This is a genomic window from Ferrimonas kyonanensis DSM 18153, assembly GCF_000425405.1.
Taxonomy (GTDB): Bacteria; Pseudomonadota; Gammaproteobacteria; order Enterobacterales; family Shewanellaceae; genus Ferrimonas; species Ferrimonas kyonanensis.
The window spans coordinates 1-51,407 of sequence record NZ_AUDJ01000037.1 but is presented as its reverse complement, the minus strand read 5'-3'; the positions used below and the strand labels follow the sequence as shown (position 1 = coordinate 51,407).

The 51,407-nt window shown below is 47.9% G+C and carries 44 protein-coding genes and 1 pseudogene; 9 read left to right on the top strand and 36 right to left on the bottom strand.

What is annotated here, in order from left to right; genetic code table 11:
* A pseudogene (locus H598_RS24195) lies at positions 1-231 on the bottom strand (hypothetical protein); the annotation flags it as partial.
* Positions 232-534: 303 nt separating this feature from the next.
* Here H598_RS24195 and H598_RS0112350 point away from each other — a divergent pair.
* Entirely contained in the window at positions 535-822 is a 288-nt protein-coding gene (locus tag H598_RS0112350) for a GIY-YIG nuclease family protein (RefSeq protein ID WP_028113296.1), read from the top strand.
* A 615-nt stretch (positions 823-1,437) separates the two neighbouring features.
* Here H598_RS0112350 and H598_RS0112345 read toward each other — a convergent pair.
* Positions 1,438-2,430, bottom strand: a complete 993-nt coding sequence (locus H598_RS0112345) for an NAD(P)H-dependent flavin oxidoreductase (RefSeq protein ID WP_028113295.1) — start codon at positions 2,428-2,430, stop codon at positions 1,438-1,440.
* Between the two features lie 154 nt (positions 2,431-2,584).
* Between H598_RS0112345 and H598_RS0112340 the strand changes: the two genes are divergently transcribed.
* Both H598_RS0112340 and H598_RS26530 read left to right on the top strand, forming a co-directional pair.
* The gene (locus H598_RS0112340; protein ID WP_051252698.1) at positions 2,585-2,956 is read left to right on the top strand and encodes a DUF2750 domain-containing protein; all 372 of its coding nucleotides are present in this window, start codon (positions 2,585-2,587) and stop codon (positions 2,954-2,956) included.
* Positions 2,957-2,995: 39 nt separating this feature from the next.
* A complete protein-coding gene (locus tag H598_RS26530; protein WP_156897023.1) occupies positions 2,996-3,154 on the top strand; it encodes a hypothetical protein in 159 nt (52 codons plus the stop codon).
* Positions 3,155-3,648: 494 nt separating this feature from the next.
* On the opposite strand, the gene H598_RS0112330 is transcribed toward H598_RS26530, so the two are convergent.
* Entirely contained in the window at positions 3,649-4,530 is an 882-nt protein-coding gene (locus H598_RS0112330; protein ID WP_028113293.1) for a LysR family transcriptional regulator, read from the bottom strand.
* A gap of 103 nt (positions 4,531-4,633) precedes the next feature.
* On the opposite strand from H598_RS0112330, the gene H598_RS0112325 reads away from it, so the two are divergent.
* Positions 4,634-5,821: an MFS transporter gene (locus tag H598_RS0112325; RefSeq protein ID WP_035415863.1), complete on the top strand. Its 1,188-nt coding sequence runs from the start codon at positions 4,634-4,636 to the stop codon at positions 5,819-5,821.
* Between the two features lie 809 nt (positions 5,822-6,630).
* On the opposite strand, the gene H598_RS0112320 is transcribed toward H598_RS0112325, so the two are convergent.
* The gene (locus H598_RS0112320; protein WP_028113291.1) at positions 6,631-8,421 is read right to left on the bottom strand and encodes an ABCB family ABC transporter ATP-binding protein/permease; all 1,791 of its coding nucleotides are present in this window, start codon (positions 8,419-8,421) and stop codon (positions 6,631-6,633) included.
* 179 nt (positions 8,422-8,600) lie between these two features.
* On the opposite strand from H598_RS0112320, the gene H598_RS24190 reads away from it, so the two are divergent.
* Together H598_RS24190 and H598_RS0112310 are read left to right on the top strand one after the other, a co-directional pair.
* Positions 8,601-10,004, top strand: coding sequence for an MBL fold metallo-hydrolase RNA specificity domain-containing protein (locus tag H598_RS24190; protein WP_051252697.1), 1,404 nt, complete (start codon positions 8,601-8,603; stop codon positions 10,002-10,004).
* Between the two features lie 972 nt (positions 10,005-10,976).
* Positions 10,977-12,092, top strand: a complete 1,116-nt coding sequence (locus H598_RS0112310; protein ID WP_028113290.1) for a hypothetical protein — start codon at positions 10,977-10,979, stop codon at positions 12,090-12,092.
* 820 nt (positions 12,093-12,912) lie between these two features.
* Here H598_RS0112310 and galU read toward each other — a convergent pair.
* The 29 genes from galU to H598_RS26015 form a co-directional block, all read right to left on the bottom strand.
* Positions 12,913-13,803, bottom strand: coding sequence for a UTP--glucose-1-phosphate uridylyltransferase GalU (gene galU / locus H598_RS0112305; RefSeq protein WP_035415862.1), 891 nt, complete (start codon positions 13,801-13,803; stop codon positions 12,913-12,915).
* Positions 13,804-13,898: 95 nt separating this feature from the next.
* Complete coding sequence (locus tag H598_RS0112300; protein WP_028113288.1) at positions 13,899-15,065, bottom strand: nucleotide sugar dehydrogenase; 1,167 nt, start codon at positions 15,063-15,065, stop codon at positions 13,899-13,901.
* Positions 15,066-15,201: 136 nt separating this feature from the next.
* On the bottom strand, positions 15,202-16,221 hold the full coding sequence (galE, locus tag H598_RS0112295) for a UDP-glucose 4-epimerase GalE (RefSeq protein ID WP_028113287.1): 1,020 nt from the start codon (positions 16,219-16,221) through the stop codon (positions 15,202-15,204).
* A 104-nt stretch (positions 16,222-16,325) separates the two neighbouring features.
* Positions 16,326-16,742 carry an FAD synthase family protein gene (locus H598_RS0112290; protein ID WP_028113286.1) on the bottom strand — a complete coding sequence of 139 codons (417 nt, stop codon included), beginning with the start codon at positions 16,740-16,742 and terminating at the stop codon, positions 16,326-16,328.
* A gap of 5 nt (positions 16,743-16,747) precedes the next feature.
* The gene (locus H598_RS0112285) at positions 16,748-17,809 is read right to left on the bottom strand and encodes a CDP-glycerol glycerophosphotransferase family protein (protein WP_028113285.1); all 1,062 of its coding nucleotides are present in this window, start codon (positions 17,807-17,809) and stop codon (positions 16,748-16,750) included.
* A gap of 62 nt (positions 17,810-17,871) precedes the next feature.
* Complete coding sequence (gene glmM / locus H598_RS0112280) at positions 17,872-19,215, bottom strand: phosphoglucosamine mutase (RefSeq protein ID WP_028113284.1); 1,344 nt, start codon at positions 19,213-19,215, stop codon at positions 17,872-17,874.
* A gap of 757 nt (positions 19,216-19,972) precedes the next feature.
* Complete coding sequence (locus tag H598_RS0112275) at positions 19,973-20,431, bottom strand: YhcH/YjgK/YiaL family protein (RefSeq protein ID WP_028113283.1); 459 nt, start codon at positions 20,429-20,431, stop codon at positions 19,973-19,975.
* Between the two features lie 11 nt (positions 20,432-20,442).
* Positions 20,443-20,961 (bottom strand): hypothetical protein, encoded by a 519-nt coding sequence (locus H598_RS0112270; protein ID WP_035415860.1) that lies wholly within the window; start codon positions 20,959-20,961, stop codon positions 20,443-20,445.
* A gap of 2 nt (positions 20,962-20,963) precedes the next feature.
* Complete coding sequence (locus H598_RS25590; RefSeq protein ID WP_084144449.1) at positions 20,964-22,430, bottom strand: capsule assembly Wzi family protein; 1,467 nt, start codon at positions 22,428-22,430, stop codon at positions 20,964-20,966.
* A gap of 298 nt (positions 22,431-22,728) precedes the next feature.
* On the bottom strand, positions 22,729-22,905 hold the full coding sequence (locus H598_RS27185; RefSeq protein WP_028113281.1) for an integrase core domain-containing protein: 177 nt from the start codon (positions 22,903-22,905) through the stop codon (positions 22,729-22,731).
* Positions 22,906-22,946: 41 nt separating this feature from the next.
* The gene (locus H598_RS0112255; RefSeq protein ID WP_028113280.1) at positions 22,947-23,528 is read right to left on the bottom strand and encodes a DDE-type integrase/transposase/recombinase; all 582 of its coding nucleotides are present in this window, start codon (positions 23,526-23,528) and stop codon (positions 22,947-22,949) included.
* Between the two features lie 20 nt (positions 23,529-23,548).
* The gene (locus tag H598_RS0112250) at positions 23,549-23,857 is read right to left on the bottom strand and encodes a transposase (RefSeq protein ID WP_028113279.1); all 309 of its coding nucleotides are present in this window, start codon (positions 23,855-23,857) and stop codon (positions 23,549-23,551) included.
* 495 nt (positions 23,858-24,352) lie between these two features.
* Positions 24,353-25,318: an NAD-dependent epimerase/dehydratase family protein gene (locus H598_RS0112245; RefSeq protein ID WP_028113278.1), complete on the bottom strand. Its 966-nt coding sequence runs from the start codon at positions 25,316-25,318 to the stop codon at positions 24,353-24,355.
* Complete coding sequence (locus H598_RS0112240) at positions 25,315-26,094, bottom strand: glycosyltransferase family 2 protein (protein ID WP_035415859.1); 780 nt, start codon at positions 26,092-26,094, stop codon at positions 25,315-25,317. Before H598_RS0112240 ends, H598_RS0112245 begins: the two co-directional genes overlap by 4 nt.
* Positions 26,095-26,154: 60 nt before the next feature.
* The gene (locus H598_RS0112235; RefSeq protein ID WP_028113276.1) at positions 26,155-26,934 is read right to left on the bottom strand and encodes a glycosyltransferase family 2 protein; all 780 of its coding nucleotides are present in this window, start codon (positions 26,932-26,934) and stop codon (positions 26,155-26,157) included.
* 15 nt (positions 26,935-26,949) lie between these two features.
* Positions 26,950-28,179 (bottom strand): O-antigen ligase family protein, encoded by a 1,230-nt coding sequence (locus H598_RS26030; RefSeq protein WP_084144448.1) that lies wholly within the window; start codon positions 28,177-28,179, stop codon positions 26,950-26,952.
* Positions 28,154-29,401 carry a hypothetical protein gene (locus H598_RS26520; protein ID WP_156897022.1) on the bottom strand — a complete coding sequence of 416 codons (1,248 nt, stop codon included), beginning with the start codon at positions 29,399-29,401 and terminating at the stop codon, positions 28,154-28,156. Before H598_RS26520 ends, H598_RS26030 begins: the two co-directional genes overlap by 26 nt.
* 1 nt (position 29,402) lies before the next feature.
* The gene (locus H598_RS0112230) at positions 29,403-30,494 is read right to left on the bottom strand and encodes a hypothetical protein (RefSeq protein ID WP_156897021.1); all 1,092 of its coding nucleotides are present in this window, start codon (positions 30,492-30,494) and stop codon (positions 29,403-29,405) included.
* Complete coding sequence (locus H598_RS26025) at positions 30,487-31,617, bottom strand: glycosyltransferase (protein ID WP_084144447.1); 1,131 nt, start codon at positions 31,615-31,617, stop codon at positions 30,487-30,489. Before H598_RS26025 ends, H598_RS0112230 begins: the two co-directional genes overlap by 8 nt.
* Complete coding sequence (locus H598_RS26020; protein WP_084144446.1) at positions 31,610-32,404, bottom strand: sugar nucleotide-binding protein; 795 nt, start codon at positions 32,402-32,404, stop codon at positions 31,610-31,612. The genes H598_RS26025 and H598_RS26020 overlap by 8 nt, the downstream gene beginning before the upstream one ends.
* A 6-nt stretch (positions 32,405-32,410) precedes the next feature.
* Positions 32,411-33,451 carry a polysaccharide biosynthesis protein gene (locus H598_RS0112220; RefSeq protein ID WP_028113273.1) on the bottom strand — a complete coding sequence of 347 codons (1,041 nt, stop codon included), beginning with the start codon at positions 33,449-33,451 and terminating at the stop codon, positions 32,411-32,413.
* Positions 33,452-33,591: 140 nt separating this feature from the next.
* Entirely contained in the window at positions 33,592-34,326 is a 735-nt protein-coding gene (locus tag H598_RS0112215; RefSeq protein ID WP_028113272.1) for a glycosyltransferase family 2 protein, read from the bottom strand.
* Between the two features lies 1 nt (position 34,327).
* Positions 34,328-35,905, bottom strand: coding sequence for a glycosyltransferase family protein (locus tag H598_RS0112210; protein WP_028113271.1), 1,578 nt, complete (start codon positions 35,903-35,905; stop codon positions 34,328-34,330).
* A complete protein-coding gene (locus H598_RS0112205; protein WP_028113270.1) occupies positions 35,902-36,276 on the bottom strand; it encodes an HAD hydrolase family protein in 375 nt (124 codons plus the stop codon). The genes H598_RS0112210 and H598_RS0112205 overlap by 4 nt, the downstream gene beginning before the upstream one ends.
* Before the next feature lie 148 nt (positions 36,277-36,424).
* Entirely contained in the window at positions 36,425-37,465 is a 1,041-nt protein-coding gene (wecA, locus tag H598_RS0112200) for a UDP-N-acetylglucosamine--undecaprenyl-phosphate N-acetylglucosaminephosphotransferase (protein WP_245595595.1), read from the bottom strand.
* 123 nt (positions 37,466-37,588) lie between these two features.
* Positions 37,589-38,551: a Wzz/FepE/Etk N-terminal domain-containing protein gene (locus H598_RS0112195; RefSeq protein ID WP_084144445.1), complete on the bottom strand. Its 963-nt coding sequence runs from the start codon at positions 38,549-38,551 to the stop codon at positions 37,589-37,591.
* A gap of 45 nt (positions 38,552-38,596) precedes the next feature.
* The gene (locus H598_RS0112190; RefSeq protein WP_028113267.1) at positions 38,597-41,314 is read right to left on the bottom strand and encodes an SLBB domain-containing protein; all 2,718 of its coding nucleotides are present in this window, start codon (positions 41,312-41,314) and stop codon (positions 38,597-38,599) included.
* A gap of 334 nt (positions 41,315-41,648) precedes the next feature.
* On the bottom strand, positions 41,649-42,161 hold the full coding sequence (locus H598_RS0112185; RefSeq protein WP_028113266.1) for a transcription termination/antitermination NusG family protein: 513 nt from the start codon (positions 42,159-42,161) through the stop codon (positions 41,649-41,651).
* A gap of 334 nt (positions 42,162-42,495) precedes the next feature.
* Positions 42,496-42,990, bottom strand: coding sequence for a transcription termination/antitermination NusG family protein (locus H598_RS26015; protein WP_169629259.1), 495 nt, complete (start codon positions 42,988-42,990; stop codon positions 42,496-42,498).
* A gap of 500 nt (positions 42,991-43,490) precedes the next feature.
* Between H598_RS26015 and H598_RS0112175 the strand changes: the two genes are divergently transcribed.
* Entirely contained in the window at positions 43,491-44,957 is a 1,467-nt protein-coding gene (locus H598_RS0112175) for a peptide MFS transporter (RefSeq protein WP_028113264.1), read from the top strand.
* 2,149 nt (positions 44,958-47,106) lie between these two features.
* Here the strand turns inward: H598_RS0112175 and H598_RS0112165 are convergent.
* Positions 47,107-48,183, bottom strand: coding sequence for a response regulator (locus H598_RS0112165; protein WP_169629258.1), 1,077 nt, complete (start codon positions 48,181-48,183; stop codon positions 47,107-47,109).
* Between the two features lie 133 nt (positions 48,184-48,316).
* The gene (locus H598_RS0112160; protein WP_245595594.1) at positions 48,317-49,039 is read right to left on the bottom strand and encodes an MlaA family lipoprotein; all 723 of its coding nucleotides are present in this window, start codon (positions 49,037-49,039) and stop codon (positions 48,317-48,319) included.
* Positions 49,040-49,511: 472 nt separating this feature from the next.
* Between H598_RS0112160 and H598_RS0112155 the strand changes: the two genes are divergently transcribed.
* Both H598_RS0112155 and H598_RS0112150 read left to right on the top strand, forming a co-directional pair.
* Positions 49,512-50,477: a hypothetical protein gene (locus H598_RS0112155; RefSeq protein WP_028113261.1), complete on the top strand. Its 966-nt coding sequence runs from the start codon at positions 49,512-49,514 to the stop codon at positions 50,475-50,477.
* A complete protein-coding gene (locus H598_RS0112150; RefSeq protein WP_028113260.1) occupies positions 50,474-50,776 on the top strand; it encodes an EscU/YscU/HrcU family type III secretion system export apparatus switch protein in 303 nt (100 codons plus the stop codon). Before H598_RS0112155 ends, H598_RS0112150 begins: the two co-directional genes overlap by 4 nt.
* A 360-nt stretch (positions 50,777-51,136) precedes the next feature.
* Here H598_RS0112150 and H598_RS26865 read toward each other — a convergent pair.
* On the bottom strand, positions 51,137-51,407 hold a 271-nt coding region (locus H598_RS26865), incomplete at its 5' end, for a hypothetical protein (protein ID WP_211227294.1).

The following is a 51,407-nucleotide window of genomic DNA, read 5'->3' as shown; positions in this document are numbered from 1 at the left end:
GTCATTGAACACCTCATTTACGGCGGTGACTTTACCACCTAATTTGGTGTCCGGGATCATTAGACCACTACACTCCATGGCCACCAACGTTTTAGCAGGAAAGTTGCGCAGGGTATGAAGCAACTTCTCCCTTTTGACCTTGCGGTTCCATAGGATTGAACCATCCTCCTGCAGAACACATACCTGAAAAACACTCTTGGCTAAATCGATTCCAATGGCTTTAATAGACATGATGGACGCTCCTCTGGGAATTATGTTTCGCAACTTAATTCTGGCGCATTTGACGCCGTATCGTAGGGGGGCGTCCATCACATCACTGGGTACCCGCGTGCGCGGGCACGACGGAGAGATGGTTGGACCTTGAGTGATAATCACCAATGCCGAGCTCTGGTCGTAGCCACGGTAGAGCGGATTTACCGCAAAAACCACCCCATTAGCACCGTCGCCCTTGCGAACGCGAGGGTCCAGCGGCTTTAAGCCCCCCCAAGATCCCTTTCCTATAATTACGAACTCCTAAGGAAGGGAGCAAACAGGATGAAACAGCCCTGCGTCTACATTATCACCAATGACCGAAACGGCACCCTGTATATTGGCGTGACCTCAAATCTTATGAAGCGAATTTGGGAGCACAAGAACCAGTTTATCGATGGGTTTTCTCACTCTCATCAGTTAACCCAACTGGTGTATTTCGAAACACATCAATCGATGTATCAGGCCATAACTCGAGAGAAACAGTTAAAGCACTGGAAGCGAGAATGGAAGATTCAACTGATTGAGCAGGAAAACCCTTATTGGCAAGACCTGTGGGAAACACTGATGTAAGTACTTACTTGCCAAAAAGCAAGAGACACTGGGTACCCGCGTGCGCGGGCACGACGGAAGGATGGTTGGACGTTGAGTGGTAACCACCAATGCCGAGCTCTGCCGTAGCCACGGTAGAGCGGATTTACCGCAATCCCATCCGATCAGCACCGTCGCCCTTGCGCACGCGAGGGCCCAGTGGCTTTGGGGTTTCTTACCAATAACAGACTCTGGATTCTCGCGTTCGCAAGAATGACCAAGAGCAAAAGACGCTGGGTGCCCGCGTGCGCGGGCACGACGGAGTAATGATTAACGTACTGAGGTAGCGAGAGAGGCGGAAGGATGGTTGGTTGGAGGTTCAGTGGTAATCACCAATGCCGAGCTCTGCCGTCGCCCCGGTAGAGCGGGTTTACCGCAAAAACCACCCCATTAGCACCGTCGCCCTTGCGAACGCGAGGGCCCAGTGGCTTTGGGTTTAATTGCGATTAAAGACGCTGGGTACCCGCGTGCGCGGGCACGACCATCAAAATCAAAAGCAGACACAACGGGCATAAAACGAAAGGCACAGGGTGCCCACGTTTGCGGGCACGAAGCAGCGAACACATAGCGTGTAAAACGCTAGGTGCCCGCGAATGGCTACATATAGCGCTGCACCATATCGTGGTGGGCGGCAATGGCTTGCTGATACTCCAGCTTCAACTGCTGCAGCAGATTAGCCACAGTCGGAATGTCTTTAATACTGCCCACCCCTTGGCCGGCAGACCAAATCTCCGCCCAGGCCCCCTTCTGCTTATCCCCCTGATTCTCTCCGGGAGTTAACTCCTGACCAAAGTCGATCTCGGTTTTCGGCGCCAGGTTTTCCGGATCGTAACCGGCATTGCGAATGCTGTCCTTGAGGAAGTTCGCCGCTACCCCAGACACGTTTGGGGTATAGAGAATGTCAGCCGACATCGATTGCTGAATCATCTTTTTGTGGCCCTCGGCCGACATCGCTTCCTGAGTGTTGATAAACCGGGTTCCCATGTAAGCCAGATCCGCCCCCATCTGCTGGGCTGCGGCAATATCCTGACCACAGGAGATACAGCCAGCGAGCAGCACCGTTCCCTGGAAGAACTGTCGTATTTCCGCCACTAACGCAAACGGACTGGTGGTTCCGGCGTGTCCGCCAGCTCCAGCGGCTACGGCAATGAGACCATCAACACCGGCAGCCACTGCCTTTTTGGCATGGCGTACATTGGTGACATCGTGGAAAACAACCCCGCCGTAGCTGTGAACCTGCTCCACTAACTCCGATACCGCTCCAAGAGAAGTGATGATGATCGGTACCTTATGCTTCACGCATAAAGCCAAGTCGTCCTTCAACCTAGGGTTAGAGCCATGCACAATCAAGTTGACTGCATAAGGCGCCACCAATGCTCCGGGTTGCTTTTTGGCCTCCACCAGCGCGAGATTAATCTCTTCCAGCCACTGCTCAAAGCCTTCGCTGGTGCGCTGATTCAACGCGGGGAAACTGCCGACGACCCCGCCCTTACAGGTTTCAATCACCAGTTCCGGACCCGACGCCAGAAACATTGGCGCTGCAACTGCAGGCAATTGTAAGGTGTCCTGCAGCAATGTTGGCAGTGACATAATGGTTCTCCTGATATGGTTCTAACCGTATTGTTACCACGGTCGTCCTGCTGAGCAAGTTTTGCGCAAAACTGCTTATAAATTCGTACGCTTTGGTTATGGCGTCAGGCTGCTGTTATACTCCGCCGGTAACTCACCACTTGAGAAGTAAACCATGTCCCTGACCCAAGAACAGATCGATAATTTCTACCGACAAACCAGTAAAGAGCGTTTTGCTCAGTTCCTGGAGCAGGTCGCAGAGCATAAAACCCTGTGGACCCTGGCCAATGAGCAGGGCTGCGTGTTAGTGGATACCGGCGAAGAACAGTGTTTGCTGCTGTGGCCCCATCAAGACCTGGCGGAAAGCTGGGCCACCGAAGAATACGCAGGCTGTCAGCCCATGGGCATTCCACTGGATGACTTCCTCGACAAGTGGGTTCCCGGCCTGTCAAACGATGGCTACGACGTTGCCTTGGTACCGACCCGTGCCGGTGAAGGCGAAGTGATGTCAGCCAAAGAGCTGGCCACTGAGCTGCAAGGCGAATAGGTTTCCAAAGAGCCCAGCAATGGGCTCTTTGCTTTTTCCATGACCCACCCAAACAAAGAACGACCTAGTTTTTTTGATCGCTACGGTGACTGGATCGCCCTGGCGATGTGGCTGTTGCTGGCGCTATTCCCCATCCTCGCCATTCCCATTGTGCTGATGATGATCGGCTTCATGATCTACATCTGGGTTAAGTTATAACCCGCATTGCGCCCTGAGGGCATTACTTACCGACTTCCCTCGCCGCCAGAGTGCCCCTTTTTCCCTTGAGCCAGAGAAACGAAAGACGCTGGGTACCCGCGTACGCGGGCACGACGGAGGTTTTATTGATTGTTCGGTGAGAGCTGCACTCCCCCTGCGGCAACCGGTGCCGCCACACTCACCAACCCCAACCGTGTCGCCCTTGCGAACGCGAGAGCCCAGTGGCTTTGTGGTTGAATGTAAAAAAGACGCTGGGTACCCGCGTACGCGGGCACGACGGAGGTTTTATTGATTGCTCGGTGAGAGCTGCACTCCCCTGCGGCAACCGGTGCCGCCACACTCACCAACCCCAACCGTGTCGCCCTTGCGAACGCGAGGGCCCAGTGACTTTGAAGTTTATTACCAATAACAGACTCTGGATTCTCGCTTTCGCAAGAATGACGAAGGGCACAAGGCACTGGGTACCCGCGTACACCGGTACAGCTAAAAGGGCTCTACAAAGTTAGCCGCGGTTCAATGAAGTCCAAAAAGGCACGAATTCGACTGGGAATGGCCGTAGTGCGATAGTAAACCGCATTGACCAACTCTCGATCAGTATGCGGCAGAGTCTGCAACTCCAGCAGCTTAACCAGACGCCCTTTGGCCAAATCATCTTGGATCATAAATGCCGACAAACAGGCTATTCCGTTGCCCATCAACACCAACTGTCGAAGCACCTCGCCATTACTGCTGCTGATGGCCGGACGGATCTCTCCCACCTCCGGCAGCGGCCACACATTAAGCGCACGAGTACCAACAAAACCCAACAGCCGATGGCTCAATAACTGCTCAACGTTTTCAGGGATTCCGCACTGCGCCAGATAATCCGGCGAGGCTACCAAATGCAGCGCACTGCGCCCTAACTGTCGGGCATGCAGACTCGAGTCCGTCAAGGGTCCAATGCGAATCGCTACATCACAGCGCTTCTCCAGCAGGTCCACATAACCTTCATTGGAAGTCAGCTCCAGCTCTATCTGTGGATACTGTTGCTGAAACTCCGCTATCAGCGGCACCAGTTGATGCTGAATAAAAGGACTGGCAGCATCGACTCTTAATCGGCCAGACGGGGTATCCAGCCGACTCTGAAGCTGAGCCTCGGCGTGCAGCAACTGCGCCATTCCTTGCCGCACTTCATACACAAATTGGCGCCCCTCTTCAGTCAGTTCCACCCGCCGAGTGGTTCGATTAAGCAGCGTAACGCCCAACTGCTGCTCGAGTCGGCTCACCGCTCTGGACACACGGGCCACTTGAATGCCCAAGGCATCAGCGGCGGCAGAGAAACCTCCACTGTCGACCACCGCCAACAGCAATTGCAGATCATCTGAACGGGACTTCATTGCATTTTCAACAAAAGTAATTTCATAAAGGAGTCGTTTATCGCAAAAGTATAAGCCGGAATAATCGCCGTCCACAACTTAAGCGTTACACGCGGAGATTCTCATGCCTCTAGCTTTATTCGCACTGACTTTAAGTGCTTTCGCCATCGGAACGACCGAATTTGTTATCGTCGGCCTGGTACCAACCATAGCTTCAGATCTCGGGGTCTCCTTGCCGTCAGCAGGGCTGCTGGTCAGCCTGTACGCGCTGGGTGTGGCCGTTGGTGCCCCGGTTCTCACCGCTCTCACCAGCCACTGGAACCGCAAACACCTGCTTCTGGCTCTAATGACCCTGTTCATCATTGGCAATCTGATCGCCTGGCTGTCACCGGGCTACAACACCCTCATTGCGGCCCGAGTCCTGACCGGCCTGGCCCACGGAGTTTTTTTTTCCATCGGCTCAACCATTGCCACCAGCCTGGTCAGCAAAGATAAAGAAGCCAGCGCCATCGCCATCATGTTTACCGGCCTGACCGTTGCTCTGGTCACCGGAGTACCGCTAGGCACCCTCATTGGCCAGGAGTGGGGCTGGCGAGCCACTTTCCTGGTGGTGTCCGCTCTCGGTGTGATTGCCCTGCTGGGTAGCGCTGCATTGATCCCTGCCGACCTGAAACCCGGCGCCACCGCCAGCCTGCGGGATCAAGCCAAAGTGTTGGCTCAGCCTCGGCTGGTGCTGGTGTACCTGATCACGGCTCTGGGCTATGGCGGTAACTTCATTCTGTTTACCTACCTAACCCCCATTCTCGAGCAGGTCACAGGAATCAGCAGTCATCTGGTGGCACCAATGATCCTGTTGTATGGCGCCTCCGTTGCCATTGGCAACCTCTGGGGCGGAAAACTGGCCGATACACATGGCCCCATCAAAGCCTTAACCGTAATGTTTATCGGTCTGGCGTCGGTACTGCTGCTGTTTTCTCAAACCGCTTACCACCCCATTAGTGCCGGCCTGACCATCATGATCTGGGGAGCGTTTGCGTTTGGTAATGTGCCCGGACTGCAGGTATATGTCGTGCAACTGGCTGAAAAACACCTGCCCAATGCCGTCGACGTGGCATCGGGATTTAATATCGCCGCATTCAACCTGGGAATCGCACTGGGCGCCGCCGCCGGCGGTCTCATTGTCGACAGCGGCAGTTTGATGGACACGCCGTGGATCGGTGCCGCCGTGGTATTGCTGGCACTGGCGCTGACCCGTCTCAGCGGTGCATTGGATCGAACTGAGCACTCCACCGCTGTGCAACCACTGCGCTAACCTAACCACCACCCCGTTCACAGCGTCGTCCTTGCGAACTCGAGGGTCCATATCCTTCACCCCGTCGCCCTTCGAACCCGAGGGCTCATATCCTCCACACTGTCGCCCTTGCGAACGCGAGGGCCCAGTGGCTTAGGGGTTTCTTACCAAGGACAAACACTGGATTCTCGCGCTCGCAACAATGACGAAGAGCAAAAGGCGCTGGGTACCCGCGTTCGCGGGCACGACGGAAGGATGGTTGGACATTGAGTGGTAACAGAAACGACTGAGGGATAGTTGGACGTTGAGTGGTAACCACCAATGCCGGGCTCTGCCGTAGCCACGGTAGAGCGGACTTACCGCAAACCCATCCAACAAGCACCGTCGCCCTTGCGAACGCGAGGGCCCAGTGGCTTAGGGGTTTCTTACCAAGAACAAACACTGGATTCTCGCATTCGCAACAATGACAAAGAGCAAAAAAACGCTGGGTACCCGCGTTCGCGGGCACGACGGAGGTTTTATTAATTGTTCGGTGAGAGCTGCACTCCCCTGCGGCAACCGATGCCGCCACACTCACCAACCCCAACCGTGTCGCCCTTGCGAACGCGAGGGCCCAGTGGCTTTGGGGTTTCTTACCAATAACAAACACTGGATTGTCGCATTCGCAACAATGACGAAGAGCAAAAGACGCTGGGTACCCGCGTTCGCGGGCACGACAATCAAAATCAAAAACAGACACTACGAGCAGAAAGGCAAGATACTGAGTACCCGCGAGCGCGAGCACGACGATCTAAACCCAAAGCAGAGTACAGCGAAGGTAAGAGCGATACTCAACTGCTACGCTGTTGCTGCTGCACCCGCCACAATGCAGCGTAATGGCCATCGAGAGCCAGCAGCTGTTGATGACTGCCCTGCTCGACCACCATGCCCTGATCCAGCACCACAATCTTATCGGCATCCACCACCGTCGAGAGTCGGTGCGCAATCACCAAGGTGGTCTGTTCACGGGCAATCTCACTCAGGGCGGTTAGGATATGCTGTTCAGAATGGCTGTCCAGCGACGAGGTGGCCTCATCAAACACCATGATTGGCGGGTGCTTGAGAATGGCCCGAGCAATGGCCACCCGCTGCTTTTCTCCACCTGAAAGCTTCAAGCCTCGCTCTCCCACCAGGGTCTGCGCACCGTCCGGAAGACGAGCAATAAACTGGTCCAAGTGGGCCAATCGAATCGCGTTATCCACCTCTTCATCACTGGCCTCGACCCGACCATAACGGATATTCTCCAGAATTGAAGTGTTAAACAACACCGTATCCTGAGGCACCACCCCGATGGCGCGCCGCAACGAGGATTGTGAGACCTCACTCACCGACTGGCCATCGATGCGAATGCCCCCGTCAGTGATGTCATAAAAACGGAACAGCAACTTAAACAACGTCGATTTGCCGGCACCACTGCTGCCGACAATGGCCACTTTTTGTTTTGGCTCAACCCGAAAACTGACCCCTTTAAGAATCGGTCGCTCCGGGTGGTAATGGAAATGCACATTATCGAACTCGATGGCCCCTTGGCCCACTTGCAACTCGGTCGCATCATCGGCATCTTCCACTCCGGGCTTTCGACCCAGCAGGTCAAACATTTTCTCGATATTGGCCAGCGACCCCTTCATTTCCCGATAGACAAAACCAAGGAAATTCAGAGGCATAAACACCTGCATCATAAAGCTGTTGATCAGCACAAAATCACCCAGGGTCATGCCACCGTCGACCACGTCCGATGCCGCCAAGACCATGGCCGCAGTCATGGCTACCGCAATGATCAGCGCCTGACCGCCGTTTAACGCAAACAACGACAACCTATTGCGACGCCGCGCCTGCTCCCACTGCGACAACTCACTGTCATAGTGGCGACTTTCGTGTTCTTCATTGGTGAAGTATTTAACCGTTTCAAAGTTCAGCAGGCTGTCAACGGCCCGAGTGCTGCTCTGGGACTCGGCCTCATTGACCTGACGAACAAAATCGGTTCGCCATTCGGTGGCAACCACAGAAAAACCGATGTACGCCACTACCGCCAGCAACACAATCAGTGCAAAGCCGATGTGGTAATTCCACCACAGCAACCCCACCACCAGGCCAATCTCCAGCAAAGTTGGCACAATATTGAACACCATAAACCGCATCAAAAAACTGATGCCATTGGTGCCCCGCTCGATGTCCCGCGAAACACCGCCGGTACGGCGCTCTAAATGAAAACCCAGATCCAGCTTATGGAGGTGACGAAACACCTTGAGTCCGACCCGGCGCATCGCCCGCTCGGTAATGCGGCCAAACAGGGTGTCGCGAAGCTCGCCAAACAGCACGTTGGAGAAACGCACCAGACCGTACGCCAGCAACAACGCCAACGGAATCGCCGTCGCCGCCGGCACCTCACCAACACCATCGAGGTTATCGACAATGTGTTTGAGGATAAATGGCAAACCGACGCTGGCCACCTTGGCCCCCACCAGACACGCCAGCGATAACCCAAGGATCAGTCGGAACTCCAGCAGGTAGGGCAGCAGTGACTTCAACACGCCAAAATTAACACTGGAATAGGGGGTAACCGACTTGTATCGACGACTCATGGACTCTGCCTGCTGATAACCGATTGTAAACAAGCCATATTATCCGTGAACTGCAGCGAGAATTCGCCCTTTATGTGATCTTTCTTTCATCCTGAATAAGAAAAAATGCCGCTCCCGGCCGCATCCTTAAAATTCGCTGCTAGGGTTAAACTAGGCCTTCAGGGTAAAAGGACTTATCCATGCTTAAATTGCACCATCACGGTGCGGCCAGCGGCGTTACCGGCTCCTGTCACCAACTCTATCTGGATGATCAGCACTCCATCTTGGTGGACTGTGGCCTGTTCCAAGGCGACGATTTGGAGCGGCGTTCCCCCGACGGCCATCATATCGATTTCGATCTCGATCAGGTCCAGGCTCTGATCGTGACCCATTGTCACATCGACCATATTGGTCGCATCCCCTACCTGCTGGCGGCGGGATTTCGGGGGCCGATCCTCTGCAGCCAGGCCAGCGCCTACCTGTTGCCGCTGATTCTGGAAGACGCCATTAAATTAGGGTTTACCCGGGATCGAACTCTGGTTAGCCGCTTCCTGGACCAGATTCGCGCTCAACTGCAACCACTGGACTACCATCACTGGCACGCCCTGCCCTCTCCGGCCATCGGCATGGTAAGGCTGCGCCCAGCAGGGCACATATTAGGCTCTTCCATCGTTGAGGTAGCCCTACCCAACAAGAAGCGGATTGTTTTCAGCGGCGACCTTGGCTGTTACAACACACCACTACTGCCTGACCCGGACGCGCCCGAGTCTGCCGACCTGCTGGTACTGGAATCCACCTATGGCAACCGCTGTCACGAACACCGCGCCGAACGCAGCCAAAAGCTGAAGCAGATTCTGCAATCCACCTTGAAAAATGGCGGCGTCACCCTGATTCCGGCATTCAGCATTGGCCGTACTCAGGAGCTGTTGTATGAAATTGAAGATCTGCTGTTTCACCTCAATGGCGACCAAATCATGGCTCAAGTTCCCATCATTGTTGACTCGCCTCTGGCCGCCAAAATCACCTCCAGTTACCGCCAACTGCAGCACCTTTGGGATAAAGAGGCCCGGCATAGAATCTCCAGCAGTCGCCACCCGTTGGACTTTGACCACCTGATCACCATCGATGACCACCGCCAGCATCAGGCGCTACTGAATCGCCTGCAGGTCAGCGCCGAGCCAGCCATCGTGATTGCCGCCAGCGGCATGTGCAGCGGCGGACGCATCGTTAACTACCTGAAAGCGCTGGCGCCGGATCCTCGCACTGATATCGTGTTTGTCGGCTATCAGGCCAAGGGCACCCTGGGGCGGCGCCTGCAGCAACTCAGCGCGCCCACGGAGGTTGAGATTGATGGCCAGCTCACCCGGGTAGAAGCCAGCATCCATACCCTCAGTGGCTACTCCGCCCATGCCGACCAGCCGGATTTGATTCGGTTTGTCTCCAGCATGGCGTTTCCTCCCAAATGCATCCGGCTGATTCACGGTAGCCCCGTGGCTCAAAAAGGGCTCGCCAACTGCCTTAAACGTACCTTTCCCGGCATTAAGGTGGAACTGGCCGCCACCCTGGCCAGCGCTCCGGTCAAAGCCAGTATCAGCTCGACGTAAACGCAACAAAGAGCGAAAGACACTGGATACCCGCATGCGCGGACACGACACACTCCACCCCGTCGCCCTTGCGAACGCGAGGGCACAGTGACTTTGGGTTTTCTTAACAAGAACAGACGCTGGATTCTCGCGTTCGCAGGCGAAAGACACTGGATACCCGCCTGCGCGGGCACGACGGAGTGGTGATTAACGTACTGAGGTAACGAGAGAGACGGAGGGTAATTAGTATGGCACCAGCCCTTCTGGCGGCCACAGTTCAACTTAACCCACCCCACCTCGCTCGTGTCGCCCTTGCGAACGCGAGGGCCCAGTGGCTTTGGGTTTTCTTAACAAGAACAGACGCTGGATTCTCGCGTTCGCAAGAATGACAAAGGGCGTAAGACGCTGGATTCTCGCGTTCGCAAGAATGACAAAGGGCGAAAGACGCTGGATTCTCGCATCCGCAAGAATGACGAAGGGCGAAAGACGCTGGATACCCGCGTGCGCGGGCACGACGGAGGGATGGTTAAAGTACGATTGGCTGCCGCATTACCGCTCTCTATTGGCCACTGTAGAGCGATGATTGACCACAAGCCCATCCCATTCGCACCGTCGCCCTTGCGAACGCGAGGGCCCAGTGACTTTGGGTTTTCTTAACAAGAACAGACGCTGGATTCTCGCGTTCGCAAGAATGACAAAGGGCGTAAGACGCTAGATTCTCGCGTTCGCAAGAATTACGAGGGGCGAAAGACGCTGGATTCTCGCGTTCGCAAGAATGACGAAGAGCGAAAGATGCTGGGTACCCGCGTTCGCGGGCACGACGGAGGGATGATTTGCCCATTGAGGTAGCGAGCAATCTTGATCTCGACAACAAGCCTAATGAAAGCCTCTCGGCTCCCAATACGATCTCAACTTGTATTTCAGCGGCAACAGGCACTATGTTTATTGGCTTCACAATTCAATATCACCATGCACGTTCAAAGGAGCTGAACTATGCGCATACTGAACCAATCATTGCTACTTGGCACCCTTACCCTAACCGGCATAACCGGATGCAGCTCAACCATCCACGAAGTTGACACACTCAGCGACACCCAGCAGGTTATCAGTGTCGATGCCAAGCAACGCTTTCTTATCTCAGGCCAGTCTAGCAGTGGCCAATCCATTACCTGCACCGAGCCCAGCCCCGATGTGTTCTCGGTATACAGCTCGGCCGTCGAAGCCAATGTTGATGTGGTTGAGGAAGTTACTGCCGCCTTTAAATCAGTCAACAGCGAGAATGGCGCCACTATCGGCATTCGCTCGCAATCCATTCAGCTGCTAAGGGATGCCGGTTTTCGGCTCTGTGAAGCCTACGCATCGGGTGCCATCGACGAGTCTCAGTATTTTGCCATGCTCAGCAAATATCAACGCTCAATGGTGGCCCTCATCGCTATTGAGCAACTGACCACCAGCCAGCCTCGCTCTCAAATCGCCATTGCAGCCAACGCCACTCTCAATCTCAGCGATAAAATTGCCGATGCAAAAGCCAATAAAGACCAAGCCCTTAAGGACAAAGCGGCCGCAGAGACTACGGTTGCAACCGAGCAAGCCGCACTGGATGAAATAGCCAAGGCCATTACAGGCGATGCTGATACAGTATGTACCACCCCCACCAATGACACCAAAGCGAACTGCGACAAATACAGCGCTCAAAAAACGAAGCTGGCCACGGCCAAATCAAACCTGACCGTGCAAACCGTCAATTACCAGGATCACCAAAAGGTCTTTGATAGTCTCAATGGCGCCATGTCGATGGCCACCAATACCTACGCCCAGGCACTAGGACAACAGTCCACCACGGCGGGCACCTCTTCTTCTGATCAAGTGGCACTGGTCGTAAAGGATCTGGCAGAGAGTGTACTACTGGATGAAGTGCTGGTTGCTTGCACCAGCAGCGTTATTGCGTCATTTGATGCATTTGACGGCGGCAATAAAAACCTCGGAGCACCCAATATTCCCCAGAGCCAGATCAGTAATTTTATCGACAACTGTATGTCCATTGTTCGCCAACGAGCTAACCCAAGTACGCCTCAGGTCGCTCAAAAAGACAACAGCACCAATCTGTAGTACACAATCCTAAACGCCGCAGAAGGTGTGAACAGCCACCTCTGCGGCACTGAAAAACCGGTTGGCACGACACACTCACCGTCGCCCTTGCGAATGCGAGGGCCCAGTGGCTTTACAACCAATAAGGCGCTGGATTCTCGCCTGCGCAAGAATGACAAAGGGCAAAAGACACTAGGTACCCGCATTCGCGGGCACGACATACTCCACCCCGTCGCCCTTGCGAACGCGAGGGTCCAGTGACTTTGGTTGAGAGGGTAAAAAGACACTGGTTACCCGCGTTCGCGGGTACGACGGAGTAATGATTAACGTACTGAGGTAGCGAGAAAGACGGAAGGATGGTTGGAGGTTCAGTGGTAACCACCAATGCCGAGCTCTGCCGTAGCCACGGTAGAGCAGGTTGACCGCAAAGCCATCCAACTAGCACCGTCGCCCTTGCGAACGCGAGGGCCCAGTGGCTTTACAACCAATAAGGCGCTGGATTCTCGCCTGCGCAAGAATGACAAAGGGCAAAAGACACTAGGTACCCGCTTTCGCGGGCACGACGGAGGGATAGTTGAAGGTTAGGTGGGAACGACCGGTGCTGAGCTCTGCCGTAGCCACGGTAGAGCAGATTAACTGCAAAACCATCCAACTAGCACCGTCGCCCTTGCGAACGCGAGGGGCCAGTGGCTTTGATTTAGAGGATAAAAAAAGACGCTGGATTCTCGCCTGCGCAAGAATGACAAAGGGTAAAAGACGCTGGGTACCCGCGTGCGCGGGCACGACATTGCAGGATCAAAAAACGCGGCCTTGGCCGCGTTTTTTAAAGTAAGGAACTCAATCAACCCAGGTCGACTGATTTCAGGTACTCTTTGAACTGATCTTTCAAGCCTGAGTGACGCAGCGCGTACTCTACATTGGCTTTCATGTAGCCCAGTTTATCACCACAATCGTGGGACTTGCCGGACATCTGGAACGCCTCAACGTTTTCAGACTCCATCAACATGGCGATAGCATCAGTTAACTGAATCTCATCACCCGCTCCTGGAGGCGTCTTCGCCAACAACGGCCAAATGCTGGCTGGCAATACATAACGGCCCACTACGGCCATGTTGGATGGTGCGACTTCCGCGGCTGGCTTTTCAACCACCCCTTTCATCACCACACTCTCGCCGGGGCGTAGGCAGGACGCATCGCAATCGGCAATGCCGTACTTAGAGACATCTTCCACCGGCACCGCCTCGACCATAATCTGGCTACGACGGGTGTCAATAAAGCGCTGTTTCATAGCCGCCAGGTTTTCAGTCTGCTGATTTGCAGTGTACTCATCCAAAATAACGTCTGGCAGCACCACCGCAAAAGGGTTGTCGCCCACCAGCGGCTTGGCGCACTGAATGGCATGACCCAGACCTTTAGCTTCGCCCTGGCGCACGTGCATGATGGTCACGTCTTTCGGGCAGATGGCCTGAACGGCTTCCAGCAACTGCCGCTTTACCCGCTTCTCCAGCGTCGCTTCCAGCTCGAACGAAGTATCAAAGTGGTTCTCAATGGCATTTTTCGAGGCGTGAGTCACCAGCACGATCTCTTTAAAACCGGCCTCGACGCACTCATTCACGATGTACTGAATCAGCGGCTTGTCCACCAAAGGCAGCATCTCTTTAGGGATGGCTTTGGTCGCCGGCAGCATACGGGTTCCCAGTCCGGCAACGGGGATTACAACTTTAGAAATCATAGTAATACTCAAAAAATTAGATCGTGCCACTCACGGCAGCAGAACCTCTGCTGCCGTTGAGCTAATACAAGCCAGGCTTTGGCTTTGCTGCCGATTTAGTCACTGCCAAACAAGTCGCGGGTATACACTTTGGCTTCTACGTCTTTAATGTCGTCGGTGAGACGGTTGGCCACTATTACGTCCGACACCTTCTTAAACTCTTCCAGATCGTTGATCACGCGGGAGTTAAAGAACTCGGCCTCTTGAAGAACCGGCTCGAACACCACCACTTCGATGCCCTTGGCTTTGATGCGCTTCATCACGCCCTGAATGGAGGAGGCGCGGAAGTTATCGGAGCCGGCTTTCATGATCAGGCGGTGTACGCCGACAACTTTCGGCTTACGAGCGATAATGGCATCGGCGACAAAATCTTTGCGGGTGCGGTTGGCATCGACGATGGCACTGATAATGTTATTGGGTACATCCTGATAGTTAGCCCGCAACTGCTTGGTGTCTTTCGGCAAGCAGTAGCCGCCATAACCAAAGCTGGGGTTGTTGTAATGGTTACCAATGCGTGGGTCCAGACCTACTCCTTCAATGATTTGGCGGCTGTTCAGACCATGGGTCTCAGCATAAGAGTCCAGCTCGTTGAAGTAAGCGACCCGCAGTGCCAAGTAGGTATTGGAGAACAGCTTGACCGCCTCCGCCTCGGTACAATCGGTAAACAACACTTCAATGTCTTGCTTAATGGCACCTTGCACCAACAGGCCGGCAAACACTTCGGCACGCTCGGAGCGCTCACCAACGATGATTCGAGACGGATACAGGTTATCGTACAGCGCCTTCCCTTCACGCAAAAACTCCGGCGAAAAGATGATGCTATCGCAGCCAAACTTCTCTTTCACGGATTTGGTGTACCCCACAGGCACGGTAGATTTGATGATCATCACCGCTGTTGGGTTAATGGCCATCACATCCTGAATCACCGCCTCAACAGAGTTGGTGTTGAAGTAGTTGGTTTGCGGATCGTAATCGGTCGGTGTGGCAATAACCACGTACTCGGCACCGGCGTACGCCGCCTCTTTGTCCATGGTGGCGGTAAAATTCAGGGTTTTGTTGGCCAGAAAATCTTCAATCTCGGCATCGACGATGGGAGACTGCTTGTTATTCAACATCGCTACCTTATCGGCAACAATGTCCAAGGCTACCACTTCGTTGTGCTGTGCCAGCAATACCGCATTAGACAGACCGACATATCCGGTGCCCGCAATCGCAATTTTCATCTACTTTAATCCAATAATTTCAATAGTCTGCAAGCAGTTCAAACGCCACTCACAACAAAACAAAGAGCCGGCCATCTTAACAATGTGCCGGCCACTAAAATGAGATCTTTACCCAAAAACACTCGCTAAAGAGGGGTTACTTATAGCCATTGGGGTTATTCGACTGCCAGCGCCAGGTATCGGCGGTCATGGCATCGACACCACGCTTGGCAGTCCATCCAAGCTCAGCCTGGGCCTTGGCAGGATCGGCGTAACAGGCAGCAATGTCACCAGGGCGCCTGGCCACTAGCTGATAGGGCACCGGCTGGCCGCTGCCTTTTTCAAAGGCCGACACCATCTCGAGCACGCTGTAGCCGGTTCCGGTACCCAAATTGTAGATGACCACGCCCGGCTCAGCTGCGAGTTTATCCAACGCCTTGAGGTGGCCGATGGCCAGATCCACCACATGGATGTAGTCACGTACACCGGTGCCATCGACGGTATCGTAATCATTGCCAAATACCGACAGATGCTCACGTTTACCCACCGCCACCTGGCTGATAAAGGGCATCAGGTTATTGGGAATGCCGTTGGGGTCTTCTCCAATCAAACCGCTCTCATGGGCCCCGACCGGGTTAAAGTAACGCAACAGGGCAATGTTCCAGCGGCTATCGGACACGTGCAGATCCTGCAGTACACGCTCAACCATATACTTGCTGGTGCCATAGGGATTGGTAGTGCCCCCCACTGGAGAGTCTTCACGAATTGGCAGGCTGGCCGGGTCACCATAGACTGTGGCCGACGAGGAGAACACCAGATTGAATACCCCGGCTTTGGCCATGGCCTCACACAAACTGAGGGTACCGGTAACGTTGTTCTGGTAGTAGCGAACCGGCTGGGCGACGGACTCACCCACCGCCTTCAAACCGGCAAAGTGCACCACTGAACCGATATCGTGGCAGGCAAACACTCGCTCCAACAGGTCCGAGTCGAGAATGTCGCCCTGATAAAAGGTCACACTCTTGCCGGTGATCCGCTCAACCCTGCACAGCGACTCTTCACAACTGTTGCTGAGATTATCCACCACCACTACGTTTTTATCTTGGTTCAGTAGCTCTACCAGGGTATGGCTGCCGATGTAACCGGCACCTCCGGTGACCAATACCGTTTTAGACATTCAATTCATTCCACATTTTTTAATACACACTGCCTTTTACACACCAAGTTCAATACAGAAAACCATACTGACTATAGCCTAGTGCATTCGGGCAACGGAGCCACTCAGGCAACAGAAGTGCTGACGTTTGGCATCGACTGGACCACTTCGATGAGAGCGGTGGTCGAAATGGAAGGGGTTCTAGGGAGATAAATAACCTGGCACAAGTCGGCAAGATCGTCGAACTTACCCTGCCAATCATCCCCCATCACTAGAGCATCGGCCTGATAACGCCTGATGTACTCGCGCTTAAGCTCGAGGGACTCTTCAATAAATACCTCATCGACACAGGCCAGCGCCTTAATGATGCGACAACGGTCAACTTCACTGCAGATAGGATTACGGCCCTTCTTGGTGAAGTTCAGTTGGTCTGAAGACACACCAACGGTTAGATGACCACCCGCCCGTCTGGCTCGTTCAAGCAGACGCAGATGGCCGACATGAAACATGTCGAAGGTCCCAAAAGTAATAATTTTCATAATCCACTTTAACTCAACAGACAGTCCACGACCCTGTGACTGCATTGCCCATCGACCCTGCCCACTAACTGTGAAGTCAGGCTATGTCTAACATCCCGTAACTGGCCGGGGTTTGCAAGCTGATGCGCGATGGCGTCAGCCAGTTCCCCAGGGCGTTCTACCACGGTCGCCAACGGTTTGTACTGGTTCAACTCCGGCGCCATTCTCTGCTTCAAGCGAAACTTCAACGGCCCCCGGTAGGTCCAGCGCAGATGATAAAAGTCGCACCATATCACTGGTTTATCCAGTGCGGCAAACTCCAAAAGCGTGGATGATGCATCGCTTACCAGCAGATCCGCTAACGACATATAGGCAGTAATGTCCTGATCCGCCACCGGCACCAGGTGGACATTGGGGGATTTGGCCCAATCGTGCAGCCTTTTGCTCTGGTTACGGTAACGCTTTTTAGTTAGCGAAAAGTAATGCGGCTTGATGATCAGATTGTATGCCAATAGGTGTTGTGGAAAGTCCAACGGCAGGCTTTCAATGCTGCTAGGAAAAAACGTTGGCGCATACAGTACTGTTGGCTTGGCAGCATCCAACCCCAAAGTTTGTGTCAAGCTTTCGCCGTTATCGGCATTAACGATAGAATCCAGTTTGGCGTAGCCGGTATCTACAAATCGGTGTTCAGGATAGCGTGCCTGTAGCTGACGCAGTCGATGCTCTCCCTCGACAAAACGCACATCGACCCGGCCTTTGGGCATATCGAAATAACAAGCTTTGGGACCAATACCATGTTGCATTAAAGCTACTTTGGTAGCTTCCGGCATGGAAGAGAAATGTTGCTGAGTATTGCCAAAGATAAACCAGTCTGGCTGATGCTGATGGCACAAGGCCTCCACCTCTTCGGCACCATTTACCCAAAACACCTCGATACCAGTTGCAGCCAAAGTCTGCCGGTAACCGGGCATCAACTCCGAATCGATGTAGTGGCAGATAAAACGAACCTCACCGCCCCGAGCTTGCCACTCCATGGCAACCGGCAAATACTGAGGCAAGTAATAGGGGTATAACAATTCAAAAAACAGCAACCTTGACGTCCTAAGGGTCTGTGGAGTTCGGTGAGTGGCAGCCGCATTGCTGCCACACTGAATTAGGCTGCAGAGTCAACCCGAGCGACTTCATCGGCAATGGTTTGTGCCAACGCTCGAACCAGAGCCTCATCTTCGCCCTCGACCATAACCCGAATTAACGGCTCGGTGCCCGACTTACGCAACAATACCCGACCACGACCGGCCAACTCCTGCTCAACATGGGAGACCGCCTGCTTTACCGACTCAGCCTCCAGTGGCGTAGTATTGCCGGAGAAGCGCACATTGATCAGTACCTGGGGCAACATGGTCATGCCGGAGCGAGCCTGCTCTAGAGTCTGACCGGTTTCTGCCAGTACCTGGAGCACCTGCAATGCCGCGACAATGCCATCACCGGTGGAGGAGTGATCCAGAGACAAAATGTGGCCTGAGTTTTCACCACCCAGTGTCCAGCCTTTTTGTTTCAGCAGTTCGACCACATAACGATCGCCCACTTTGGAGCGAGCAAACTCAATGCCGCGCTCTTTCAGTGCCAGTTCCAAGCCCATGTTGGCCATCAGGGTGCCGGCCACACCGCCAAACTGGATGCCTTTTTTCTGCCAGTGCTTAGCCAAGATGAACAGAATGATGTCGCCGTCGAGTTTAGTACCGTCACCGTCAACCATCATCACCCTGTCGCCATCGCCATCGAAGGCGATACCGAAGTCGGCGCGCACTTCAACGACCTTTTTCTGTAGCGCATCAAGGTGGGTGGCACCACACTGCGCATTGATGTTGGTGCCGTTAGGCTCGTTGCCAATGGTGATAACCTCAGCACCCAGCTCGGTAAAGACCGGCGGCGCCACGTGGTAGGTGGCGCCATGGGCGCAATCCAGCACGATGCGCAACCCTTGGAGGCTGTATTCGCGACTGAACGTGGCTTTGCAATACTCGATGTAACGACCGGCGGCATCACTGACGCGAGTGGCGCGTCCAAGCTGTTCAGACGGTACACAGTCCATCTCTTTATCCAACCAGGACTCAATTTCCAGCTCCACCTCATCGCTGAGTTTGGTACCGTCCGCAGAGAAAAATTTGATACCATTGTCATGGTAGGGGTTATGGGAGGCACTGATAACCACACCGGCTTCGCCACGGAAGGTGCGGGTAAGGTAAGCCACCGCTGGCGTTGGCATAGGCCCCAAAAAGGCCACATCGATACCGGCTGCAACAAAGCCCGCCTCCATGGCCGACTCCAACATGTAACCTGAGATGCGGGTGTCTTTGCCAATCAACACTCGGCTATTTCCCTGGTTGGCTAATGCCTTTCCGGCAGCCCAGCCAAGTTTCATTGCAAACTTGGGAGTAATTGGAGATTGACCAACGAGACCACGTACACCATCGGTACCAAAGTACTTTCGAGACATAAATATTCTATCCATTAAAACCCGGTCTGCACCCTGCACGACCTAAATACAAAAATGTCACTCCACTCAACAGTGCACAGCGACCAAATAAGAAAGAAACTACATACTAACATTAATCACTGACGTACCCACGACACCATGTATGTCGCGCTTTAGCTTTTGACCGCCGTACCCACACTTCGTCATTGTTGCGAACGCGAGTACCCAGGATCTTCCAGACTTTCGTCATTCTTGCGAACGCGAGAATCAAGCGTCTTTGCCTTGAACCTCAGCCCCGGGTAACGCAAACACTACCCGGAAACCAGAGAACTCCAACCAACCCACCGTCGTGCCCGCGAACGCGGGTACCCAGTGTCTTTAGCTTTTGACCTTGGGCCTTTGCCCTTAACCGCCGTACCCGCACACGCGGGTACCCGGCGTCTTCCCGCCCCTCGTCATTCGCGCGAACGCAAGAATCCAGCGTCTTTGCCTTTAACCTTAGCCTCAGGTCACGCAAACACTACACGGTAACCTCAGCTATCCAACCAACCTTCCGTCGTGCCCGCGTACGCGGGTACCCAGTGTCTTTGGCTTTTGACCTTAGGCCTTTGCCTTTGACTGTCGTGCCCGCGAACGCGGGTACCCAGCGTCTTTGGCTTTTGACCTTAGGCCTTGGACCTTGACTGTCGTGCCCGCGTACGCGGGTACCCAGTGTCTTTGGCTCTTAGCCCTTAGCTCTTAGCCCTTAGCTCTTAGCCCTTTGCCTCCACCCTAGGCGCTACCCCTCAAACAGCTCAGTAGGAACCTTCAATACCACCTTAACAACATCACCAGGTTCAACAACAGCGCGCCCAGTAACGTGAATCTCATAAGGTTCAAAAACAGCAACACGCCCTGCAGTCAACTCTTGCAGCTCAAGATCACCGCTAACATCAAACAACTGATAGTCATCCTTATCGCAGTAATCACCACTAGGGACTGCAGCCTCTTCAGCAACAACAGTTACACCGTCGCTACCTTGAACAACAACATGCACATCCACTACCCGTTGATGGTTTTCGGCAACCACAGGTACCGATGACCCCTTAGTGACATATCGAATCCCAATAGCCTTAATGACTGACCCCGGTACCTCAAAAAGGCCCGCCGGGATCTCCCCCAAAGACAACACATGGCGAATGCACTTACCAACTTCTTCAGGCAAACCCGAGCACGAGGAAAGCTCAAACAACTGCATAAAATAGCCCCTTAAAACCGAACCTTAAGCACCAAAGAGGTCCAGATGAAATCATCCTTCTTACCAGAAGCCGTAACACCATCATTTTCGAGGGAAATGTCAGTGCTGGTCCAATTTAGCTCACCAGACAAGGCCCAGCGATCACCTAACAACCACAGCACGCCGCCGCCTAACCCATAACCCCAACCTGGCTCTTCACGGTCGTATCTAGCCGCACCGCCATAAAAGCTAACTGCCCACTTTTCGGCAAACTGGTAGCCAAACTCTGCAACGCGCCACATCATCAGGTTGCCCGTTGCGCCAGAGCCCATGATATCATCCGGCACATACTCTATAGCCGTACCCATACTCCAGGTATCAGAGACCGGCTTAAACACCCCGAACTGCAAGTTGGGTCGAACACTACTGTCTGTACCAGTATCAGCATTATCTTGATAGAGATAAGTACCCCCCAAGCCAGCCTGAAATGCCCAATCTGCCATAGCGAAAGGTGATACAATAAAAGTCACCATTAGAAATAAAACTCTCATCGTTACCACCCTAAGCTGATTTCACCGCGAACAAAGCTATCGTCATAAACTGTCTGGCCACCATAAATTCGGTACCCCCAGTCTTGATCATTCCAGCGACCAAAATAACGGACATCTAACTCTCTGGCTGTTGTATAGCTTTGGCTCGAGTTATTGTTATCATTCTTCATCTGGCGATAGACAAATTCATATCTATCTCTATATCCACGCTGCCAACCCAACTTAACCATATTAGCTGTACCAGGAACACCATCTTGATCATCGCGGTTATTGGCGAACCAATGCCCCATGCCAACACTATCATTGGTGTAACCATTTTTATAAATGTAATGGTTATACCAAGCATTTTGCCATTGAGTGAACTCGTAAGTGAACGACCAATCTCTACCTAATAAATACTCAGGAAGAAATGGGATATTAAGCCCACCGGAGACTGCAATGTTACCCAATCTCCAGTTCGAATGACTTGCGGTATCTTCGCCAGCATACTCACCGTAAATAGAGAAAGGCGTATCACCTTGAAAATTAAGGCGAGTAGTAATTGAAGCTTGTTGATTGCCGAACTCACACAGATTTGCCTGCTCTGACTCACAATCCTCAAAGCTATCTGATGCATTATTGTCATTTGATACCGGATCCCAGAATGCATCCCAAATCGAACTTAAGCTCACCTCGCGAGATCCACCACCAAATTGCATAGTTCTGTTGGCGCCAATAGTCCAACCTTTAACCGGCTCAATGCTCAAATGAGTCATCAAAATAGCAGGGCGACCAGACTCGACTTCATCGCCATACAAAATCGTATCGTGTTCCTCTAGACGGGTAACTGATACCTCATAATGCAGATTCCACAGACTCTCAAATGCTACAGGATTACTAATCCCCACCGAAAAAGAAGGGCGCGCATTGGTCGACATTAGCATTGCAGAGTCTGAAAACGGCGATAACCAATGTTCTCTATAACCAAAATCTAACTGAAAGCTATCCCAACCAATGGCAATGTAAGAGTCTACAGGCAAAAGATCATCGGCTCCACTCTCGCCATCAAAAGCTAATCCACCAACCGAAGCAACCAGCCAATCTGCGTACTTATATTGGGCAGATGCGGATACACGATAAGTCGAGGAAGCCGTTTCACCTCTGCCATTCGGCATTATCTGCTTATGATCTGGTTCAGCTGCTGCAGCGACTAATACTTCGCCTCTTTGAATTTCGCCGCTTTTTTCATATGGCAATAGTCCATTATTAATCTCATTGTATAGACCTGGAATTTTCTTTCGAATAAGCCCCAGATAAGATCGAACCTGCTTTACATTATATGGCTTCGTTAAGACTGGCATATCAGAGACCACTACAAGCTGGTCGATTCTTCCATTTAAATAACTATCTTGCAGACTAATAAAAGAACTGGCTGCTTGACTTTGTGCCGATACAAACACAACAGCAATAACCGAGCTAAAATATTTCATTTCTATTTTCAACTTTTTATTTTGGCACTAACCACAAAGCCAGACTGTTTAAACAATTATAAAATTAGCCATAAACTCATCACCAATAGAAAATTTGGGGCAAGAATATTAACCGGCTTCAGCAATCAAGATTATGAATAAAAACTTTTAAATTTCGAGCCATATAAATTTTTTCTTAAACAGAAAACCATCATGTCTATCACTCCAGTATTTTTAAGTTCGTGTATTTAGCTTGGCTCTATTGTTACACAGGTTCCTGGGTCAATATCATGTAATGACCCAGCCTTTTCTGCACAACTTATGCGGCTAAGGCGTTCACCTCAGCCGGTGTTTTCATCTTGAGCGCTTGGTGCGGGCGCTCATTGTTGTAAAACTCCAGCCATTTACCTATGGCGTTTCTCGCCTCCGGCAGAGAGCTGAAATTATGCATCCACAAGCATTGTTCTTTGATGGTTCGGATTAACCGCTCCACCATGCCATTTTGCTGCGGTGTATGAGGTTGGATGAACTCCTGCTTCAGCCCATATTGGTATGCCTGCCGGTATACAGCTTGGATGTGAACACCAAGCCATTATCGCTTCGTAGCTGTAAGCCTGCGGTGACTTTACCAATCGTGCCGTAACGGGTCAGCAAGGCATCTTCTAAGGCTGCAACGGCCGATTTAGCATTTCCCCGTTTACTCAGGCTCCAGCCCAGCACTTCCCGGGTATGGCAGTCCATGACCAAAGTCAGAGCGGCCCAGCGATCCTGTTCGCCACACCAGACTCGAGCAATATCTGTTGACCAGCGCTTATTCGGTGCATCAGCCACGGAGCGTTTCGCTTCCACCCTTGGCCGAAAGCCAATGGCGCGCTTGCGGCATTGCCAGCCTTTGAGCTTCATCAGACGCTGGATGGTGTTCTTGTTCTCACCAAGCAGGTAGGCCACCGTTCGATACACTGCGTAAGGCAACGCGTCAATGACACGCTTTACCCGTTGAGCAAGCACCTCGTTCAACTTAGGCGGCTGCCTACGGCTTCGGTAGTAAAAGCTGCGGCGGGGCAACCCCGACCAACGACACGCTTGGCTTATGGTGATCGGGTGACCTTCCTTGGCCATCTCATCCCTGACTTGCTGGACTATCCGTCGTCCTGGTCGAGATGGAGCTGCAACTTTTTTAGGAACTTAACCTCAAGCATCGCTTCGCCATAGGCAGCGTGAAGATCATCAATCTTATTCTCATATTGTTCCCTGACGTCCATGGGGTTGGCCTTGAGGGCGTTCCCCATCCCCTTCATGGCGTCATCTACCCGGCGTTCAACATCGGCTGGCGTGAGATCAAAGTTTCGGGCGGCTTCCTTGACCGCGGTCTTGCCCTTGATGATCTCCTTGACCAACTCCGCCTTTCGCTTGGCGGTCCATCGCTTTAGTTCTGGTTCGTGCTGCATGACTGACTCCTGATCTGAATAGCACTATACCCTGTGCAGTTCTTCTCTGGATCATTACATATATTGCTTTATCTGCTCTGGACTCAAGTCAAGCGCCAGCGTGGTCTAAATGAAGTCTATGACTTATCGCGGGTTACATCGTTTGGCAGTTACGGTTTGACACCGCATTACTTGTTGATACGCAACACAGGGAGCAGAGGTCAGAGCTCACATTAGTTTGGCTGTTTCAACTCAGCTCTCAAGAAATACAGAACTTGAGTTTACAAATAGTTTTGGCAATGACTGCTTGTGAGACGCCACGAGCCAGAAAGACAGAGTTCTGATATCTTTGGCTCTCAGTCGACTGCTTGTAGCTCATGGCAATCTCGTTTTACTCTTAGCTAAAAGAAGCGTACCAATACTAACGGTTGCCTTCCTCCCCTATCAACCATGAGCATAGCTCTTATTATCTGAATTCTCGGTTAAGTGAAGTTAGAGCTTCTTTACCCATTGTTTTTATGATCGACTCTTTCTTGGGAAATCTTCTCTAACCATCCGCTTCAGTCCTGCTTCAATTGTATACTCAGGCGAAAAACCAGACTCCATAGCCTTCTGAGAATTTACGGTTGTATTAGCACAAAACTTTTTTATCCTTATGGAGCTCACTGAGAACTTTCGACCTGTCAACTTAGCTAGCAAATCAAATGATAAACCACCAATCAATCCAATTGTGTAAGGCAAATGAAATGGTTTGCCTTTAATACCAGTCTCTTCATAAACTGCACCAACAATTTCCTTTGAACTTAAATCTGGCTTATCTGCATAATTATAAATATTAACACCTTGTGGAGACTCAATTCTCCCCATCAGAAACTTGGCTACGTTTTTAACATAAGACATTGATTTGAAATTGTTTCCTGCACCAACCATTAAGAATGAACCAGAAACTATTTGATTTATTAAATTATATACGTTGCCTCTGTTACCCTCGCCAAAGACTACGGAGGGTCGTACTATTGTTAGCGAATTTTCAACAGACTCAGCTGCCCAAGCACAAAGTATATTTTCAGCTTCGAGCTTTGTTTTGCCATACTCGTTAAATGGCTCCGGCTTAGTTTCTTCACTCGGGTTATCTTTATCGAGACCATACACTGCTACTGAGCTCGTGAAAACAATACTCTTAACTTCATTTTCCTTTGCGGCTTTAGTTACGTTTTCGGCACCCATACAGTTCACGTCATAATACAATGAGCAAGGTGATACATTATCAGCATGCTCGGCAGCCAAATTATATATTACGTCTACTCCTTTACAAGCTTCAGAAAGCGCACTCAGATCCCGCACATCTCCCAAATAAACTAACTCAGGAAAACACTTGCTCTCAGCTTTATCAAAAATAACAACCTCATGCCCCTCTTCTAATAAGTTACTTACTAATCGAGTGCCAATGAATCCACTACCACCAGTTACTAGTACTTTCATGCTCTAACCTTATTTCTTTTAAATAATTTACTCAGAATATTTATCGACACCCAATAAGACGCTCTTATTGTTCCCATACCTTGATGCTCCCTAAATAAACAGAAGTTATATTTAACCATCTCAAATTTATTACTAGATACAGAATTTTTTCTTTGTCGATAAAGAGAATGAACTCCGGGACATCTGTCAGCCTTTTCAATCACCTTCAATATTTGCAACCACAAGCCATAATCCTGGCGCTTTCGAATTAATGGCATAAAGACTTTACCCAACCTTTTTGTATCGTATATCACGGTCAAACAGCCTATAATATTCTCTCTTAACAGCTGGATGTAATCCACACTATCAGGTGTAGTTCTAACCTTATCCTTTTTATTCCCATCTTCGTCAATAAATCCATAGTCCATATAACACAATTCAGTATTATTTTGTCTCATAAAGTCAATTTGAACTTTTAACTTACAGGGAAGCCATAAATCATCAGAGTCCAAAAAAGCCAAGTATCTTCCTTTAGAATTTTCAATACATCGATTACGTGAAACTGCGGCCCCTGAATTAACCTCATTTCGATGAACTTTGATTCTTGGATCTTTCTTTGCTAATTCACATATCAGCTCAAAACTTCCATCATTAGACCTATCATCTGTTACTAGCCATTCCCAATTTGAATAGGACTGAGCTCTTATTGAATTATAGGTGTCGAGCAAATACTTCTTAGAGTTATATAAAGGTGTAATAATTGACACCAAATCAATTTCGGTATTATTTATTTTCATATGCAAAACTCTCCACGCATATGGATTTTGATAAAATAAGACAATAAAGTCAGATAAATACTACAGTTCATCCCTATCAAGATTAAATAAGTATCTTGCCAACAAGCTCATGTATAAACTAGATTTCATGACCTTATTAAACTTCTTCAATGTAAATATCAGAGCAAATATTTTTGCAGTTTTACCAAAAACCTTATCAAACATAATAAATTTAGCCAACACTTTAGGCTTTGTAGAAAAAAAGTCAGATCCTGATGTAATTTCTGGGTGTCTACAACCCACTAATGAAGTGAACATTCCTCTATGACCTTTATCCAAAAGGGTAGAAATAAAGACGTATTCCTCTCCAGACGGGTAAAGAGTACCTAACCCCAGCGATTCATCAAAGCTAATTGTCTTACTAACCTTATGGAAATCAAGTATTAAATTGATAGACGTTATCTTGGCCGCACTGTACTTATTTACCAGCCGTCCAGATTTCCCGGTTATTTTCAAATTTGATCCAAGAAAATAATTAACCGAATAAAAGCTTAACTCATCATTTTGGATGTCTTTAAAATTATCTAAAACCTCATCTAGTAAGACAGTGTCATCATCCATGATCCAACCAAATCTTGAAGTACTATTTGAAATCGCCAAATTTCTGCTCTTAGAAAGCCCCAGCTCTTTACTTTGAATATATTTAACATTCACTGAATCGGCGATGACGGAAATAAAATCCGAGTATTCTTTCTCTCTTCGATCCGTTATTTGATGCACAACCACATATGAGTATCTTGGATTAAACTTGATGGCTGTTACTCGTTCATTCATCGTGGAAACTAGAACTTGCAGGTCCATTATATCAATTACACCTTATTTTTTATTATAGCTAATTGAATTTAAAGCTAGAATCTTTTGCCTATATACCAAAATTTGATCATTTTTAAGCGACCAACTTCTTAGATTTGAGGATTTTGAAAAATGACCCAAATACAATGCAAATAGTGAGAAGTATAAAACTTCATTCAAAGTCAATGATAATGACATTCCAAAGCACATCAAAGATGCTATGTACATTATTTTCAATTCATTATTAGATTTGAAACAAGATATAATAAACAATACAACCAAAATAAACGCTGTCGTTACTAATATTCCAAGTTCGAAAGTTAACTCTAAAAAGGTATTATGAAAATACGTCGGAGTCCCTATAACACTTTCAGTAAATGCTCTACTACTTCCGAAGCCGGAGATTTGAAGTGGCTGCTCAGCAATATGGGCCAATACTTCTTTCCAAATATGCATTCTGCCACCGGCCTGAGAAATACTTTCTGAATTTCCTATCCTCAAAATTGATTCTACCGAAGCTATAGTATCACTACTAAAAAAAATGTACGTAGAAATGAAGCTAACTAATACTAACACCAGTGGTATAGTTAACAGTAACTTTCTAGGTCTAAAAACAAGATAGATTACTGCCAAAAGTGCTAAGAACGCAAATGCAGTTCGAGAACCAGTAAGAATTATAATTAATACACAAAATGTTGAAATAAAATGGTTTCGTAAAGAAAGGCTTATAATTAATAAAACTGAAAAGTAAAATGCACAAAGATTTGGATCGCCAACTAAACCTGATAATCGCGGCATTCCATGCTGAACGAATATACCATAATATGTAATATTATTTTCGGTAAAGCTTTCATTAAAATGATTAATCCCTATTGCATAATAGATAGTTGTAATGACAATATAAACAACGCAAAATCGATTGAAGGAAGTCTCAAAGTCAACTGTTTTTATTGAAGAAATAGATAATAACAACAAAAACAGCAAAAAAATTCCCATCAAGAAAAATAGCGATGAGGACGCTGTAGTATGAAGGTTAAGCAACAGAGATAATATAGCGGTACAAGCAAACCCAAACAAAAACATCGATAACGGTTTATTCAATCGCCACTTATAAGGAGAAATCAAAATTATAACTGGTGCTAATAACATCCAAGCTTTGATGGTTGCACCAACTTTAACTCCAATTATTGGAGAGAATAGCGCAACCAAAAACACTACTACTAAATTATTAGGTTTCACTACTTTGGACTGCATTTGACCTCTTAAGAAAATAAAAGGATACCGGTAGAAAAACAAATAAATCAATCACTAATCTAGAAAGTACAAAGTAATCAAAGTCACGAATACAAGTAGAAAAAATAATCAACAAAATATATGCACAATGAATAGACAAACCAATTGTACTCATCCTTGAAATTGAATATCTCAACTCTGCCAATCTAGTATTTAATATGTAAAGTGCACCAGATACCATGGATAAAGCAAGAACTTGCATCGTCGACACAAAGATTTCGACATATTGTTCATCGTGCAAAAAGAAGGAAGAAACCTCTCTGGAAAATACTAATAGTCCACCGGAAAGAAAAATAGTAAATGAAAGCACTACAACTACATTTTTTGTATAATCACTAGGCATTATCAAAGAAGTCTTTAAACTATACCTAACATAATCAACAAAAGGAGTAATTAGTAATGACAGTGGCGCAGTGATGAATCTGTATGCAAGTTGATACGCAGTTAAATAACCAGTTTGATAGAAGGACAACAAATAACCAGGAAGAAATGCCGATAAGCCTGTGAAAAATACAGAGAAAGAGTAAAATTTTAATGTGCTTATCATTTCATTAAACTCGCTCTGCATATCTCCTGAAACATTGACTTCACTATTCTTACAATCCTGATGCCTCCTAACGCTACAATATAAAACAAAAACGAATCTAATTGCGCCGAGTAAAATAAGAAAATCTACAACGCTATCAAATAAGAAGTATACGCACAGAACAGCTATCAAATTAAGAAACAGATTAAAAGCAGAGAACTCTATAAAACTCTTCTCAATTTGAAGCTCAATTTTGTTCCAGTCATACAGTACGCAGGAAATACTGTAAATTGATACAATCAGAGAATAGCTTAACAATGAATCATTGTAGTTTAAAGAGCTTGTTTTTAAAAGACAAAAAAATACAGCTAATACCAAAATAAGTAGATATGGCGTATATTTAAGGCCGACTAAATACAAACCATGTGACACAGCTCGTTTAATATCTTCGTCCGAATCATATTTATTAATTAAATATTTCAACTTCCCTGTATTAATCGGCGATGCGCACAATATAACGACAAAGTTAACGAAAGCAAGTGTAAAAAGAAAGAGATCAGATGACTCTACACCTAAAGCTCGAACAAAAAGCAGGATTGTAACTACATTGAGAGCTCCGGATCCGCCACTTAAAGCTACATATAAGTACTTATTCATATCAAGAACACAATGAAAGAACTTTACGACTTAGGCTATATGAAGAAAATAATTTAGAAATTTCACTACTATTTTTAATTATGCTCTTAATATCATCTTGAGAAATCCCCCCTAACACCTCTTCTACCTTGTCGTAATCATCTACATAAACATAATGAATATTTGGCTTCATTCCGTATGTTTTTAACAATGCTTCATCCGTTGAGATGACAACACACCCACTTACTAGCGCTTCAAACAATCCAATAGCAGGAAAACCTACGATTTCACTAGTTACAATAGCGAACTTATGATTACTATATAGTTGAGAAATGTCGCATTTAAAATATTCGTTTTGGTCATTTAAGCCATGATTGGCACCATTATAATTATTAGAAATAAAGCAATTGACATATTTACTATTATAGTACTTTTCTAGAACTTCGAGCCTTTCAGGCTGAAGACAATCGGTACCATAAAAATTTATAAAAGTTGAATCAGAAATCGGCGGTGCTATTGTTCCTGTGGTTACTACATTAGCACCACGGAGATTAAAAGGTACCAAATTATCAAAGAATTTTTCTTTTACACAAAATGGCAGAACTTGAAACTCATATTTCTCCCACAATTTAGCTAACTTCTCATTATATAATCTTGGATCCCCCTCACCGATTAACAAGTCTGGCTTAACTATGTCTAAATTCTTTGGACCTACATCCAGACCATATTGAAAATGTGTAATATGGCATACTTTTTTGCAATTATAGTTAGCTAGAGCATCAATAACATCCTGATCATAGGATGAATCCACTGTAGATAGATTTCCATGGTAAAAAAATAACAGAGTATCGAGTTCGCCAACCGATGCTTTTATTCTCTTAAAACTTTTACCATAATAAATACACCAGACGATTAGGAGAATTATTTCCTTAACATTAAACCAAAAATTCTTTACTGACCAGGACTTAAGAAAAAGTAAAAAACTCGCATCAGTATTATCCACTATATAGCTGTATTTAACCGCCACAGTGGTTCCTTTAAGAGCTTTAACTAGTGGAACCTTATACCAAGGCCCTTTATGAGGACGAAAAAGATGTAATTTTCCATTATCCATTCGGACGACCTTCAGTCTCGATTGAAATTATCGCATCTTTTATATTATTAATATTTCTATTTTTCACCTTAAATGAATAAAATAAAAAATTGCGAACAAGAGATGCTAAACGGTGAGATATCTGAGTTGATACTTCGCCTATCAATCCCAAAGAAAGATTTTTTTTCAAAAATGGCTTACCTAAAGACAAAGCTAACTTATGATGAAAAACTATACAGTACGCAGCTAATGCACTCTCATTTAGTAACACATCACTGTCCTTTTCTACCTTTGAAAGGGTAATTTGAAAAGACGCCGCCCAAACAGTTCCACCACTCCAAAATCTAGGGACATTATTAGGCCACTCCTCAATATCTTTCCTCGACAAACCATAGCCATCTTCGAGCTTGCCTTTATGCTTTCCTCTTGCACCTAGCCCGCCGCCACTGTTAGAACTAACTCCATTGATAATAAATGGCATATCGTATTTCACACCAAACTCTGTCTTTTTTGCTAGCAACACTGACGAGCTCATATCGGGCATTGATGCCAAAAGTATCGTGCCGAATTCTTTCATTGAATCGTGAAGAAACTTAGTTTTAACGATTCCTTGATAGAATCTTGGTAAATCTATTATTTTCGTACCACCATATCTTGCAACTTTTTTAAGTTCGTCCCTGGAATTGATCCTGATTTTTTCTGATAGATAATCACAGTCTCTCAAAATTCCATAAGACTTAGTTCCGAATATCCGTGTTTTTAAATTTGGCCACAAATACTTACAGGCAGGAGACAATGCAAAGTCCAAATGATTTGATTCAAGATAACTTATACATTCAATTGCATTATCAATAATTATTCCATCATCATCTCCTAACATAGTGATATACTTACCACGAGCAATATTTACACCTCGCTCACAATTCTCTCTCATTGTTAGAGTTCTTGGCTCGTATAAATACTTAAACCTGGAATCCAACTCATTAAAAAAACCAATATACTCAGAGTTGTCTGAGGAATTATCGGTAATCACGACTTCAAAATCACCTTCTTTACTTTGAAGATATGAGCATAACGGCAATAACGTATAGTATCTATTCTTTGTCGGTATAAGGACAGTTAATAATGGGCGTTCATTAATCAATTTTTAGGTCTCTTAATTGGTCTTTAATATTACCGAGTTCAATATCTACTACTAGACATCGGTCAACAGGTTGTTCTGTATTCAGAGAGTTTATTTCAACCCCTAAACCTAAGATGTCATTAGCCATATTTAGTAGATCAAACTTACTTATTTTCTCACTACAACCAAGATGTGTAACACTGCTTAACGAACGAAAGTCAGTCGTTCCAATAAAACGTTCATAGACGAATTGCGCCCACCTTAACGTCGTTATTCCATTCCAAAAGTGATTGCAATAGCCATCAATGACACTGCCCTTCTGTCGAATAAACCAATCAATTAAGCCATTTGAGTAATTACCGTCAGTAACGCCAATAATAGACACTCTAAGTATATAGGTATTAGGTCTACCTTTTAAAATAGAATCGCCTATCGCCTTAGACAATCCATACTCATCGCTAGCGCTCGTTTGACCATTACTAATACTATTATTTGGATTATTTGGTTCAAAAACACAATCGGTAGAAGCGTGGACTATTGTTATATTTTCTTGTAACTCACTTAATGCCATTGGTAAAGCTACATTTGAATTATAATAGTCATTTAACTGGCTGTCTTTTTGTGGAATTTTACCCACACAGTTAATAACGAGATCTGGCTTGAGGGATTCTAATTTACAAAGGTACTCTTTATATGAAATCCTTTGAAATTTCTCGTTAAACTCTACAGTCTCAACACCACGACCTTTCAAATAAGATGCACATTGAGAGCCCAGCATTCCTTTACTACCAAGAACTACAACTTTCATACTATTCTACTTATTAATCTCTAATTTTTTCTTCACAATGTCCAATTTAAGCAAAAGCGTCTCTAGCTCATCATCATTCAAAATATGAGTATTGTCAGATGCATAAACATCACTTAATTTAAGAGAATTTTTAGTGTTATTAGAGTCATAAGTAGTAAGCTTACGAATATCCGCTGGAATACTATAAAACTGCCCCATATCCTTCGCGACGCTCATCTCTTCAGCAGAGCAAAGAGACTCGTGAAGCTTTTCACCGTGTCTAGGACCAATATTTTTAATTCCTACTGAGGAATTAAACATTTTTCTCAGAACTCTCGCCAACTGTTCAATTGTCGCTGAAGGCGCTTTTTTAACAACAGTTTCTCCCTGAGAGCAATTCAAAAAAGCGTGATAAACCAGCTCAACAGACTCTTCCAAAGTCATCATGAAGCGAGTCATTGCTGGATCTGTTATGGTGATGTCTTCACCCTTCAGTATTTTGTCCATAAACAAAGGTATGACTGAGCCACGAGACCCCATTACATTGCCATAACGAGTTACATTTATTTTTGTAACGCCATTATTGTAATAGCATTCTCTTGCAGAATTCACAGCTAACTTTTCCATCATAGCTTTAGATATTCCCATAGTATTAATAGGATAAACAGCCTTATCTGTACTAAGAACCACTAATGACTCAACAGAATGACTAATACAACTCTCGATAACATTATTCGCGCCAACAATATTAGTTTTTACGGCCTCAAAGGGGTTGAATTCACAAGAAGGCACTTGTTTAAGTGCAGCAGCATGAAAAACAAAGTTTGTATTTCTCACAGCCCGATTAACCGATTGTGGATCTCTCACATCGCCCACATAGAACTTAATTCTAGAATCATTAAATCTAAACCGTAGCTCTTCTTGCTTTTTCTCATCTCTTGACAAAACTTTAATCATCGAAACATCTGAATTTAACAGATCGCTAATAATAGTCGAACCAAAGGAACCAGTGCCTCCTGTTACAAGAACGCTTTTATCTGAAAATTTTGTTTTATCAATATTTACCATAATTTTGTCTCGATACTTTCTAATAACTTCAGTAACCTTATCAAAATAAAGTTACAAAACATTGACGTTTAAAGTCATAAAATTTTGGCTGGGGCGACTAACATGGATCAGATAGTTCAGTCCCACAGCAATTAGATTGCTTAATATTTTGAAGTGGTTTGACCATTCTGTAATGCTAGATATTCTTCTGGAATACCACAAAAAACAACGTCTTTCCTTTCAATGATTTCACACTGAATATCCAAACCATCTTGAATCAGGTAATTATAGAGCGGTGCAATATATAACTCTCCGTTCGGCCACTCACTTCTTGGCAAAGCTAACATTTTATTGTATGCTTCTAAAAAAGTATCCTTACTGGAAAAATAGTATAGGCCAGTAGAACAAAGATTTGAAATGGGATCTTTTTCTGTTGTCTTAATTACTCTGGTTGACTCTAAAGACTCTGTCATCACAAAAGACCAATTACTTCCACTTCCTCTAAATACCTCCAAGTAACCATCGACTTCTAAGTTTGCCGGAAACCTGAATCCTGGCCTGAATGTATCTATATTAAAAATCGTTAAAGATCCTTGCCAATTAGTTTCTGACAAACCTAAAGCAACTGTTTCAGCTTGCCCTCTGGTGTTGCCATCTAAAACAACAATCTCGTACTTATGAATCCCTAACTTTTCACAACTAGCTTTGACAAAGCTAGGTGTATCATAGTCACTACGAACAATGAATAGGAAGGGGAGTTTATCAAAGTAATATTCGAAGCTACAAACCGAATGCTCGAATAATGATTTACCTTGTGCTTCAAGCATATATTTTGGCAACTTGAATCCAGCATTAAAAAAACGCGAACTCATTCCAGCCATAGGTATTAGTATCATTTTATAACTCCAAAATGCTATAAAGTCTTAAGGCATTACACAACAAAGCTTTTTGTCGAAGAGAGTTATCTGAGTGTAATGGAAGCATTGACAAAAATAGGTGAATTTGCATTGCAATCAAACATTTTCTCTCAAGCCCGTATCGCTGTTCAATTAACTTGACAAAGTAATTTTCAATAATATTTATACGATTCGTTTCATGAATTTTAAATGTTATATTGTAAGGCTCCCAATCCAAATCGAAGTTACCTGCAATAATAAAGTCATAACGACCAATTATTGAGTGACTGAGTTTAGCCAAGTCATACCTTATATCTCCATAAGGCACTATAACTCCCTCTGGCGAAATCCCTCTTGGATCTATAACTTTAACTCTTCCAGTTCTAAAGTCATATAAAATATTAGATAAACAAAAATCTCCATGATACCAGGTCGACTGTTGACAGTCTTTTGGCAATAAAGGCTCTACATTAATTAGGATATCATTAAGACTAGGCAGATACTTTCCATTTGCTTTCCATTTCTTACATAAAGACAACTTAGAACTATCAGAAAAATTAGCTAACCTAATTTTACTTTTTGTACCAAATAGGCTATTTAACGTTGCAGCTTCTATATCATCTGGAGATTTTTCTTTTTTACAGGCATCAAGAAAATCTAAGCAAGATCTGATTATTTTTCGCCAAACAAAAGGAGGCAATTCCCCGAATGTGAATAGTTCATTCAACGCTGTTAAATGCAAATATTCTATTTCATATCCAATACCATTTTCATCGTCAATTTTGTTTAATAGTTGAGGTGAGTATACTTTCAATTTACTAGGTAGATCCTCATACCACTTTGTCTCGGCAAGCATCTTATCAGATTTTTGGCTTCGCTTTGTTACAGAGCTAGCTGTTATTGACATTTGATTGAAAGCTCTCTGCGTCGTCATGTTTGACTTTGAACGAAAATATGTATGAACATGTCCGAAATCAAACCAACCAGCGACCCTTTCGGGTCTCAAACCAACTCGATAGTGATATATGTTTATTGCATCAACAAAATTAAATCTGGATTCAGTTAACGCCCTCACTAGTTCTCTTGAATTTGAAAATGAGAAATATCCATTTGCAACCCAAGTTCTTACAGTCTCTTGATTAGGATCTATCGGCCCTAAAAGCTCTTTGTCTTCGCCCTTATAAACAGCCCAATCATACGCATCTGAAACCTCACTTAAAGCGACAATATCATCTTCCGAAGGGAATTGTTCAAGAAGTGTGTCACCATGAAGAATCCTTAAGCACTCAGCTTCAGAAAACGCTAAGAGATTTACTGCATAAAGTACTGCCTCGCCAAGACTCAAGCCCTGAGGCAAAAATAAAATTTCGACCCCGGCTTCTTCAAGACGCTTAGAGTCAAACTGAGCTACTTCATAACCTTCAGGAAGGCTAATAACAACTTTTTCAGAAGTACATAAGCGCTCTATCTGGTACTCATAAAGCCTACGATTACCAACAGGAAGAAACGCAGGCGGTAATGGCCCAAATTCAGACTGGAGTTCTGAAGCAACAAACGCCGAAGACATAATTATAATCATGACGTTTCCTTTGCAATTAGATCTGTAATCTCCTGTATCGAGAGATTAGCAAACTCTGAAGGACGAATTGCTCTATCATCGATATAGAAACCTTCAGTGCCACACCACGGCTTGCCAACAATGACTTCATCATAGGGAACGTCATGTTTGTCTAACCAACTTATGATTATTGGTAAAGTAAAGATATTAATCTTTCCAAGATTCTCGTCATAAGTTCGCATATTTCTCGCTGTAAATATTGTAATCGTGAAACCTAACGACTTATATTCTCGTAGCTTTTCTATCGCATCAAGCCTTGGGCTAACGTTGTTATAATCTTTAGTATCTGCTAGCGTGAGAGTACCATCTAAGTCAACAACTAATTTTTTCATATCGCCTCTAACGAAAAGTCTTCGCCTATATAATATTTATATGCCAACATCGTCCAGCATTAATTAAGTAACACTAAATACATTGTTAACTTTTAGCTCGGCAATTTTTTGATAGCTAATTTATACATATTGATCTTATAAAAAATTACTATTGTCCGGTGACTTTCCTTACGGCTTTAACCAATTTCCAAACATACTGAATTGCAAAACTATATATAAGGAACGTTATAATAAAGAAGCAAAAAACCAACCAGTCACGAACTCCATAAACTTCAGCAAACACACCAAATGAAACCATAAGTAGCGACATAAAAGAAATTGCAACTAATGATTGTCTAGCACTAAGACCGGCACGCATAAATATATGATGAAGATGGTTTCTATCTGGTTTAAACGGACTTTGCCCCTTTCTAAGCCTACGTATCATTATTGCCACCATGTCCATCAAAGGAAGTGCAATAACCCAAAGCGCTATCACAGGCCTAAATGCTGCGTCCTTACCTTGAGTGCCATAAACTAATAACCATACAACCGTCAGCCCAATAAACATTGACCCTGCATCGCCCATAAATACTTTTTTGGCAGTTCGATTTGGCCACCCGAGATTAAAAGTCAAGTATGCGCAAATCGCAGAAACAAACAATACAGGTAAAATAAATACAGAGTTTCCTTTTATACCAAATAAAACTGCTAGTCCTAGGAAACTCACTATACTTATCATTCCTGCCAAACCATCTATTCCATCTACCATATTAAAAGCATTTATTGATGCAATAACAGCAACAACAGTTATCACAATTCCAAAGCTACCAAGATGAACATCAAACCCCGGTATCACTGGACCAAGATAACTGATGTACATTCCGCTTCCAAAAATCATTATACATGCAGATAATGATTGAACAATGATTCGATAAGATACTCTTAGATCATGTTTATCATCAATAACTCCAAGTAACAAAATTATTAAGGCTGATACAAGATATAAATTAAGGGTGTAATTGCTAGGCAAAAATATAACTATAGAACTTACAACACCAATAAAGATCGAGATACCCCCTACGAGAGGCACACTCCCTTTATGAAGTTTGCGTTCATTAGGCTTATCAACCAACCCAGCTTTACAAGCAACAGGCTTAGCGAGTCGAACTGCCACATAGGAAGAAATAAATGCCCATATAAATGCCATTATCAACTCCATGCTAAAGACTCCAACTCGTTACTATCGTTCAAAATAGAATGCATGTTTTCACTTCTTTAATAAGATTTATGTTAAATCCAATTTGACGGTGATATTTTGCTCTATAAATGTTTAAATCTCTTTAATTAAAAATCTTTTAATTAATACTATTACAACTCCAAAAAACATTCCTAGCAATGTTCCAAGAACACATATCAATGGTCGCTTCGGCTTTACTTTCAATTCAGGCACAACTGCAGGGTCAACTGTTTTGAAGATATATTCATCTCTAACTTCGGCAAACATAATTGTTTTAGTTTGTTCTTCGATAAGTTGATATAAAATGCTCTTCATATCAGAAACTTTCGTCTGAATAAGCTTTTCACTCAAATATTTTATACTTCTTTGAGCTTCGATTAAGTCCCGCCTCTTCATTTCATTATTAATCGACTCTACGAGCCATGAAACCCATTGCTGAGCAATATATGGAGAGTAATGTTCTATTGAGATGGTGACAAAGTTTGTTTGACTATCCTGTCGAACAACAAGTATATCACTGAAGACTTCGAAGGCTTCTTGCATGGTAGGCTCTTTTGGTCTTCGAGGCTTTGGCTCTCTAATCCACTCTCCACTACTTTCATCATATAAGTTATCATCTAATATCAACTTATTTTGATTAGATTCCCAACCTTTTACAGCCATTAAAGGAATAAGTATTTTTCTACGCTCTATAAATTGACTGACAAACTCTCTAGACTTCATAACCTCTAAGGCCATAGTAGTCTTATCAATGCTAGAGCTTCCTAGATTAATACCAGCCAGTGAAGCAAGTCCGCCAAACTGACCTGCCAATCCCGCAAAGCTGCTATTTTGCTCTGAGTTAGCCGGTGCTAATAGCGCTTCCGATCTATAAATATTAGGAAGGTATAGCGCTAAAGCGACCGAAAAAATAGCAAAACAAAAAGTAATTGTCAGAATTATCCATTTCCCGTCGGCTATAATTGACAAAATGTCACGAAGGTCAATATAGTCACTTTTATGTCCAGGTAAAGTAGCACCTGATTCGTAATGAAAATTTGTAGTTACTTCTGACATGATTATTCTCGGTCACTTACATAATATTGGTTTATATATTGAATATCACAAAACATTAAGTGCTGATAGCGCCACAGCAGAATTGTATATAATGTTTGTAATCTGGCTCCAAAGAGTTAAATTATCTTTGTAGTTAGTATCCAATGGTACAATTACGGTATCGCCAGGCTTAAGTGATTGCTTACCGCCAAACCAGTAGGAGTTTTCTGGAAGCATAACCGAGCCATCTGCTCGCACGACGTAAGTTCTTTCATCATCTGCACGCTGAGTAGTATTACCCGACATACGCATATAGTCTTTAAGGCTTAATGCGGTATCAAAGCGATGGGAAGTCGCATGTTGGACCTCACCCATGACAGCAACCACTTGCCGCATAGGGGGAATATATAGGAGATCTCCTGCTTCAACATTGAAATTTCGATCAAGCTCTGGATTCATAATCCCTTCCAAGTCAATCACCAATCGTCCTACCGGCTCAATCTGTTCCAATTGAGTCAACATCGCGTCAGTATCGGCCACTGACGCAAATGCGCCCTCTTGAGACAAGGTACGGTTTGCAATCTCTTTTCTTAGGGAGGCAGTAACTCGTTTAATCTCTAGCGCTTCCTGCTTTTTCATTGATTCGCGCGTAAACACTGCGCCATAAAGGTAAGCGTATTCTGTAAAGCCTCCAGCACGCTCTACCACATCTGCCAAGGTTTCGCCCCGCTGAATGATGTAGGTGCCAGGGAAGCGAACTTCACCTCGAATCTCGATGGTTTCGTTAGCGGCCCACGCTGGCTTAGTCAGCACATTCAAGCGGTCTTTACTAACAAGATTCAGATTCTGATCCTGGTCGCCATCCATCGCTTTAGACAGATCTACATTCCAATGTTCAATGCGCATACCCTGTACATTGTCGTAATAAGTACGAGATAACTCGGCATTGAGTAGATAAGCACTTTCTTTCAAACCACCAGCCAACGCCACCAAATCCATAACCTTAGCGCCGTTTATCAACGGGTAGTTATCCGGGTAACGAACGTCACCGGTAACGCTCACTTGTGCAGAGCGGGTCTGAGAACGCGACTGAGACTGAAGCTTGGCCATTACCGGGAACAACAACTCGCGACGGCTCATTTGATCGGACAGATTAATTAACTTAGGGTGATTAAACAGTCCCAAGAGCATAAGATTGGCCAGTGCCAGATCCTTCTCTTTATCCGCGCTCGCAGATTCGGTAACCGCCACACCGGCAACAGAATTCATATGCTTTTTGTCGCTGATTTTTCTAAGCTCTTGGTCCTCCAGCTGCTGGCTATTCTTTTCCGCCAAGTATTGCAGGGTTTGATCGCTCTTTACTTTATTGAAGAACTTACCCAGTTTGCGACGATCTAAAGCTTCATCACGGTCAGCAAACACAATGAGTTTATCATTGGCGTCCAGGGGTAAATCGTCGGCACCGCCTTTATCGGTAATTGCCTGCAACAAATTAAAGCCTTTCACCTCGATGTCGCCATTAATGCTAGTCTGACGAACTACCAGAGCCATATTGGTATCGCTGTTCCAGGTCAGATCGGCTTTCACAGAACCGATAACATCACTAACACGAATACCCGAATACCACTGATACTGACCAGGTCGGTTTACCTGACCAATCAGAGTAATCGAGCCGATGTACTCACTGGAAGTAGAACGCACCACAAGCTCATCGCCGCCTTTGGCCTTAAGTGACTGGCCTTGCTTACCGGTAAGATCTACTTTAAGCACCTCTTTCAGATAGTTACTTCCATAACGCTCAACGATGGAAGCAGCCGGGTAGGCACCTGGCTTAACCCCGCCGGCCATGGCAACTACCTGCGCCATGGTCTCGGTGCCTTTCAGCTCATAGATGGCCGGGCGCAGCACCTCACCAGTTACGGCGATGGTTTCGCCGATCGGTGGCACAAACACCACATCGCCAGATTGCAGGCGCACGTCGTTAGATGCATCGCCCTTCATCAACAGGTCGTACACATCAAAGGTCGCCACTAAGGCACCGGCGCGCTTAACCTGAATGTTTCGCAGCGAACCAATGGTTTTAAGGCCACCGGCCACAAACAGCGCCTGGGATACGGTAGACAGGCTGCTGACTGTGTAAGAGCCGGGGTTATAGGCATCTCCGGCAACAAAGATACGCACCGAGCGAAGCTCACCCATACTGACATGAGCAGTCTGACCAATCATCTTTTCGGCAACCACGGACTTAATTGCCTGCTGCAATTCACCGTAGCTCATGCCGATGACGGTAATGGGCTCCATACCGGGTACATGGACGTTACCAAGGCGGTCCACGCTCAACTGAAAGCTCTTGCTCTCTTTGCCATACAACTGAACATTAATGGTATCGCCGGGGCCGATGCGGTAATCCGTCGGCACCGGAATATCAGAAACCGGGGCAAAAGTAGTCGGCTGACCGGCGAACAGTTCGTAGCCAAACGGCTTTAAGCCCTTAACTGGTGCCACGCCATGCACTTCGGCCTTCGGTTTTGGACTAACGTCCCTTGGGGTGACCACCGGCGTTTCTGGCTGGGCAATTGGCTGGGAAGTGGTGACAGAGCCGCCAAGCATGGAGGGGTCGATGCCATATTGTTGCGCCAATCGGCGCTGCTCTGTCTGGGGCAACTGCTTAAACTGTTCAATCATTTGTGGAGTAACAGAGACCGCAGCAGCCTGAAAGGCACTGGCTGCCATCACCAAGCAAAACAGTGACGTTTTAAGTGTATTAATTAATGAGCGTTTCATGTGTCCGTATCTGAATAACGTACCGCAGGCTTCATTGCAAAGGCCGCGGTCAATGATGAGAGAGCGAGTCGGCGGGAGCCTGTCGCTTACTGTCCCAAACCTGATACCAAAGGCAGCACAGGCACCCCAGAAAATGTTGCGCAAACGCGCAGTTCAAAAAAACACCACCAGTTAGCAACCACTAACTGACAACCTATTGTTTTTGAATAAATAATAAAACGAGACAGGTTTTGTTTAGATATAGCTCCGCCCATACTTTCTGGCTAGCCAATACCCAAACACACCCTGATTATTGTACTGCCATGCCCTAGGGCACAGCTTAAAATAAAGCGGTTTACGCGAAGCGATCACCAATAGCCAGGTCGTTCAAGTTGGCTTCCACCATCTGAACCTGACCCAGCAATTCCAGCAGCAGTTTACAGCGTTTACGGCCGACAGTCTCATGGAATATGGCCTCGACCCTTGCAAACGGTCCCTCTTTAATCTGTACCCGCATCCCGGTTGAAAACTGAGGTTGATTCAACTCGGAAACTTCAGTCTCGATTTGGCTACAGCGCTTACGCAGTGCCCGTACCAGCGACAACTCCACCGGCAGCACTTCACCGCAGGTCTTGATGATCTGGGAGGCTCCAGACAAAGAGAGGATGTTACGAACCGATTCCTGATAGGGGTCAAACCGAATAAACAGATACCCGGGAAACAGCGGCGTAGAAGCAGCTTCGGGCTTTCCGGGTTTACAAGGAGGAGTAAATACAGGTACAAACACCTGATAACCACGACATTCCAACTGTTGTTGCAGCTGTAACTCGGCGCGAGGTTTACTGCGAAAAAGATACCATCCCAACATGATTATTTGCTAACGCCCGCGCTATCAATCGAACTCAATTCAGCGTCGATACTACCAAGAGATTTCGGGCGTGTCCGCTTCAATTTTTGGTTTAATAGCATACTTTTTCAATCCATCAACAAAATGAAACACAGCAGTTTCCAACTGCTCAAAAATCCCAACTCAGAACCAATGAATTACATTGGCGGTTAAATTAGGAACGTCTAATCGGTTATTCACCGATATACCACTACGACATTTCATTTTGTTATCTTTCTATAAGCGTAGCTAACCACGCCGTCCACATAATGTCGAGCATGGGTACAACATTCAATCACTTATCTGTAAGCCTTTGTCAGCGCTCCAGCGCCGTCAGTGGCACATCGATAAGTTGTTCCTGGTTAATGAGGGTAATTAATAAGCGACAACGCTTATCATCGGCCATCTCATGAAACAGGGCCTCGATCTGGTTGAAGGCACCGTAACTGAATCGTACGGCCTCTCCCACCTTGGGCACACTATCCTCTATGTCCAGAACCAACTCCGGGTTAGCCTGGCATCGCCGACGCAGCGATACCACCAGAGCCAGCTCTACCGGGCGTATTTCACCGGTAGTGCGAATAATGTCAATCATGCCAAACAGCTTCAATACAGGCGCAAAGGAGGCCCGATAGGGATCCAGCCGAATAAACAGATATCCAGGAAACAAAGGCGACATAATAGCAGAATCGTGCGGGCGACTGCGTTTCAACACTTGTGGCAAAAAGGTGCTGTACCCCATTGCCTCCACTTGCTTTGAAACGGTCTGTTCGGCGCGGGCTCGAACTCTAAATAGATACCATTGGAGCATAAACGGTCCTTGTCTACTCAGGTGCATCATTGTCCGAAGGGCATTCCTTGTCGCTTCGGGAAGGGGCCAGAAAGAACTAGCCCAGCCAAACCATTCTGCCACGCTTACCGGTGCAATCCCAGCAAAAAAAGCGGAAGTGAGAGCATGCTCAATTAAGTGTTTATAGCCATATCGATATGCCAACATTGCTGAATGACATTTCGTGACACACTCCCATCACGCAGACAACGGTTTCTGGCTTCCTCACCAGATTCAACATCTTCAGCAAGCTGAAATCAAATTCACCAGTTATTTGTCCCTGCAAACGCTCTCAAATTCAGCAACTATCGCCCTTCAAAGCCGCAGCAAATAAGGCTTCCACATTGACTTAACGGGTTAAGAAAGTGTATACAAGTGCATCCCTCCGCTTCTTGAACAATCATTACACTGGTGGGGCGCCTGATAATCCGCAAAGGAAACGGGCTTTTTCTGTTTAAAATGCAAAGAAGGTTACATACTCAATGAGCGCAGCGAAACCGCAAGCCGGAACGATGCTGGGACACCCTAAGGGCCTGTTCCTGCTCTTCACCACAGAGCTCTGGGAACGTTTTAGCTACTACGCTATGCGTGCCATCCTGGTGCTATACCTCGTCGACCAAGTTAGCAACCAGGGCGGTCATGGCCTGGGTTGGACTCAAGCCGATGCCCTCTCCCTGTATGGTACCTTTACCGGTCTGGTTTACCTGACACCGCTTATCGGTGGCTGGTTGGCCGATAACTACCTGGGCCAACGTAAGGCTATCTACCTGGGCGGCGCCTTGATGGCAGCCGGTCAGTTTATGCTGGGTACACCACACGCGTGGGTTCCTGGTATGGAAACCGAGATGTTTTACCTGGGCCTGGGTACCCTGATTCTGGGTAATGGTCTGTTTAAGCCAAACATCTCCACCATGGTGGGTGACCTGTACGAAGAAGGCGATCACCGCCGTGATGGTGCTTTCACCATCTTCTACATGGGCATCAACGTGGGTGCATTCCTGTCTGGTATCATCGTAGGCTCCGTTGTTGAAGCCTATGACGGTAACTTCCAGGCCGGCTTTATCTGCGCCGGTATCGGTATGGTCATCTCCCTGATCATCCAGTTCCTGTTTGCTCAGCGTCTGCTGGGTGACATTGGTACCGTTCCTGCCGCCAAGCTGGAAAAGCAGCAAGCGACTGAAGCTCGTAAAGAGCCACTGACCAAAGTTGAGCGTGATCGCATCAAAGTGATCATGGTTATGGGTCTGTTTACCATCGTATTCTGGGCAGGCTTCGAGCAAGCCGGTGGTCTGATGAACCTGTTCACCAACGACTTTACCGACCGTATGATCGGTAACTGGGAAGTTCCGACTACCTGGTTCCAGTCTCTGAACGCCATGTTCATTGTTATCTTTGCCCCGGTTATTGCGTCCATCTGGGTTCGCATGGGCGACCGTGAGCCGACTTCACCCGTGAAGTTTGCTTTGGGTCTTATCCTGCTGGGTATCGGCTTCCTGTTCATGATGGGTGCCGTAATCGAAATGGGTGGCGACGCGAGCGCTAAGTCCTCCATGCTGTGGTTGGTAGGTGCTTACTTCTTCCACACCATGGGTGAGCTGTGTCTGTCTCCAATCGGCCTGTCCATGGTGACCAAGCTGGCTCCGCTGCGTATCGCTTCTCTGATGATGGGTGCCTGGTTCCTGTTTGTTGCGATTGCTAACAAGGTCGGTGGTGTCATCGGTTCCTTCATTGGCCACGGTGGCGAAGCGGAAGAGCAACTGGCTAACGCCATGTCCATCTTCTCCGGTATCGCAATCACCGCCGCCGTTTCCGGTATCATCCTGTACTTCATGGCTGACAAGCTGGTTGACTGGATGCACGGTGCTGAAGACGCTCATCCTAAATCTGAGGAAGAAGCGTTGGAAGAAGAAGTTGCTGTTACCGCGGATCACGAAGGTATCAAAAGCTAACTCTTAGTTTTGTTTGCAAAAGCCCGGCCACTGAGCCGGGCTTTTTTGTGAGCGTTGGTTGGGGGGGATGTTTTTTTCTTTATCGTCGTGCTCGCGTACGCGGGTATCCAGTGGCTGTTTCCACAGTCAAAACCAAAGTCGCTGGGCCCTCGCGTTCGCAAGGGCGACGGTGCGAGTGGGGAGGGTTGGTGCTAACTGAGTCGTTTTTGGGGTATCGGCAGAGCTCGATGCTGCTCGTTACCCGCGTACCTCAAACATCCCTCCGTCGTGCCCGCGTAAGCGGGTACCCAGTGGCTTTGCCCTTTTGTCATTCTTGCGTAGGCGAGAATCCAGTGGCTGTTTCTGCGGTCAAAATCAAAGTCGCTGGGCCCTCGCGTGCGCAAGGGCGACGGTGCGAATGGGGAGGGTTGGTGCTAGCTGAGTCGTTATTGAGTTATCGGTAGAGCTCAGTGCTGACCGTTACCCTCGTATCCCAAACATCCCTCCGTCGTGCCCGCGTAAGCGGGTACCCAGTGGCTTTGCCCTTTTGTCATTCTTGCGTAGGCGAGAATCCAGTGGCTGTTTCTACGGTCAAAATCAAAGTCACTGGCCCCTCGCGTTCACAAGGGCGACACGGTTGATGTGTTGTGGGGCGGCAGGATTAGTGGTCGCCATCTGTATCGGGTTCGCAAAGCGTAAACTACGACCTTCCGTCATGCCCGCGGACTTGGGTACCCAGTGGCTGTTTCCACGGTCAAAACCAAAGTCACTGGGCCCTCGCGTGCGCAAGGGCGACGGTGCGAGTGGGGAGGGTTGGTGCTAACTGAGTCGTTATTGAGTTATCGGTAGAGCTCAGTGCTGATCGTTACCCACGTATCCCAAACATCCCACTGTCATGCCCGCGGACGCGGGTATCCAGTGGCTGTTTCTACAGTCAAAATCAAAGTCACTGGGCCCTCGCGTGCGCAAGGGCGACGGTGCAAGTTGGTTAGAATGGTGGAAACCGAGTAGCTCTGCGGTTTCAAAAAAGATCGGTGCTGATCGTTACCCACGTATCCCAAACATCCCTATGTCGTGCCGGCGTAAGCGGGTACCCAGTGGCTGTTTCTACAGTCAAAATCAAAGTCACTGGAGGGCGACACGGTTGATGAGTTGTGGGGCGGAAGGATTAGTGGTCGCCATCTGTATCGGGTTCGCAAAGCGTAAACTACGACCTTCCGTCATGCCCGCGTACGCGGGTACCCAGAGGCTGTTTCTACGTTAAAAATCAAAGTCGCTGGGCCCTCGCGTGCGCAAGGGCGACGGTGCGAATGGGGAGGGTTGGTGCTAACTGAGTCGTTATTGAGTTATCGATAGAGCTCGGTGCTGATCGTTACCCGCGTACCCCAAGCCCCCTCCGTCGTGCCCGCGCAGGCGGGTATCTTGTGGCTGTTTCTACGGTCAAAACCAAAGTCACTGGGCCCTCGCGTTCGCAAGGGCGACGAGAGAGGGGTATCGCTGGGCCCTCGCGTTCGCAAGGGCGACGAGAGAGGGGTATCGCTGGGCCCTCGCGTTCGCAAGGGCGACACGGTTGGAGAGTTGTGGGGCGGCAGGATTAGTGATCGCCATCTTTATCAGCTTCGCCAGCGTAAACTACGACCTTCCGTCGTGCCCGCGTATGCGGGTACCCAGTGGCTGTTTCTACGGTCAAAATCAAAGTCGCTGGGCCCTCGCGTGCGCAAGGGCGACGAGAGAGGTGTATCGCTGGGCCCTCGCGTTCGCAAGGGCGACACGGTTGGAGAGTTGTGGGGCGGCAGGATTAGTGATCGCCATCTTTATCAGCTTCGCCAGCGTAAACTACGACCTTCCGTCGTGCCTGCGCAGGCGGGTACCCTGTGGCTGTTTCCACGGTCAAAACCAAAGTCGCTGGGCCCTCGCGTGCGCAAGGGTGACACGGTTGATGAGTTGTGGGGCGGCAGGATTAGTGGTCGCCATCTGTATCGGGTTCGCAAAGCGTAAACTACGACCTTCCGTCATGCCCGCGTACGGCGGTAGCCAGTGGCTGTTTCTACGGGCAAAACCAAAATCGCTGGGCCCTCGCGTGCGCAAGGGCGACGAGAGAGGGGGTATCGCTGGCCCTCGCATGCGCAAGAGCGAGGGTGCTGGGGCCTTGGCGAATGGGCAGGTTAAATTAGCTGATGGATTCGACCTGAATGTAGGCGCCCTGATGCAGGGTTTCATTAAAGCCGGAAAACTCGTCATTGAGCAGTTTTGGCTTTAGGGCCTTGTCGCCGCCAAACAGTACCAATTGAGTGTCAGGTTCAAGATTTCGAGTGATTGAAGCGCAAACCAGGGGTTTATCGACCAAAGATCTACCGGAACGCAGCATCATGGGGTTGAGATGGTCACCCTGGCGCAAGTAGGCCTTAATCTCACTGCCAACGATTGCCAGTGAGATCTCGCGACTTTGACTGTCGTAGGTAAAGAACCCCAACTGTACCGGCACATCCAACCCGGAGTCTGCCACCTCTTTGGCCAGGCTGTTCAGGATAAACTCGGACTTCATTACCAGTTGCTGATCACGCTTACGTCGCCGTCTCAGGCTATTAAGGTAAGTTTGCAGCATCAGGCTGACAAAAGCCGCCTGGTGGTCATCGGCCGGCATATAAGCAATAAAGCCGCCAATGCTATGTTCATTGAGCTCAACATGGCTTACAAACCACTGTGAGATCATCGCTTTACTAAGAACGCTGTAGCGAGCTAGACAACCCGAACGGGCCACCTTGGCCGCCTGAAAGATCAATTGCTGAGACAGTACTGCCACACCCGGATCAGAAAATGCCGTTAAATCGACCTCAGACACCTCTCTTGGCTGCATCCGCCGCCGCTCCATCCCCGGACTAAGAGAATGCTCAATGGCGTGCTGCAGTGCGTTGAGATCGGTGATGGGCTTATCGAAGGCGGCCATAACAAAGGGGTAGCGGCTGCGCGCCTGGGCATTAAGGACATTCTTAGTGGAGATGATGATCACCGGTGGCGGGTTATCAATTTCGCTCATGGTCCGAAGCATGCCCGCGCCATCCATTCCCGGTAGGTGAAGGTCCAGCAGAATAATGTCTGGTCGTCGCCCAAGGATTTTTCCCAATGCCTGACCCGCGGTTTCTGCGCAGTCCACCTGCAGCCCAGAGGGCTTTAAAAAACTGACGATTCTGTGAGAGCAGTGTGCCTTACCCTCGATCAACAGGGCCGTTTTAGCGCTAAGATTCATTATTGTTATCCTCGAGCACTTCATCGCGAGTGCTCTGTCCATTGTGCAATAAAAAGTGGCAGACCAACTCGTCTGCCAACTTGCAATGGCTCCCCCCGACCACCGTGCACCGTGGTCAACGCTCCTCTACTGTCTACTCGATCTCGTCGAGGTACTCCTCCAGCAGGTCGTCGTCTTCTTCCTGGATGGGCGGATTGCCATCATATAGGTTGTATGCAATGTACTGGTAGTAACCCTCTTTTACAAATACATAAGGATCCAGAGAGTTATCCAGTATCGACTCCTGATCAACCAACCTGGCTCGAGTAGACAGTCCATCCAACGCCCAATGGGCTGCCGTCTGCCACAACGCAAAATTGGCGTAAGGAAAATAAAGCTTATCCACGAAGTCACCGACTTCGTCCCGTACCGTGGTGGGGCCAAATACCGGCAGCATGATGTAGGGGCCATCGGCAACCCCCCAGTAACCCAATACTTCGCCGAACTCATCTTGCTTACGTTCCAGCCCCATATTGCCGGCCACGTCAAACACGCCACCAATTCCCAGGGTGGTGTTAATAACAAACCGACCAGCCGCATTGGCGGCCCATTTGCCTTTGCCCTGCAGCAGGTTGTTTACCGCACTGTAGGGTTCATCAAAGTTCTTGAGGAAGTTTTCCACTCCCAATTGTGCGCCCGAAGGCACATAATCGATGTACAGATACACCGCCGGACGGAACAGGTACTTGTCGAGAACGTTGTAGTTGAAGTCCCACATTGCCCGGTTAAAGGGTTCCCATGGATCACGGGGATCATGGTAGTCGCTTTCTTGAATCTCAGGCGCGGCCTCTTCGGCCAGCACGACCTGAGGGGCCATCGCTAGCCACAACATGCTGGCAACAGCAGATAAGGGCAAACCCGATTTAAGAAACTTGTTCAATCGTCGATATCCTAAAGGAGGCAAAGTAAAAAAACTTGAGAACCACTTATTGGTTACAATGCGCTCGGGATCTTATTGAATCCTTTACGGAGTTTAGTCGTACATGGCCATAATGCCCACTTCTCCCGTTGGTTCGCCTGCCACGGCGACCGGCGGTCAGTCGCAACCCTTTCAGTGGGCTACGACCCAATCCCACAGTTCAGGTCAACTGAATATCACTGTTTCGGGACAAAGGCTGGCCATGGAACCGGCCCCTCAACTTCCCGCGAGCGCACTGCTGCTGCTCAAACGGGTGGACCGGCAAAACTATCAGGGCCGTACTTTATCACTCGCGCATACGATAACAAATCCCACATTGTTAAAGAATGTAGCAAATAACCTATTTAATACATCAAAACCCATTGATTTGATGATTAATCAGCAGGGACAACTGTTGTTGCGATCCAGCGGAAAGATGTTAATGGACGGCTTGCCCGCGTCGTTAGCAGGGCCTTTGGTCGGCAAATTTGAGACCCAGCAAGGGCAACGTAAGCTAACGCTGTTTCGAGCCGGAGAGCCCTTTACCCTAAAGCTGCTGTCACCTACCACGCCTCAGGCCAACGATGCTGTTATCGGTGGTCACAAGCCTCCCACCTCTGGTGGCAGCCTGTTGGAATTGCTGCGGCAGCAACCCGAACTCAAAGCGCTGTTACCGGTGCTGGCTCAGCGCCTTGGCAGTGACACAGGTGGAGAGAAGACCCTGATGCCATCACTGGCACAGTACGCCTCTCCGGCGCTACTAAAAGGGCTGTTTACCGCCCTGGGCAACCTGCCGGCCGCCAGCAGCGCCACACCGATGGGCACTCTGTTGGCGCTGTGGTTCCACCTGCAGGCGCGTAAAGGCCGACCGGCGTCCGACTCGAGCTCTCTGGCCGCCTTGAGTGAGTCCACCAAAGCAACCACCGCCGCCGGCATCGCCGATCTGTTTAAACAGATGACCGAGTTTCAGCGTCAGAGCCAACTGGATGGGGACAACCAGATTCTTTACTACGCCTTTCCCTACGAGCAGGAACGGGTTCAGCGAGAGCTTCAACTGGGCCTGGCACGTTATCCCGAGGCCGGTGACAACGAGTTCTGGCTGCTGACCTTACGCTTTGAGCTCAGCCTCGGCAACCTGTTAGTACGTGCTCGCTATCAGGATGACACCCTGCAGATGTCGCTGGTTACCGACAGCCGAACATTGGCCCACCGAGTCGATGAGCAGGTAGCCACTCTGGTGCATCGATTCCAGGACCATGGCCTGCAAACCACGGTGCCACGCTGTCAGGTTGGTGAAGTGCCGGACTCGATCGCTCAACCCGCCAAACGCATGACCTATGGAGCCATGGGACGATGACCAGCAAGCAGAAGAAAGCCGTTGCCCTACAGTACGATCAAAAGCAGGCGCCCAAAGTGGTGGCCAGCGGTGCCGGCGATCTGGCCTATGAGATTGAACAGGCTGCCATCGAAGCCGGCATCCTGGTTCACGAGGACAAGCAGTTGGCCGAGGTGTTGTCCAAGCTGGAGATTGGCGAAGCGATTCCCCCGGCCCTGTATCTGGTCATTGCGGAACTCATCGCCTACGCCTACATGCTGGAAGGCAAATTCCCCGAACAGTGGCAGAACATCCACCAGAAAATCGACTTTAAGGCCTAACCTCACTCCTTCCATTCCATCAGCATCGTCGTCCTTGCGAACGCGGTGGGCTATACCCTCTACCCCGTCGCCCTTGCGAACGCGAGGGGCCAGTGGCTTTTGCAAAGTAAAGAGCAAAGACGCTGGGTACCCGCGTGCGCGGGCACGACAGTCAAAATCAAAAGCGGGCACGACGGAGGATGTTTGAAGGTGTTTTGGTGACAGTTAGCACCGAACGCTGTAGCGAGCCCAACAATATGCGTTACACAACACCCCTACCGTGTCGCCCTTGCGAACGCGAGGGCCCAGCGGCTTGTGTTGGGTTACGGTCAAAATCAAAGACGCAGGGTACCCGCGTGCGCGGGCACGACGGAGGAGTGATTAACCTGCGGAGGTAACGATCGGCCCCACTCTGTCGCAATCTCTAAAGCCCAAGTTAACTGCAAAATCTTCCTGATCGCACCGTCGCCCTTGCGAACGCGATGGGCCCAGTGGCTTTTGTTGGGTTACGGTCAAAATCAAAGACGTATATGGACGCCCCTGCAACTGCAAGACTTTGATGAGGTCGGTTTGCGGACGTATATCCGGCGTCTGTTTTACCTTCTCGAGGTAGCGCCATAATGTGGTCCGAACCTGGCAGCCTACACGCTGG

Bases quoted from the DNA above. Each gene is read 5' to 3' on its own strand.
- H598_RS0112350 (WP_028113296.1), top strand. From the start codon at position 535: ATGAAACAGCCCTGCGTCTACATTATCACCAATGACCGAAACGGCACC.
- H598_RS0112345 (WP_028113295.1), bottom strand. From the start codon at position 2,430: ATGTCACTGCCAACATTGCTGCAGGACACCTTACAATTGCCTGCAGTT.
- H598_RS0112340 (WP_051252698.1), top strand. From the start codon at position 2,585: ATGTCCCTGACCCAAGAACAGATCGATAATTTCTACCGACAAACCAGT.
- H598_RS26530 (WP_156897023.1), top strand. From the start codon at position 2,996: ATGACCCACCCAAACAAAGAACGACCTAGTTTTTTTGATCGCTACGGT.
- H598_RS0112330 (WP_028113293.1), bottom strand. From the start codon at position 4,530: ATGAAGTCCCGTTCAGATGATCTGCAATTGCTGTTGGCGGTGGTCGAC.
- H598_RS0112325 (WP_035415863.1), top strand. From the start codon at position 4,634: ATGCCTCTAGCTTTATTCGCACTGACTTTAAGTGCTTTCGCCATCGGA.
- H598_RS0112320 (WP_028113291.1), bottom strand. From the start codon at position 8,421: ATGAGTCGTCGATACAAGTCGGTTACCCCCTATTCCAGTGTTAATTTT.
- H598_RS24190 (WP_051252697.1), top strand. From the start codon at position 8,601: ATGCTTAAATTGCACCATCACGGTGCGGCCAGCGGCGTTACCGGCTCC.
- H598_RS0112310 (WP_028113290.1), top strand. From the start codon at position 10,977: ATGCGCATACTGAACCAATCATTGCTACTTGGCACCCTTACCCTAACC.
- galU (WP_035415862.1), bottom strand. From the start codon at position 13,803: ATGATTTCTAAAGTTGTAATCCCCGTTGCCGGACTGGGAACCCGTATG.
- H598_RS0112300 (WP_028113288.1), bottom strand. From the start codon at position 15,065: ATGAAAATTGCGATTGCGGGCACCGGATATGTCGGTCTGTCTAATGCG.
- galE (WP_028113287.1), bottom strand. From the start codon at position 16,221: ATGTCTAAAACGGTATTGGTCACCGGAGGTGCCGGTTACATCGGCAGC.
- glmM (WP_028113284.1), bottom strand. From the start codon at position 19,215: ATGTCTCGAAAGTACTTTGGTACCGATGGTGTACGTGGTCTCGTTGGT.
- H598_RS0112275 (WP_028113283.1), bottom strand. From the start codon at position 20,431: ATGCAGTTGTTTGAGCTTTCCTCGTGCTCGGGTTTGCCTGAAGAAGTT.
- H598_RS0112270 (WP_035415860.1), bottom strand. From the start codon at position 20,961: ATGAGAGTTTTATTTCTAATGGTGACTTTTATTGTATCACCTTTCGCT.
- H598_RS25590 (WP_084144449.1), bottom strand. From the start codon at position 22,430: ATGAAATATTTTAGCTCGGTTATTGCTGTTGTGTTTGTATCGGCACAA.
- H598_RS27185 (WP_028113281.1), bottom strand. From the start codon at position 22,905: ATGGTGGAGCGGTTAATCCGAACCATCAAAGAACAATGCTTGTGGATG.
- H598_RS0112255 (WP_028113280.1), bottom strand. From the start codon at position 23,528: ATGGCCAAGGAAGGTCACCCGATCACCATAAGCCAAGCGTGTCGTTGG.
- H598_RS0112250 (WP_028113279.1), bottom strand. From the start codon at position 23,857: ATGCAGCACGAACCAGAACTAAAGCGATGGACCGCCAAGCGAAAGGCG.
- H598_RS0112245 (WP_028113278.1), bottom strand. From the start codon at position 25,318: ATGAAAGTACTAGTAACTGGTGGTAGTGGATTCATTGGCACTCGATTA.
- H598_RS0112240 (WP_035415859.1), bottom strand. From the start codon at position 26,094: ATGAAAATAAATAATACCGAAATTGATTTGGTGTCAATTATTACACCT.
- H598_RS0112235 (WP_028113276.1), bottom strand. From the start codon at position 26,934: ATGGACCTGCAAGTTCTAGTTTCCACGATGAATGAACGAGTAACAGCC.
- H598_RS26030 (WP_084144448.1), bottom strand. From the start codon at position 28,179: ATGCAGTCCAAAGTAGTGAAACCTAATAATTTAGTAGTAGTGTTTTTG.
- H598_RS26520 (WP_156897022.1), bottom strand. From the start codon at position 29,401: ATGAATAAGTACTTATATGTAGCTTTAAGTGGCGGATCCGGAGCTCTC.
- H598_RS0112230 (WP_156897021.1), bottom strand. From the start codon at position 30,494: ATGGATAATGGAAAATTACATCTTTTTCGTCCTCATAAAGGGCCTTGG.
- H598_RS26020 (WP_084144446.1), bottom strand. From the start codon at position 32,404: ATGAAAGTTGTAGTTCTTGGTAGTAAAGGAATGCTGGGCTCTCAATGT.
- H598_RS0112220 (WP_028113273.1), bottom strand. From the start codon at position 33,451: ATGGTAAATATTGATAAAACAAAATTTTCAGATAAAAGCGTTCTTGTA.
- H598_RS0112215 (WP_028113272.1), bottom strand. From the start codon at position 34,326: ATGATACTAATACCTATGGCTGGAATGAGTTCGCGTTTTTTTAATGCT.
- H598_RS0112210 (WP_028113271.1), bottom strand. From the start codon at position 35,905: ATGATTATAATTATGTCTTCGGCGTTTGTTGCTTCAGAACTCCAGTCT.
- H598_RS0112205 (WP_028113270.1), bottom strand. From the start codon at position 36,276: ATGAAAAAATTAGTTGTTGACTTAGATGGTACTCTCACGCTAGCAGAT.
- wecA (WP_245595595.1), bottom strand. From the start codon at position 37,465: ATGGCATTTATATGGGCATTTATTTCTTCCTATGTGGCAGTTCGACTC.
- H598_RS0112195 (WP_084144445.1), bottom strand. From the start codon at position 38,551: ATGTCAGAAGTAACTACAAATTTTCATTACGAATCAGGTGCTACTTTA.
- H598_RS0112190 (WP_028113267.1), bottom strand. From the start codon at position 41,314: ATGAAACGCTCATTAATTAATACACTTAAAACGTCACTGTTTTGCTTG.
- H598_RS0112185 (WP_028113266.1), bottom strand. From the start codon at position 42,161: ATGTTGGGATGGTATCTTTTTCGCAGTAAACCTCGCGCCGAGTTACAG.
- H598_RS26015 (WP_169629259.1), bottom strand. From the start codon at position 42,990: ATGCTCCAATGGTATCTATTTAGAGTTCGAGCCCGCGCCGAACAGACC.
- H598_RS0112175 (WP_028113264.1), top strand. From the start codon at position 43,491: ATGAGCGCAGCGAAACCGCAAGCCGGAACGATGCTGGGACACCCTAAG.
- H598_RS0112165 (WP_169629258.1), bottom strand. From the start codon at position 48,183: ATGAATCTTAGCGCTAAAACGGCCCTGTTGATCGAGGGTAAGGCACAC.
- H598_RS0112160 (WP_245595594.1), bottom strand. From the start codon at position 49,039: ATGGCCCCTCAGGTCGTGCTGGCCGAAGAGGCCGCGCCTGAGATTCAA.
- H598_RS0112155 (WP_028113261.1), top strand. From the start codon at position 49,512: ATGATTAATCAGCAGGGACAACTGTTGTTGCGATCCAGCGGAAAGATG.
- H598_RS0112150 (WP_028113260.1), top strand. From the start codon at position 50,474: ATGACCAGCAAGCAGAAGAAAGCCGTTGCCCTACAGTACGATCAAAAG.